The organism is Phycicoccus sp. Root563 (assembly GCF_001427915.1).
GTDB lineage: Bacteria > Actinomycetota > Actinomycetes > Actinomycetales > Dermatophilaceae > Pedococcus.
Genome location: NZ_LMGM01000001.1, coordinates 3,313,622 through 3,355,650, shown reverse-complemented (window position 1 = coordinate 3,355,650; position 42,029 = coordinate 3,313,622). Strand labels below are relative to the sequence as shown.

At 71.4% G+C, this 42,029-nt stretch carries 40 protein-coding genes (1 of these 40 cut by a window edge); 24 read left to right on the top strand and 16 right to left on the bottom strand.

What is annotated here, in order from left to right; all coding sequences use genetic code 11:
* Window positions 1–14 precede the first annotated feature (14 nt).
* The gene (locus ASD62_RS15965) at window positions 15–1,211 is read right to left on the bottom strand and encodes a 5-(carboxyamino)imidazole ribonucleotide synthase (RefSeq protein WP_056916795.1); all 1,197 of its coding nucleotides are present in this window, start codon (window positions 1,209–1,211) and stop codon (window positions 15–17) included.
* A gap of 86 nt (window positions 1,212–1,297) precedes the next feature.
* On the opposite strand from ASD62_RS15965, the gene ASD62_RS15960 reads away from it, so the two are divergent.
* The gene (locus ASD62_RS15960; protein ID WP_235529118.1) at window positions 1,298–1,798 is read left to right on the top strand and encodes a GtrA family protein; all 501 of its coding nucleotides are present in this window, start codon (window positions 1,298–1,300) and stop codon (window positions 1,796–1,798) included.
* A gap of 24 nt (window positions 1,799–1,822) precedes the next feature.
* Here ASD62_RS15960 and ASD62_RS15955 read toward each other — a convergent pair whose 3' ends face one another.
* The 5 genes from ASD62_RS15955 to ASD62_RS15935 form a co-directional block, all read right to left on the bottom strand.
* Complete coding sequence (locus tag ASD62_RS15955) at window positions 1,823–2,848, bottom strand: sensor histidine kinase KdpD (RefSeq protein WP_056916793.1); 1,026 nt, start codon at window positions 2,846–2,848, stop codon at window positions 1,823–1,825.
* A 9-nt stretch (window positions 2,849–2,857) separates the two neighbouring features.
* Window positions 2,858–3,535, bottom strand: coding sequence for a response regulator transcription factor (locus ASD62_RS15950; protein WP_056917463.1), 678 nt, complete (start codon window positions 3,533–3,535; stop codon window positions 2,858–2,860).
* A gap of 29 nt (window positions 3,536–3,564) precedes the next feature.
* Window positions 3,565–4,356: an enoyl-CoA hydratase/isomerase family protein gene (locus ASD62_RS15945; protein ID WP_056916792.1), complete on the bottom strand. Its 792-nt coding sequence runs from the start codon at window positions 4,354–4,356 to the stop codon at window positions 3,565–3,567.
* Complete coding sequence (locus ASD62_RS15940) at window positions 4,353–5,468, bottom strand: adenylate/guanylate cyclase domain-containing protein (protein ID WP_235529117.1); 1,116 nt, start codon at window positions 5,466–5,468, stop codon at window positions 4,353–4,355. The genes ASD62_RS15945 and ASD62_RS15940 overlap by 4 nt, the downstream gene beginning before the upstream one ends.
* Before the next feature lie 161 nt (window positions 5,469–5,629).
* Complete coding sequence (locus ASD62_RS15935; RefSeq protein WP_082580873.1) at window positions 5,630–6,409, bottom strand: biotin--[acetyl-CoA-carboxylase] ligase; 780 nt, start codon at window positions 6,407–6,409, stop codon at window positions 5,630–5,632.
* A gap of 24 nt (window positions 6,410–6,433) precedes the next feature.
* On the opposite strand from ASD62_RS15935, the gene ASD62_RS15930 reads away from it, so the two are divergent.
* Window positions 6,434–8,086 (top strand): acyl-CoA carboxylase subunit beta, encoded by a 1,653-nt coding sequence (locus ASD62_RS15930; RefSeq protein WP_056916789.1) that lies wholly within the window; start codon window positions 6,434–6,436, stop codon window positions 8,084–8,086.
* Window positions 8,087–8,166: 80 nt separating this feature from the next.
* Window positions 8,167–8,397: an acyl-CoA carboxylase subunit epsilon gene (locus ASD62_RS15925; RefSeq protein ID WP_056916788.1), complete on the top strand. Its 231-nt coding sequence runs from the start codon at window positions 8,167–8,169 to the stop codon at window positions 8,395–8,397.
* A gap of 150 nt (window positions 8,398–8,547) precedes the next feature.
* Here the strand turns inward: ASD62_RS15925 and ASD62_RS15920 are convergent, their stop codons facing one another.
* Window positions 8,548–9,213, bottom strand: coding sequence for an MOSC domain-containing protein (locus ASD62_RS15920; protein WP_056916787.1), 666 nt, complete (start codon window positions 9,211–9,213; stop codon window positions 8,548–8,550).
* Window positions 9,214–9,286: 73 nt separating this feature from the next.
* Here ASD62_RS15920 and ASD62_RS15915 point away from each other — a divergent pair, with 73 nt between their 5' ends.
* The 3 genes from ASD62_RS15915 (at window position 9,287) to ASD62_RS15905 (ending at window position 13,653) form a co-directional block, all read left to right on the top strand.
* The gene (locus ASD62_RS15915; protein ID WP_056916786.1) at window positions 9,287–10,984 is read left to right on the top strand and encodes a DUF885 domain-containing protein; all 1,698 of its coding nucleotides are present in this window, start codon (window positions 9,287–9,289) and stop codon (window positions 10,982–10,984) included.
* A 69-nt stretch (window positions 10,985–11,053) separates the two neighbouring features.
* Window positions 11,054–12,952, top strand: a complete 1,899-nt coding sequence (locus ASD62_RS15910) for a Na+/H+ antiporter (protein WP_056916785.1) — start codon at window positions 11,054–11,056, stop codon at window positions 12,950–12,952.
* A 38-nt stretch (window positions 12,953–12,990) separates the two neighbouring features.
* The gene (locus ASD62_RS15905) at window positions 12,991–13,653 is read left to right on the top strand and encodes a nucleoside triphosphate pyrophosphatase (RefSeq protein WP_056916784.1); all 663 of its coding nucleotides are present in this window, start codon (window positions 12,991–12,993) and stop codon (window positions 13,651–13,653) included.
* Window positions 13,654–13,736: 83 nt separating this feature from the next.
* Here the strand turns inward: ASD62_RS15905 and ASD62_RS15900 are convergent, their stop codons facing one another.
* Window positions 13,737–15,335, bottom strand: a complete 1,599-nt coding sequence (locus ASD62_RS15900) for an acyl-CoA carboxylase subunit beta (RefSeq protein ID WP_056916783.1) — start codon at window positions 15,333–15,335, stop codon at window positions 13,737–13,739.
* A gap of 20 nt (window positions 15,336–15,355) precedes the next feature.
* Window positions 15,356–16,537: an acyl-CoA dehydrogenase family protein gene (locus ASD62_RS15895; protein ID WP_056916782.1), complete on the bottom strand. Its 1,182-nt coding sequence runs from the start codon at window positions 16,535–16,537 to the stop codon at window positions 15,356–15,358.
* Window positions 16,538–16,641: 104 nt separating this feature from the next.
* Here ASD62_RS15895 and ASD62_RS15890 point away from each other — a divergent pair, with 104 nt between their 5' ends.
* Together ASD62_RS15890 and ASD62_RS15885 are read left to right on the top strand one after the other, a co-directional pair.
* Window positions 16,642–17,043: a MerR family DNA-binding transcriptional regulator gene (locus ASD62_RS15890; RefSeq protein ID WP_056916781.1), complete on the top strand. Its 402-nt coding sequence runs from the start codon at window positions 16,642–16,644 to the stop codon at window positions 17,041–17,043.
* Between the two features lie 342 nt (window positions 17,044–17,385).
* Window positions 17,386–18,396: an NAD-dependent epimerase/dehydratase family protein gene (locus ASD62_RS15885; RefSeq protein ID WP_056916780.1), complete on the top strand. Its 1,011-nt coding sequence runs from the start codon at window positions 17,386–17,388 to the stop codon at window positions 18,394–18,396.
* On the opposite strand, the gene ASD62_RS15880 is transcribed toward ASD62_RS15885, so the two are convergent.
* Window positions 18,393–19,385, bottom strand: a complete 993-nt coding sequence (locus tag ASD62_RS15880) for a PfkB family carbohydrate kinase (RefSeq protein WP_056917462.1) — start codon at window positions 19,383–19,385, stop codon at window positions 18,393–18,395. The genes ASD62_RS15885 and ASD62_RS15880 overlap by 4 nt on opposite strands.
* Before the next feature lie 101 nt (window positions 19,386–19,486).
* On the opposite strand from ASD62_RS15880, the gene ASD62_RS15875 reads away from it, so the two are divergent.
* Window positions 19,487–20,860 (top strand): glucose-6-phosphate dehydrogenase, encoded by a 1,374-nt coding sequence (locus ASD62_RS15875; RefSeq protein WP_056916779.1) that lies wholly within the window; start codon window positions 19,487–19,489, stop codon window positions 20,858–20,860.
* Here ASD62_RS15875 and ASD62_RS15870 read toward each other — a convergent pair whose 3' ends face one another.
* Both ASD62_RS15870 and ASD62_RS15865 read right to left on the bottom strand, forming a co-directional pair.
* Window positions 20,861–21,646: a tryptophan 2,3-dioxygenase gene (locus ASD62_RS15870; RefSeq protein ID WP_056917461.1), complete on the bottom strand. Its 786-nt coding sequence runs from the start codon at window positions 21,644–21,646 to the stop codon at window positions 20,861–20,863. It lies immediately after the preceding gene.
* 166 nt (window positions 21,647–21,812) lie between these two features.
* The gene (locus ASD62_RS15865; protein WP_056916778.1) at window positions 21,813–22,649 is read right to left on the bottom strand and encodes an aldo/keto reductase; all 837 of its coding nucleotides are present in this window, start codon (window positions 22,647–22,649) and stop codon (window positions 21,813–21,815) included.
* Window positions 22,650–22,730: 81 nt separating this feature from the next.
* Between ASD62_RS15865 and ASD62_RS15860 the strand changes: the two genes are divergently transcribed.
* Window positions 22,731–24,533, top strand: coding sequence for a biotin carboxylase N-terminal domain-containing protein (locus tag ASD62_RS15860; protein WP_056916777.1), 1,803 nt, complete (start codon window positions 22,731–22,733; stop codon window positions 24,531–24,533).
* A 94-nt stretch (window positions 24,534–24,627) separates the two neighbouring features.
* Here the strand turns inward: ASD62_RS15860 and ASD62_RS15855 are convergent, their stop codons facing one another.
* Entirely contained in the window at window positions 24,628–25,473 is an 846-nt protein-coding gene (locus tag ASD62_RS15855) for an antitoxin (protein ID WP_082580869.1), read from the bottom strand.
* 143 nt (window positions 25,474–25,616) lie between these two features.
* Window positions 25,617–27,077, bottom strand: a complete 1,461-nt coding sequence (locus tag ASD62_RS15850) for an NAD(P)H-quinone dehydrogenase (RefSeq protein ID WP_082580868.1) — start codon at window positions 27,075–27,077, stop codon at window positions 25,617–25,619.
* A 114-nt stretch (window positions 27,078–27,191) separates the two neighbouring features.
* Between ASD62_RS15850 and ASD62_RS15845 the strand changes: the two genes are divergently transcribed.
* The 11 genes from ASD62_RS15845 to ASD62_RS15795 all read left to right on the top strand — a co-directional run bounded on the left by ASD62_RS15845 (window position 27,192) and on the right by ASD62_RS15795 (window position 36,641).
* Complete coding sequence (locus ASD62_RS15845) at window positions 27,192–28,328, top strand: ABC transporter substrate-binding protein (protein WP_056916775.1); 1,137 nt, start codon at window positions 27,192–27,194, stop codon at window positions 28,326–28,328.
* Window positions 28,321–29,190, top strand: coding sequence for an ABC transporter permease subunit (locus ASD62_RS15840; RefSeq protein ID WP_056916774.1), 870 nt, complete (start codon window positions 28,321–28,323; stop codon window positions 29,188–29,190). Before ASD62_RS15845 ends, ASD62_RS15840 begins: the two co-directional genes overlap by 8 nt.
* 17 nt (window positions 29,191–29,207) lie before the next feature.
* On the top strand, window positions 29,208–30,050 hold the full coding sequence (locus ASD62_RS15835; RefSeq protein ID WP_056917459.1) for an ABC transporter permease: 843 nt from the start codon (window positions 29,208–29,210) through the stop codon (window positions 30,048–30,050).
* On the top strand, window positions 30,047–31,150 hold the full coding sequence (locus ASD62_RS15830; protein ID WP_056916773.1) for an ABC transporter ATP-binding protein: 1,104 nt from the start codon (window positions 30,047–30,049) through the stop codon (window positions 31,148–31,150). Before ASD62_RS15835 ends, ASD62_RS15830 begins: the two co-directional genes overlap by 4 nt.
* 96 nt (window positions 31,151–31,246) lie before the next feature.
* Entirely contained in the window at window positions 31,247–32,098 is an 852-nt protein-coding gene (locus tag ASD62_RS15825) for a purine-nucleoside phosphorylase (protein WP_056916772.1), read from the top strand.
* Between the two features lie 13 nt (window positions 32,099–32,111).
* Window positions 32,112–33,839, top strand: a complete 1,728-nt coding sequence (locus ASD62_RS15820; RefSeq protein ID WP_056916771.1) for a phospho-sugar mutase — start codon at window positions 32,112–32,114, stop codon at window positions 33,837–33,839.
* 104 nt (window positions 33,840–33,943) lie between these two features.
* A complete protein-coding gene (locus ASD62_RS15815) occupies window positions 33,944–34,210 on the top strand; it encodes a hypothetical protein (RefSeq protein ID WP_056916770.1) in 267 nt (88 codons plus the stop codon).
* 74 nt (window positions 34,211–34,284) lie between these two features.
* Window positions 34,285–34,638 (top strand): DUF6221 family protein, encoded by a 354-nt coding sequence (locus tag ASD62_RS15810; protein WP_056916769.1) that lies wholly within the window; start codon window positions 34,285–34,287, stop codon window positions 34,636–34,638.
* Between the two features lie 437 nt (window positions 34,639–35,075).
* On the top strand, window positions 35,076–35,519 hold the full coding sequence (locus ASD62_RS15805; protein WP_056916768.1) for a MarR family winged helix-turn-helix transcriptional regulator: 444 nt from the start codon (window positions 35,076–35,078) through the stop codon (window positions 35,517–35,519).
* Complete coding sequence (locus ASD62_RS15800; RefSeq protein ID WP_056916767.1) at window positions 35,516–36,121, top strand: sigma-70 family RNA polymerase sigma factor; 606 nt, start codon at window positions 35,516–35,518, stop codon at window positions 36,119–36,121. The genes ASD62_RS15805 and ASD62_RS15800 overlap by 4 nt, the downstream gene beginning before the upstream one ends.
* Before the next feature lie 25 nt (window positions 36,122–36,146).
* Entirely contained in the window at window positions 36,147–36,641 is a 495-nt protein-coding gene (locus ASD62_RS15795) for an SRPBCC family protein (protein ID WP_369818804.1), read from the top strand.
* Between the two features lie 193 nt (window positions 36,642–36,834).
* On the opposite strand, the gene ASD62_RS15790 is transcribed toward ASD62_RS15795, so the two are convergent.
* Both ASD62_RS15790 and ASD62_RS15785 read right to left on the bottom strand, forming a co-directional pair.
* Window positions 36,835–37,134, bottom strand: a complete 300-nt coding sequence (locus ASD62_RS15790) for a hypothetical protein (RefSeq protein WP_157581510.1) — start codon at window positions 37,132–37,134, stop codon at window positions 36,835–36,837.
* Between the two features lie 116 nt (window positions 37,135–37,250).
* Window positions 37,251–38,651 carry an HNH endonuclease signature motif containing protein gene (locus tag ASD62_RS15785; protein WP_056916765.1) on the bottom strand — a complete coding sequence of 467 codons (1,401 nt, stop codon included), beginning with the start codon at window positions 38,649–38,651 and terminating at the stop codon, window positions 37,251–37,253.
* A gap of 217 nt (window positions 38,652–38,868) precedes the next feature.
* On the opposite strand from ASD62_RS15785, the gene deoC reads away from it, so the two are divergent.
* The 3 genes in view from deoC to ASD62_RS15770 are tightly spaced (at most 29 nt apart) and all read left to right on the top strand, a layout consistent with a single transcriptional unit that may run on beyond the window.
* The gene (deoC, locus tag ASD62_RS15780) at window positions 38,869–39,870 is read left to right on the top strand and encodes a deoxyribose-phosphate aldolase (RefSeq protein ID WP_056916764.1); all 1,002 of its coding nucleotides are present in this window, start codon (window positions 38,869–38,871) and stop codon (window positions 39,868–39,870) included.
* A 29-nt stretch (window positions 39,871–39,899) separates the two neighbouring features.
* Complete coding sequence (locus ASD62_RS15775) at window positions 39,900–41,348, top strand: aldehyde dehydrogenase family protein (protein WP_056916763.1); 1,449 nt, start codon at window positions 39,900–39,902, stop codon at window positions 41,346–41,348.
* An 8-nt stretch (window positions 41,349–41,356) separates the two neighbouring features.
* Window positions 41,357–42,029, top strand: the 5' portion of a protein-coding gene (locus ASD62_RS15770; RefSeq protein WP_056917457.1) for an aldehyde dehydrogenase family protein. 242 nt of this gene lie beyond the right edge of the window; only the first 673 of its 915 coding nucleotides appear in the window; the start codon lies at window positions 41,357–41,359; the stop codon falls past the right edge of the window.

Sequence of the window (42,029 nt, the reverse complement as noted above, 5' to 3'; positions counted from 1 at the left end):
GGTGGCGGCGTCGCTCATTCGGTGATCACTCCTGCGAGGTAGTCGGCGGCGTGGCCGGCCCGCGCGCGCAGGTCGGTGAGGTCGGCTCCGCTCACGGTGACGTGGCCGATCTTGCGGCCCGGACGGACCGACTTGCCGTAGAGGTGCACCTTGAGACCGGGGTCCCTGGCCATGATGTGACGGTAGGCGGGGTACAGCTCCGGGAAGTCGCCACCGAGCACGTTGGCCATGACCGTGTGCGGTTCGCGCGGCGTGGGCGCGCCGAGCGGGAGGTCGAGGACCGCGCGCAGGTGCTGCTCGAACTGGCCCGTCACCGCCCCGTCCATGGACCAGTGCCCGCTGTTGTGCGGGCGCATGGCCAGCTCGTTGACGACGTATGCCGCGGCGCCCGTCGCGGGGTCGCGCACCTCGAACATCTCCACCGCGAAGACCCCGGTGACGCCGAGCTCCTCGGCGATCCGCAGGCCGGCCTCGGTGGCCACGGCCGCGAGGTCCGCGTCGAGTCCGGGCGCCGGGGCCAGCACCTCGGTGCAGATGCCGTCGGTCTGCACCGTCTCGACCACCGGCCAGGCCGCAGCCTGGTTGGAGGGGCTGCGGGCGATGAGGACCGCGAGCTCGCGGACGAAGTCGACCTTCTCCTCGAGCAGCACGCCGTCGGCGAGGGCACCGGGCTGCCCGACCTGCTCGAGCCAGTCGGCGACGTCGTCGGCCGAGCCGATGACCCGCACGCCCTTGCCGTCGTAGCCGCCGCGGGGGGTCTTCGCGACGACCGGCCACCCGGTGCGGTCGCCGAACTCCGTCACCTCGTCCGCGGTGAGGGCCCTGGCCCACGGCGGGCAGGCAACGCCGATCTCGGTGAGGCGTTCGCGCATGGCCAGCTTGTCCTGCGCGAAGTGCAGGGCGTCCGGGCTCGGGTGCAGCGGTACCCCCGCAGCCACGAGGGCGTCCAGGACCGCCGGCGGGACGTGTTCGTGGTCGAAGGTCACCACGTCGCACTCGGCCGCGAAGGCGAGGACGGCTTCGACGTCGGTGTGGTCCCCGACGGGCGCCGACGGGATCACCTGTGCCGCGGCGGCATCCGGTGCCTCGGCCAGGACGCTCAGGGTCAGGGACAGCTCGGCAGCGGGTCCGGCACACATCCGGGCGAGCTGGCCGCCACCGATGATGCCGACGACGGGGAACCCTCCGGGGGCGCGTTGCGGTGACGTCACGACGGCGAGGATATCGGCCTCCCCCGTTGGGCCGAGGGCGCGGTGCTGGGCACGCGCCGCACGGCATCGGTCGATAGGCTCCGCTGGTGTCTGCGACCCCCTCCGTCCTCACGCGCCTGCGTGGGACCGTCGACGTCCTCTACCGCGAGATGATCAAGTTCGGCGTCGTGGGGGCCGTCGCCTTCGTCATCGACATCGGCGGGTTCAACCTCCTTCGCCGCACCGTCCTGCAGGGCACCGGCGACTGGGTGCTGTCGCACGCCGTGGTGGCGACGATCATCTCGGCCGCCGTGGCCACCGTGGTCGCGTGGGTCGGCAACCGGATGTGGACGTTCCGGCACCGCCGCAACCGTCCGGTGCACCACGAGGCGCTGCTGTTCGCGCTGACCAACGGGGTGGCCCTGCTCATCCAGGCGTTCTGCGTCGGGGTCACCAACCAGGTCGTCGCCGGCGAGACCGGCTGGGTCGCGGAGAACCTCGCCAAGATGATCGGCATCGCGCTCGGCACGTTGTTCCGGTTCTACGCCTACCGCCGGTTCGTGTTCAGCCACGAACCCCTCGCGGACACCTCGCCCCTGTCCGAGTGACGCCCCCGCCGCAGCGGATCCACCTCAGGCGGCGTCGGACTCGCTGAGGAAGAGCGCGAAGATCGCGGGCTGGGCCTGGATCAGCTCGAGCCGGCCACCGTTGGACTCGGCGAGGTCGCGGGCCAGGGCCAGGCCGAGGCCGGTGCCGCTGGTCGTGACCGAGCGCTCGAAGATGTGCGGGGCGATGGTGGCGGGCACCCCCTCGCCCTGGTCGGTCACCTCGACGACGACGGACGGGCCGGAGCGCCGGGCGGCGACGTCCACGGTGCCGCGACCGTGGGCCAGGGAGTTCTCGAGCAGCGTGGACAGCACCTGCGAGAGCGCCACCGGGGTGGCCTGGACGACCAGGCCCCGCTCCCCGTGCACCCGGACGCTGCGCCGGGCCTGCTCGAAGGCCGGCTGCCACTCGCGCTGGAGCGCGGCGATGACCGAGTCGAGGGAGACCGTCGCCTTGGGCTCGTCGCCACCGCGGCGGGTCCGCGACATGAGGTCGTCGACGACCCGGGTGAGCCGCTCGACCTGGGCGATGGCGATGTTGGCCTCCTCCTGCACGACCTCGAGGTCGTCCGTGGCGGCGATCTCCTCGAGGCGCATGAGGAGCGCGGTGAGCGGCGTGCGCAGCTGGTGCGAGGCATCGGCGGCGAAGTCGCGTTCGGACGCCAGCGACTTCGTCAGGGTCTGCGCGCTGCGCGAGAGGACCTGGGAGACCTGGTCGAGCTCGGCGATGCCCGAGTGCAGCGGCTGGATCCGCGACTCACCGGCACCGAGCCGCTCGGCCCGGTCGGCGAGCTGCGTCATCGGACGGGAGAGGCGACGCGCCTGCTGGATCGCGACGAACACGCCCACGCCGAGGGCGAGCACCGACAGGGCGATGGCGATGCCGACGAGGCGCAGGGACGTCTCGGTCGGGGTCCCGGCGCTGAGCCAGGTCGCGACCACCCCACGGCCGGCGACGGTGGCGCGCCAGATCGCCACGGCCACCGGCACCATCGTGATGACGATCGCGAGTCCCACGGCCAGGACCGTGGAGCGGATCAGCTGTTGACGCATGTCAGGCGCTCAGACCTCGTCGCCGCGCTCGAAGCGGAACCCGACACCACGCACGGTGGCGATGTAGCGGGGCTGGGCGGCGTCGTCGCCGAGCTTTCGGCGCAGGACGGAGATGTGCATGTCGAGCGTCTTGGTCGAGCCGAACCATGCGGTCTCCCAGATCTCGCGCATGAGCTGCTCGCGGGAGACGACCTTGCCCTGCTCGCGGACCAGCACGCGCAGCAGGTCGAACTCCTTGGCGGTGAGCTGCAGCTCCTCCTCCTGGAACCACGCGCGCCGACCCTCGGGGTCGATGCGGACGAGCTCGTTGGCCGACGGCGCGTCGGTGGGGTTGCGCCGCAGCAGGGCCCGGACCCGGGCCAGGAGCTCGGCGAGGCGGAACGGCTTGGTGACGTAGTCGTCTGCGCCGGCGTCGAGCCCGACGACCGTGTCGACCTCGTCGGCGCGGGCCGTGAGGATCAGGACGGGGACGGTACGGCCCTCCGCACGGATGCGGCGGCACACCTCGAGCCCGTCGACGTAGGGCAGGCCGAGGTCGAGGACGACCAGGTCCGGGTTCTCCGCCGAGGCCTCGAGGGCCGCACGGCCGTCTGCGCGGACGTCGACGTCGTAGCCCTCTCGTCGCAGCGCACGGGCCAGCGGTTCGGAGATGGCGGGGTCGTCCTCGGCCAACAGCACACGGGTCATGGGGTGATCGTAGGGAACGACGAGCCAGATCAGCGACCAGGCCACTCCGGACGGCGTTTTTCGTTGAAAGCGGACACACCTTCGGCACGGTCCGCAGAGAACGCCGTCGCGGCCCAGTGCTCGTCCTCGAGCTCCAGCCCGGCGGCCAGGTCGGTGTCGAAGCCGCGGCGCATCGCGGCCTTGGCGTTGCGCACGCCGACCGGCGAGTTGGCCGCGATCGTCGTCGCGAGCTCGAGGGCCCGCTCGCGGGCCGAGCCGGCCGGCACCACCTCGTCGACCGCGCCCAGGGCGCAGGCGTCGGCCGCGGAGAAGCGCTCGGCGGTGAAGATCATCCGCGCCGAGCGGGACCAGCCGATGCGGCGGGTGAGCAGCTGGGTGCCGCCCCCTCCGGGGATGACCCCGACGGACACCTCGGGCAGGCCGACCACTGCGCCCTCGCCGCAGATGACGAGGTCGCAGGACAGCGCGATCTCGAAGCCACCTCCCAGCGCGTACCCGTCCACGGCCGCCACGACGGGCACGGGCAGGTCGAGCACGCCGCGGTATGCCGCCCGCGCGAGCGGGCGCTGGGCGCGCAGGTCCTCGTCGGTGAAGGAGTTGCGCTCCTTCAGGTCGGCACCGACGCAGAAGGCCTTCGGGTGGGTCGAGCTGACGACGACCGCGCGCACGGTGCGGTCCTCGGCCAGCTCGCGGGCCGCGCGTCCGAGGGCGTGCGCCATCTCGGTGGACACCGCGTTCATCGCCTCGGGGCGGTCGAGGACCAGCTCGGCGACGTGGCCGCCGTCTCCGTGCCGCTCGATGCGGACCATGGTCGTCGTCATGGGGTGTCCTCTCGTGGGGGTGCAGGGGGCGGCGTGGGGGTGCGGCCGGCCAGGCGGCCGCCGGTGGCGCGGCGCAGCTCGCTCGGGGTCACCCGACCGATGCCACGCAGCGTGCGGGTGCGCAGCGCGGTGGTCTCGAACCCCGACAGCGACGCGAGCGCCGTGGCGAGGGCGTCGTCGACGAGCACGCCGCCACCCGGCGCGACGCTGGTGATCCGGGAGGCGCGGTTGACGGTGGTGCCGAAGACGTCCCCGAGGCGCGAGAGGACCGGGCCGACCGCCATACCGACCCGCACGTCCGGGAGCAGGTCGTCCTCGGCCATCGTCTCGACGAGGTCGAGGGCGACCGCGGCGGCGGGCGCGGCGTCGATGGTGACGAACAGGATCTCGTCCCCCACGGTCTTGATCACCCGGCCGCCGTGGGCGGTGACGATGTCGGTCGCGAGCGCCTCGAACCGCTGCACCATGACCGCGAGCTGGCGCTCGGTCATCCGGCGCACCAGCGAGGTGAAGTTGACGAGGTCGGCGAACCCGACCACGCGGCGCACGCCCTGGGCCGACTGCTGGGGGTCGGCGTCGGCGAGCATGCGGGAGATGGCGGCGGTGAGGTGCCGGCGCCAGGCGTAGATGAGCAGGGGCTCGAGCGAGTCGGCCATGTCGGCGAGCTTGCGGGCCGCCGCCTTGGCGGCGTCGAGGTCGGGGGCGCCGCGGGCGTCGGCCTCGTCGAGGGCCGCCTCGAGCGCCGGGTCGGCGAGCGCCTCGGCCATGAGCTGGGTCTGCCAGACCGCGAGCCGGTCGGTGGTGCGCGCGAACGCACGGGTCATCGCGAGGGCGGTCGCCTCGTCGAGCTCCTCCTCGCGCACGAGCCGCGCCACGGCCATGAGGGCCATCTGGTCGGCCTCGGTGAACATCGCGTCGTCGTCCTCGACGATCGGGAACCCCAGGGCGTGCCAGAACTTGCGGGCCGACAGCAGCGAGACCTCGGCGCCGCGGCTGACGTCGCGGCGGGCCATGGTGGCCGGCTTGCCGAGCAGTCGGGCCTCGAGGTTGTCCGGGCTCAGGGCGGCGAAGTCCTCGGGGCGCACGATGCGGTGGCGTCCGACCTCGGACACGGCCGACACCTCCTCGGGATCTCACGGACGGCGCACACGTCGCTGCGCCTGCTGGGCAACACGGGAGCAGCCCCGCACGCGGCAGGACTGCACGGGGCGCGGCGGTGCGTCCCTCACCCCGCATCATGCCGTGCCGGGGAGGCCCTCGCCGCAGGAGTCGGTCAGCTCGCCGGCCGCACGTGCACGACGTCCCCGGCGGCGACCGGGTACTCCGTGCCCCCCGAGGCGACCACGAGCCGCCCCTCCTCGTCGACCCCTGTGGCCCGGGCGCGCCGCACGTCACCGCCGGCGACGTGCAGCTCCACGTCGCGCCCGATGGTCAGGCACGCCGACCGGTAGGCGGCGTGGAGACCCGCGCGCGCCGCCGGGCCGCCGCACAGCTCACCGTGCCACCGCGCCAGGTGGCCGAGCAGGGCGACGACGAGGTCCTCCCGGCTGGTGTCGGGGGCACCGGCGAGGCGCAGCGACGTGGCCGTGTCGACGGGCAGCTCGTCGCGCTCCTGGTCGACGTTGATCCCGAGGCCCACCACGATGCCGCCCGGCTGCAGCTCGCAGAGGATTCCGCAGACCTTGCGCTCCTCGTCGGCGGGGAGGAGGACGTCGTTGGGCCACTTCAGCCCGGCCTCCAGGCCGGCGACGTCCCCGATGGCGTCGCGGACCGCGAGTCCCGCAGCCAGGGGCATCCAGCCGCGCCCCGCGTCCGGTGCGGGCAGCAGGACCGACAGGGTCACGGAGGTGTCCGGTGGCGTCTCCCAGACGCGGCCGAGCCGTCCGCGCCCCGCCTGCTGGTGGTCGGTGACGACGACGTGGAAGGGCCGGGCGAGGCGAGCGGCCTCGGCGTTGGTCGAGCCGAGCTCGCGGTGGACGTCGACGTCCAACCACGGTGAGCCCGACGTGACCAACGCCTCGTGCAATGCCTCACGCTGGAGAGGTTGGCGCATGGGGGCAAGGCTAGGCTCCCCGGCATGGCCCAGACCACCACCGACGCGGTCTCCACCGGCGGCACCGACGTCCCCAGCCCCGACTCCGGTGTCGACCTCCACTCGACGGCAGGCAAGCTCGCCGACCTCAAGCGCCGCGTGGCCGAGGTCGCCCACGCCGGCTCGGAGCGGGCCGTCGAGAAGCAGCACGCCAGGGGCAAGAAGACCGCCCGCGAGCGCCTCGAGATGCTGCTCGACGAGGGGTCCTTCGTCGAGATGGACAAGTACGCCCGCCACCGCAGCACCGCCTTCGGGCAGGAGCAGAACCGCCCCTACGGCGACGGCGTCGTCACCGGGTACGGCACCGTCGACGGCCGCACCGTCGCCGTCTTCGCCCAGGACTTCACCGTGTTCGGCGGGTCGCTCGGCGAGGTCTTCGGCGAGAAGATCTGCAAGGTCATGGACTTCGCGATGAAGGTCGGCTGCCCGGTCGTCGGCCTCAACGACTCCGGCGGCGCGCGGATCCAGGAGGGCGTGGTCTCGCTCGGCCTCTACGGCGAGATCTTCCGCCGCAACGTCCACGCCAGCGGCGTCATCCCGCAGATCTCCCTCGTCATGGGCCCCTGTGCCGGCGGGGCGGTCTACTCCCCCGCCGTCACGGACTTCACCGTGATGGTCGACCAGACGTCGCACATGTTCATCACCGGTCCCGACGTCATCAAGACCGTCACCGGCGAGGTCGTCTCGTTCGAGGACCTCGGTGGCGCCCGCGCCCACAACACCAAGTCCGGTGTCGCGCACTACATGGGTGACGACGAGGCCGACGCGATCGAGTACGTCAAGGCGCTCCTGTCCTACCTCCCGAGCAACAACCTCGAGGAGCCGCCGTCCTTCGCCGACGACGCCGACCTGCCGTCGCTCGAGGTCACCGACGACGACCGGGTCCTCGACACGCTCATCCCCGACAGCCCCAACCAGCCCTACGACATGCACACCGTCATCGGCTCGGTCGTCGACGACGGCGAGTTCCTCGAGGTGCACCCGTTGTTCGCGCCCAACATCATCTGCGGCTTCGGGCGGGTCGAGGGCCGCTCGGTCGGGGTCGTCGCCAACCAGCCGATGCAGTTCGCCGGCACCCTCGACATCGACGCCTCGGAGAAGGCCGCCCGGTTCGTGCGGACCTGCGACGCGTTCAACGTGCCGGTGCTGACCTTCGTCGACGTCCCCGGCTTCCTCCCGGGCACCGACCAGGAGTGGGACGGCATCATCCGCCGTGGCGCCAAGCTCATCTACGCCTACGCCGAGGCCACCGTCCCCCTCGTCACCGTCATCACCCGCAAGGCCTACGGCGGCGCGTACGACGTCATGGGTTCCAAGCACCTCGGCGCCGACATCAACCTCGCCTGGCCGACGGCGCAGATCGCGGTCATGGGTGCCCAGGGCGCGGTCAACATCCTCTACCGCAAGCAGCTCGCGGCCGCCGAGGCCGATGGCGAGAACGTCGAGGAGGCCCGCCAGCGGTTCATCACCGAGTACGAGGACACCCTCGCCAACCCCTACATCGCGGCCGAGCGCGGCTACATCGACACGGTGATCACCCCCAGCAACACGCGCATGAACGTCACCCGGGCCCTGCGCGCCCTGCGCACCAAGCGGGAGACGCTGCCGCCCAAGAAGCACGGGAACATTCCCCTATGACCTCGTCGCTGGCTCCGAGCTCAGGGGGACCCGGCCCTATGACCCCCGAGCAGAGTCCGAGCTCAGGGGGACCCGGCCCCATGACCCCCGAGCAGAGCGAGTCCGCAGCGACGGAGCCGCCGCTGCGGCTGGTCCGCGGCGACGCGAGCCCGGAGGAGATCGCGGCGCTGTTCGCCGTGCTGTCGGCCGCGTCCGGTGGCGACGAGGCGCCGGCACCGCGGTCCACCTCGGCGTGGACGTCCCGTGAACGCCTCGTGCGCCGCCCCCTCACCCCGGGTCCGGGCGCGTGGCGCGCCTCCGCCTGGCGCTGAGCCCCAGGGGAGGTGTGCCGCGCACCCGGCTCCGCGGCATACCTCACGTCCCCGACGGAGAGCAGGCAAGACGCTGGTTGCGCGGCAGACCGAGGGTTGATTCGGCGAGCTTCACCGCGCAGCCAGCGTTCTGCGTGGGGTGGTGGTCGGTCAGCGGGTGCGGCTCTCGACCATCTCGCGCAGCTCCTCGGCGTCGGCCCCGGCGAGGGCGTCGGCCGCCAGGACCTGACGGGCCGCCTCGAGGTCGCCCATGAACGCCCGGAAGGCCATCCGCACGTCGACACCGTGCCCGGGCCGCGACACCACCTCGATCGCGTCGCCGGGACGGACCTCCCCACCGGTGACGACCGAGAGGTAGGCACCCGTGTTGCCGACCTCGGTGAACCGCTTGACCCACCCGCGCTCGCCCATCCGGGCCTGGAACGTCGCGCACGGGACGCGAGGGCCGCAGACCTCGAGGACGACCTCGTCCCCGACCGCCCACCGCTCGCCGAGGAGGGCACCGTCGACCTCGAGCCCCGTGGTCGTGAGGTTCTCCCCGAAGACCCCGTCTGCCAGCTCGCGTCCCAGCCGCTCCTGCCAGGCGTCGAGCTCCTCGCGGGCGTACGCGTAGACCGCCTGCTGGTCCCCGCCGTGGTGCTTCACGTCCGCGATGAAGTCGCCGACGACCCCGCTGCCGAGCCCACCGTGCTTGGGCCCGGGGGCGCGCAGGGTCGCGGACCCGACCGGCTTCTTGCCGATGCCGGTGACACCGACCGACTTGGCCGGGTTGGGCTCGGAGGCGCCGATGTTGAGCGAGAGCAGGCGGGCAGTCATGCGGCCAGCCTAGGCAGTGCGGCAAGCCGATAAGGCGGTGACGACGTCAGGCCGCTGGGGTACGTTCGCGGCTGTGAGCACCCAGACCTCCACGACCCGGCCCGCCACCGCAGTCGACGCCATCGCCGACGACTACCTCGCGCGCACCGCAGCCCTCAGCCCGATCAGCGCGACCTACTACGGCATCGCCGGGTACGAGGAGGAGCTGGACGACTTCTCCCCCGCCGGCCATGCCGCCGCCTCGGAGCTGCGTCGCGAGATCCTGTCCCGCCTCGAGGGTGTGCCGCCCGTCGACGACATCGACCGCGTCACCATCGCGGCCCTGCGCGAGCGCATCGGCCTCGCCGAGGAGACGTATGCCGCGGGGCTGGACGAGATGGCCCTCAACGTCCTCGCCTCCCCGCTGCAGGAGATCCGGGGCTGCTTCGACCTCATGGCCACGGACACCGACGAGGACTGGGGGGTCTTCGCCCGGCGGCTGGAGAAGGTGCCGACCGCCCTCGACCAGTGGAAGCAGAGCCTCACCGCCGCGGCCGACAAGGGCAACATCGCCCCGCGCCGCCAGGTCAAGGCCTGCATCGCCCAGTGCGAGGACCTCACCGCCGACGACGGCTACTTCGCCGGACTGCTCGACGGGACCACGGCCGGCACGGCCGACCTCTCCGACGGCACCCGCACCCAGCTGGAGGCCGCCGTGGGCGGCGCCCGCGCGGCATACGCGGAGCTCGGCCCCTGGCTGGCCGAGAACCTGCTGGACCGGGCCCCGGAGGCGGATGCCTGCGGGCGCGAGGCCTACGCGCTGCTGTCGCGGGCCTTCATCGGGGCCGAGGTCGACCTCGAGGAGACCTACGCGTGGGGCCAGGAGGAGGTCCGGCGGCTCACGGCCGAGATGGCCGCGGTCGCCGACCAGATCAAGCCCGGCGCCACCGTGGCCGGGGCCATCGCGGCCCTGGACGCCGACCCGGCGTACCAGCTCCACGGCACCGACGAGCTCAAGGCCTGGATGCAGAAGAAGGCCGACGCCGCCATCGCCGAGCTCGCCGACACGCACTTCGACATCCCCGACCCGGTGCGCACCATCGAGTGCCTCATCGCGCCGACCCAGACCGGTGGGATCTACTACACCGGCCCCAGCGAGGACTTCACCCGCCCGGGCCGGATGTGGTGGTCCGTCCCCAAGGGCGTCACGGCGTTCGGCACGTGGAAGGAGCTCACCACCGTCTACCACGAGGGCGTTCCCGGTCACCACCTCCAGGTCGCCCAGACGGTGTTCCGCTCCGAGCTGCTCAACCGGTGGCGCCGCATCGGCATCTGGACCTCCGGCCACGGCGAGGGCTGGGCGCTCTACGCGGAGCTGCTCATGGCCGAGCTCGGGCACATGGACGACCCGGGCAACCGGCTCGGCCTGCTCGACAGCCAGTCCCTGCGAGCAGCCCGCGTCGTCATCGACATCGGCGTGCACTGCGGGTTCGAGGCGCCCGAGGAGGTCGGCGGCGGTGCATGGGACTACGACAAGGCCTGGCAGTACCTCACCGCCCACGCCAACCAGGGCGAGGCCTGGCTGCGCTTCGAGCTCGACCGCTACCTCGGCTGGCCGGGTCAGGCTCCCTCCTACAAGATCGGCGAGCGCCTCTGGCTGCAGCTGCGCGAGCAGGTGCGCGAGAAGGAGGGCGACGCCTTCAGCCTCAAGGACTTCCACCGTCGCGCGCTCGACATCGGCAGCGTCGGCCTCGACACCCTGCGCCAGGCGGTCCTCGGCGAGCTCGACTGACCTTCGTCGGCCGGCCACCAGCGGTGGTCGGCCGACGCGTTCATCCCCTGCGGGTGGGAAGATGCCCGCGTGACACTCGCCCTGACCCTGGTCGCCATCGTCGCTGCGGTGATCGTCGTCGCGGGGCTCTCCGAACGCATCAACGTCCCGGCGCCCCTCTCGCTGATCGTCGTGGGCATCGGCATCTCCTACATCTCCTTCATCAAGGAGCCGGTCCTCACCCCGGACGTCGTCCTCTACGGCCTGCTCCCACCCCTGTTGTATGCCGCGGCGGTCCGGACCTCGCTCGTGGACTTCCGGGCCAACACCACGTCGATCCTGGCGCTGTCCGTCGGGCTGGTGCTGTTCACCGCTGCCGGTGTCGGCCTCGTGACGTGGTGGCTGATCCCCGTCCCGTTCGCCGTGGCCTTCGCCCTGGGCGCCGTCGTCGCCCCACCGGACGCCGTCGCGGCCACCGCCGTGGCCCGCCGGATCGGCCTCCCACGCCGGGTGGTGACCATCCTCGAGGGCGAGTCGCTGGTCAACGACGCGACGGCCCTGGTGTCCCTGCGGACCGCCATCGCCGCCTTCAGCGTCGCCGGTGTGGGCGCGCACGCCGCGGCCGACCAGGTGACCTTCGGGTCGGTCGCGCTCGACTTCGCTTGGGCGGTCGTCGGCGGGATCGGGTTCGGGGTGGTCGTGGCCCTCGTCATCGGCCTGATCCGCCGCAACTTCACCGACCCGGCCATCGACACCTCCCTGTCCTTCATCGTGCCGTTCGTGGCGTTCCTGCCGGCCGAGCACTTCGAGTCCTCCGGCGTCCTGGCCGTGGTCGTCGCCGGGCTGCTGCTGGGCCACAAGTCACCGGTCGTGCAGACGGCGGCCTCGCGCCTCAGTGAGCGGATCAACTGGGCGTCGGTGCAGTTCCTCCTCGAGAACGCCGTCTTCCTCATGATCGGCCTGCAGATGCGGCGCATCGTCGCCGACATCTCCGACTCGGGCCTGTCGTGGGGACGGGTCGTGGTCGTCACGCTGGCCGTCCTCACCACGGTCGTCCTGCTGCGCCCCCTGTACGTCTTCCCCACCCGCCTGCTGTTCAGCCGCTTCGACAAGGGCATCAGCCCCACGTCGCGGCCGTACGCGCACAGCGCGATCATCTCGTGGGCGGGCATGCGTGGCGTGGTCACGCTCGCCGCCGCGTTCACGCTCCCCCAGGAGACGCCGTACCGGGGCGTCCTGGTCTGGATCGCCATGGTCGTCACCGTGGGCACCCTGCTGGTGCAGGGCACCACCCTGCCGCTGCTCGCCCGCTGGCTGCGGGTCCGCGGACCCGACCCGCGCGAGGACGCGCTGCAGGAGGCGACCATCCTCCAGGCCTCGGTCTCCGCAGGGCTGACCGCCCTGGAGAACTGCGACGGCTCGGACCCCGAGGTGGTCGAGACCCTCCGGGCCCGGGCGGAGAACCGTACGAACATCGTCTGGGAACGCCTCGGCCAGGGACGTGAGGGCGCCGAGACCCCGAGCGAGACGTACCGGCGGATGCGGATGACGATGCTCGAGGCCGAGCGGCGCGAGCTGCTGCGGATCCGCGGCGAGGGCAACGCCGACCAGGAGGTCCTCGCCCACGTCATGGCGCAGCTCGACATCGAGGAGTCGATGCTCGACCGGATCGAGGACCGCACCTCCGCGCTGCGTGACGAGCCGATGCTGCCGGTCGAGCGCACCGAGGGACAGTGCCAGCACCTCGCTGACCACCACGACCGGTTCGTCGCCCCGACCAGCCCGCACGGTTGCGAGCAGTGCCTGCGCGACGGGACGCAGTGGGTCCACCTGCGGCTGTGCCTCGACTGCGGCCACGTCGGGTGCTGCGACTCCTCGCCGCAGAAGCACGCGGACGCGCACTTCCACGAGTCCGGGCACCCGGTGATGCGCAGCTTCGAGCCCGGCGAGTCCTGGCGCTGGTGCTTCGTCGACAACCAGCTCGGCTGAGGGCTCGGGGGGCTTCCGGCGGCGGATAGGGTCCGGGCATGACCAACCCGACCGCCTCGCTCGTCCTCGCCTCCGCCTCGCCCGCCCGCAAGAAGCTCCTGCTCGCCGCGGGGGTGGAGCCGAGCATCGTCGTCAGCTCCGTGGACGAGGACGCCGTGACGGCAGCGGCACGCGAGACGTACGGCGAGCTGGCCCCGGAGGACGTCGCCCTCGTCCTCGCCCGCGCCAAGGCCGAGGACGTCGCCGCCCAGATCGAGCACGCCCTGGTGCTCGGCTGCGACTCGGTGCTCGAGCTCGACGGCGAGGTGCACGGCAAGCCCGTCGACGCCGCGGAGGCGATCGAGCGCTGGTCCCGGATGAGCGGGCGCTCCGGCGTCCTGCACACCGGGCACTGGCTCGTCGACACCCGCGAGAGCGACGCCGGCGGCACCGGCGCGACCCTGGGGGCGACGGCCTCGACCACCGTCCACTTCGCCAGCCTGGACCCCGCGGAGATCGAGGCGTACGTCGCGACGGGTGAGCCCCTGCGCGTGGCCGGGTCGTTCACGCTCGACGGGCTCGGTTCCCCCTACGTCGCGGGCATCGAGGGCGACCCGAGCAACGTCGTCGGACTCAGCCTGCCGCTGCTGCGCGAGCTGCTCGGGGAGATCGGCATCGCCTGGCGCACCCTGCGCAGCCCGAGCTCCGCCCGCGGCAACTGACGCAAGACGCCAGCGACCGCGCACCTGGCTCTCGTTGACGCGCAGGGACGCACGGCCTACGCCGCCGCCAGCGAGACGTCCGGTCAGACCGGGGGGACGTCCCGGCGCTTGGTGGCGAAGTGGCGTTCACGGTTCGCGGCGTACCGCAGCCGCAGGAGGAGCTCGGCGCGCAGGGCGTCGGCCTCGATGACCTGGTCGAGGACGAGGTCCGCGGCGAGGCGCTCGAGGTCGACGTCCTCCTCGTACTCGCGGCGCATCTCCTGGACGAACGCCTCGCGCTCGTCGGGGTCCTCGATGGCGGCGATCTTGTTGGCGTACACCGCATTCACCGCGGCCTCGGGACCCATGACGGCGATCCGCGCGGTCGGCAGCGCGATCGTCGCGTCGGGAGCGAAACCCGGTCCACCCATCGCGTAGAGGCCGGCGCCGTACGCCTTGCGGACGACGATGCAGAACTGCGGGACGGTCGCGGACGACACGGCGTGCACCATCTTCGCGCCGTGGCGGATGATGCCACCGCGCTCGACCTCGGAGCCGATCATGAACCCCGGGACGTCGGCGAGGTAGAGCAGCGGGATCGAGAACGCGTCGCACAGCCAGATGAACCGTGCGGCCTTGTCGGCGCTGTCGGTGAACAGCACGCCACCCTTGACCATCGAGTTGTTGGCGACGATGCCCACGGTCTCGCCGTCCATCCGGCCGAACCCGATGACGAGCTCGGGGGCGAACAGCGGCTTGATCTCGAAGAACGACTCGTCGTCGAGCAGCCCGTCGATCACCTCGTGGATGTCGAACGGCTGGCTCTCGCGCTCGGGCACCGTGTGCCGCGTGAGCGGGCGCGACGGCTCCTCGGGGGCATAGCTCGGCTTGTCGGCGCGCCAGCTGGAGGGGACGTAGGAGAAGTAGAGCTTGGCGAGCTCGATCGCCTCGGTGTCGTCGGAGACGAGCAGGTCGCCGACCCCGGAGACGGTGCAGTGCATGCGCGCACCGCCCATGTCCTCGAGCGAAACCTTCTCTCCCACAACCATTTCCGCCATGCGTGGGCTGCCGAGGTACATCGACGCGTTGCCCTCGACCATGATGATGAGGTCGGTGAACGACGGGATGTAGGCACCGCCCGCGGCGCTCGGGCCGAAGAGGCAGCAGATCTGCGGGACCTTGCCGGACAGCGCGACCTGGTTGTGGAAGATCTTCCCGGCGCCACGACGTCCCGGGAACATCTCGACCTGGTCGGTGATGCGCGCGCCTGCCGAGTCGACGAACCAGAAGACCGGCAGCTCCTCGCGCAACGCCATCTCGGTGGCGCGGACGATCTTCTCGACGGTGCGCGCGCCCCACGAGCCGGCCTTGACGGTCGGGTCGTTCGCGATGACGATCGCCGGCCGCCCGTCGACCATCCCGCGCCCGGTGACGACACCGTCGGCGGGCAGGCCCTGGGCCGTCGCGTTGGCGAACCGGCCGTCCTCGACGAAGCTGCCCTCGTCGAACAGCAGGGCGATCCGGTCGCGGACGTAGAGCTTGCCCTGCGCGTCGAGCTTCGCCTTCGCCTTCTCGGGCGCGGAGCCCGAGGCCTCGTATGCCGCGGCGAGCCGCCGGCGCACGTCCCCCACCTTGGGGTCGGCGCCGGAGTCCCCGGCCACGGCGAAGGCGGGACTTGCGTCGTCGACTCGGCTCACCGGCATACCCTCTCGCACTCCGGCGCTCACGCGGTCGGGAGGCCGAGGTGGCGGGCGATGACCATGCGCTGGACCTCGGAGGTGCCCTCGCCGATCTCGAGGATCTTGGCGTCGCGGTAGAAGCGCGCCACGGGGTACTCCTCCATGAAGCCGTTGCCACCGAAGACCTGGGTGGCGATGCGGGTCGCGGTGACGGCGGCCTCGGTCGAGTACAGCTTGCAGATGGCGGCGGCCTGCTTGACCTCCTTGACCGAACGGCGGCCACGCTCGAGCTCGTCCTTGAGCCAGGCGGCCTTGTAGGTGAGCTGGCGCGACGCCTCGACCATGACGGCGAGGTCGGCGATCTGGAACGAGATGCCCTGGTTGACGCCGATCGGCTTGCCGAAGGCCTTGCGGGTCTTCGCGTAGGCCGTGGTCTCCTCGAGCATCCGCTGGCTCATCCCGATGGCGAGTGCGGAGATGGCGATGCGGCCGTCGTCGAGGGTCTTGAGGAACTGCTTGAAACCCTCGCCCTCGTTGCCGAGCAGGTTGCCCGCCGGGACGCGGCAGTCCTCGAAGGTCAGGCCGTGGGTGTCCGAGGCGTGCCAGCCGAGCTTGTCGTAGGCCGGCTCGACGGTGAACCCGGGGGTGCCCGACGGGATCATGATCGCGCTGAGGACGGCCGAACCGTCGTCGTTCGTGCCGGTGCGGGCGGTGACCGTCACGACGGAGGTGATGTCGGTCCCGGAGTTGGTGATGAACGCCTTGGAGCCGTTGACGACCCACTCGTCGCCGTCGCGGACCGCCTTGGTGCGGGTGGCACCGGCGTCCGAACCCGCGTCGGGCTCGGTGAGGCCGAAACCGGCGAGCGCGCGCCCGGCGACCAGGTCGGGCAGGAAGCGCTCCTTCTGCTCCTGCGTGCCGTAGGTGAGGATCGGGTTGATGCCCAGGCCGACCCCGGCGGACAGCGTGATGCCGATCGACTGGTCGACCCGGCCGAGTTCCTCGATGGCGACGCAGAGGCTGGTGAAGTCGCCGTCGTCGCCCATCCCCCCGAACTCCTCCGGCACGACCAGCCCGAAGAGCCCGAGCTCGCCCATCTTCGGGACGAGGTCCGTGGGGAAGTGGTGCGCCTTGTCCCACTTCGCGATGTTCGGCTCGACCTCGTCTTGGGCGAACTCCCGGACGACCTTGCGGAAGTCCTCGTGCTCCTTGGACAGCTCGAACATGCGCGCTCCTCGTGGGATCGGGGGTGGTGCAGGGGTGCCACGACGTGAGGTGTGTGGCCGCCAGTTCTTGACGTTGACGTAAACGTAAAGCAATACTCACGGGTATGCCAGCCGCCGACGTGACCGATCTCGACCAGTCGTGGTCCATCCGGGAGATCGCGGACGAGTTCGACGTCACGCACCGCACCGTGCGCCACTACGAGGACCTCGGGCTCATCTCCCCCGAACGGCGCGGCACGACCCGGGTCTACCGTCGCCGCGACCGCACCCGCCTGGCCCTGATCCTGCGGGGCAAGCGGCTCGGGTTCCCGCTCGAGGAGATCCGCACGATCATCGACCTCTACGACCGGCCCCGCGGCAAGGCCAGCCAGCTCGAGTACGTGCTCTCCCAGATCGACGAGCGCCGCCGCGACCTCGAGCAGCGCCGCCGGGACCTCGAGGACGCGCTGGCCGAGCTCGGCGAGTTCGAGCGCCGCTGCCGCGCCGACCTCGACCACCTCGCCTGACCCTGCCGGGCCCCGTCACCGTCACCCGCGTCGCCTGACCCTGCCGCCCGCTCCCCCCTCGAGATGGGCAGACTGCCCCCGGCGGGCCCGGCAGTACGAGCACGAGCGCGGGGCGGGCCTCGAGGACGACTGCTGGACGTGCGTGGAGATGACGTCCCTCAGCCTCACCGCGGAAGCGCGGGAGTGTCGCTCTTCGCGCCCGGCTCACCCGACTGCTGCTCCAGCGCGCACGAAGGGGGGCAGAACGCCCCCTCCCCACGTCCGGGGTGGGCCGTTTCCCACCCTTCGGCCACCTGGTTGCCGACCGGGGCAGCTCGCGGCGGTGCGACCTAGGGTTGGGGCATGGCCTCCTCGAGCGCGTCCCCCACCGTCCTGTTCATCGGCGGGACGGGGGTGATCAGCACCGCGTGCGCCCGGGCCGCGGTCGCCGACGGGTTCGCCGTCACCCTGCTCAACCGCGGCGCGAGCAGCACCCACGAGCCGGCGCCGGGTGCCGAGGTGCTGACCGCCGACATCCGCGACCGTGGGGCCGTCGCCACCACCCTGGACGGTCGCGGGTTCGACGTCGTCGTCGACTTCCTGACGTTCACGACCGACCAGCTCACCGCCAACCTGGACCTGCTCGAGGGACGCTTCGGCCAGTACGTCTTCATCAGCTCGGCCTCGGCGTACCAGACCCCACCCACCCACGGCCCGGTCACCGAGTCCACTCCGCTGCGCAACCCGTTCTGGCAGTACTCCCGAGACAAGATCGCCTGCGAGGACCTGCTCGTCGCCGCCTACCGGGACGCCGGGCTCCCGGTGACGATCGTGCGCCCGTCGCACACCTACGACCACACCCTGCTCCCGTTCAGCGGTGGCTGGACGGTCGTCCAGCGGATGCTCGACGGCAAGGAGGTGGTCGTCCCGGGCGACGGGACGTCGTGGTGGACGCTGACCCACCACGAGGACTTCGCGCGCGCGTTCGTGCGCCTGCTCGACCGGCCGCAGGCCATCGGCGAGGCCTTCCACATCACCTCCGACGAGGCACTGACGTGGGACCAGATCCACCAGGAAGTGGCTGCCGCGGCCGGGGTCGAGGCCCGGATCGTGCACGTCGCCTCCGACGCGATCGCCGCCAACGACGCCGAGCTCGGCGCGTCCCTCGTCGGCGACAAGTCGAACTCGATGGTCTTCGACAACACCAAGATCCGGACGCTCGCCGCCGGGTGGAACGCCCGGGTCCCGTTCCGCCGCGGCGCGGCCGAGATGGTCGCCTGGCACCTCGCCGACCCCACCCGGCAGCGCATCGACCACGAGCTCGACGCCCTCTACGACCGCCTGCTCGAGGCCTACCGCCCGCGGGCGCTCTAGCCCCGGTCGACCCGGACCGGCGCGACCCCCGTCGCTGCCAGGAAGGCGTCGATCTCGGCGGCCGTGGGGGCCGTCGCCGGTCCGCGCCGGGTCACCTTGATCGCACCGGCGGCGTTGGCCCGCCGCGCGGCCGTCAGCCAGTCGGCGCCCCGTGCCCGCTCGGCGAGGAGCACGCCGGTGTGGGTGTCGCCTGCACCGTTGGTGTCGACCGCCTCCTGCGGGTGACCGGCGAGGTATGCGGTGTGGCCGGCTTCGTGGACGTGGCAGCCCTTGGACCCGTCGCGGACGATCGCGACGGCGCCATCGGGCAGGCGGAGGGCCACGGCTGCGGCGGAGTCGTCCTCGACCTGCACCCCGGTCAGGGTGAGCGCCTCGTCCGCGTTGCTCGTCCAGACGTTCGTCCGGGCCAGGACCTCCTCCCGCAGCGAGTCGTCCAGACTGCCGAACGCGTCACCCGGGTCGAGCACGACCACGACGTCGTCAGCGAGCCCGGAGAGCCACTGCCGCAACGGATCCCGCGTCCGACCGACCAACGAGAACCCGCTCACGCAGACGAGGTCCCCGGCGACCGGCGCAGACGTGTCGAGGCTGGCGACCGAGATGTCGCGCTCGGCACCCTGGGTCGTCACGAACGTCCGCTCGGCCGACGGCTCCACCATGACGACGCAGATGCCGGTGTCGGAGTCGGGCACGACCGGGCTGCTGAGCGCCACCCCGTCGGCGGCCAGGGCGGCACGGACGAGGTCGCCGTTCGCCCCCGTCCCCACCGAGCCGGCGTGCACGGCGACGGCTCCCGACCGCGCCGCGGCGACGAGGATGTTGACCGCCCCGCCGGCATACCGGCTGTAGGAGGTGGCCACGGCGTTGCCGCCGCGTTCGGGCAGGGACGCGACCTCGACCACCTCGTCCACGAGCGCCTGGGCACTGTGGATCACCCGCGGCCGAACGGACCGCGGACGGCGTGCCTCTTCGGCGTCGTGGGTGGCCATGCCGACGGAGTATGCCGTGTCGGCCTCCGGGTGCGGCCGCACAGGGGCGCGATGCGGGCTGCACCCGAGCGCGGCACAGGACCGCGTGGCAGGGTGACAGGGTGGCGACCACCCCCGAGACGACCCTGCTCATCCTCGGCGCGGGCGGTGACCTGACCCACCGGCTCCTGCTCCCCGGTCTGGCCAGCCTCCTGGTCGTCGAACGCGACCGGCGGGTCCGGGTGCTGGGGGCCGACCGCGTGGATCTCTCGCCGGCCCAGTGGAAGGCGCGGGTCAAGGACGCGTTCTCGACCGTCGATGCGCCGACGAAGGTGACCACGCCCGTGACCCGGCACACGGCATACCTGCAGACGGACCTGCTCGACGAGGCCGCGCTGCGTGACCTCGTCGCGCACTGCGGCGACGGCCCCCTGGTCATCTTCTTCGCGCTGCCGCCGCAGGTGACCATGAAGGTCTGCGCGCTGCTGCGGCACGTCGACCTGCCGCAGACCACCCGGCTGGCGCTGGAGAAGCCGTTCGGCACCGACCACGAGAGTGCCGTGGAGTTCAACGCCCTGCTGCACGAGGTGGTCGACGAGGACGCCATCTTCCGGATCGACCACTTCCTCGGCGTCGCCACGGTCTTCAACCTCGTGGGGCTGCGGTTCGCCAACCGCGTGCTCGCACCGATCTGGAACGCCGAGCACATCGAGCGCGTCGAGATCGTCTACGACGAGGACCTCGCGCTCGAGGGCCGGGCCGGCTACTACGACGGCGCAGGAGCCCTGCGCGACATGCTCCAGAGCCACCTGCTGCAGGTGATGTCGCTGTTCGCCATGGAGTCCATCGCGACGCTCGACGCCCAGGAGATGCGCGACCAGAAGGTCCAGGTGCTGCGTGCCACCCGGGTGTGGGGCGGGTCGCCCAAGCGGTCCTCCCGCCGGGCCCGCTACACCGCGGGGAAGATCGGCCGCCGCGCCGTTCCCGACTACGCGCGGGAGGAGGGTGTCGACCCACGCCGCCACACCGAGACCCTCGCGCAGGTCACCCTCGAGGTGAGGAACAACCGCTGGGCGGGGGTGCCGTTCGTCCTGCGCAGCGGCAAGGCGCTGGGCTCGCCGCGCAAGCAGGTCGTCGCGCACCTGAGGGACGTGCCGCACCTGCCGACCGGTTTCGTCGGCACCAGCGCCGGCGACCGGCTCACCATCGACCTCAAGCCCGGCGCGGTCTCGCTCACCCTGACGATGAACGCCGAGGGCGACCCCCTCGACCTCGAGCAGAAGACCCTCACGGCTCCCCTCGCCGCACCACGGATGCAGGCCTACGGCGAGGTGCTGGCCCAGGTCCTCGACGGCGACCAGCTGCTCACCGTGCGCGGCGACGCGGCCGAGGAGTGCTGGCGGGTCATGGCCCCGGTCATCAAGGCGTGGGCCGACGACGTCGTCCCGCTCGAGTCGTATGCCGCCGGGTCGGACGGCCCGGAGGGCTGGCTGTAGTCAGACGCGGGCGCGGACGGCGTAGAGCTCGGGGAAGAACGTCAGGTCCAGCGCCCGGCGCAGGAAGCTGACCCCCGACGACCCACCGGTCCCCGGCTTCATGCCGATCGTGCGGGTGACGACCTGCAGGTGCCGGAACCGCCACTGCTGGAAGTTGTCCTCGAGGTCGACCAGCTCCTCGCAGGTCTCGTACACGCCCCAGTGCTCGGCCGGCGACGCGTAGACGGCGGCGAAGGTGTCGACGAGCCGCTCGTCGAGCCGGTAGGGCTGGGTGAAGTCGCGCTCGAGCAGCTCGGCGGGCACGGCATACCCCCGTCGGTCGAGGTAGCGCAGGAACTCGTCGTACAGGCTCGGCTCGACGAGCAGCTCGGCGAGCATGTCCCGTGCCGCGGGGTCGTGTTCGAACACGGTCACCATGTCGGCGTTCTTGTTGCCCAGGAGGAACTCGACCGCACGGTACTGCCAGGACTGGAACCCCGAGCTGGTCGCGAGGAACGGCCGGATCTCGGCGTACTCGCTCGGCGTGAGCGTCGCGAGCACCGACCACTGGCCGGTGAGGGTGTGCTGGATGTGCTTGACGCGCGCCAGCCGCTTGAGCGCCGGGGCGAGCTCGTCGGTCGACAGCAGGGCCCGGGCCGAACGTAGCTCGTGCAGCATCAGCTTCAACCAGAGCTCGGACGTCTGGTGCTGGATGATGAACAGCAGCTCGTCGTGCTGGGGCGGTTCGCTGCGCGGGTGCTGCGACGACAGCAGCCGGTCGAGCCCCAGGTAGGCGCCGTAGGACATGGACTGCGAGAAGTCGCGCTGCACGCCCTCCTCGATCGGCCGGATCGCCTTGGCGTCCTGCGCCGCGTGGTCTGCCGCTTCGGCACCCACCCCGTCGTTCGTCGTGGCTCCATCGGCCTGCTCGTCCGTGCTCATGGCGCCCACCCTAGGGCCAGCGGCGCGGGCGTCAGCCGAACTCGCGCGGGTCGGGCCCGGTGCGCTCGCCGCGGTCGAGGCGGGCCATGTCGGACAGGTCGTCCGGATCGAGCTCGAAGCCGAAGAGGTCGAAGTTCTCCCTGATCCGGCTCGGGGTCACCGACTTGGGGATGACGACGTTCCCGATCTGGGTGTGCCACCGCAGGATCGCCTGGGCCGGGGTGACGCCGTGCTTGTCCGCGATCCTCACCACCACCTCGTCGGTGAGGACCCCACCACCGGACGCCAGCGGGCTCCAGGCCTCGGTGAGCATCCCGTGGCTGGCGTGGAACTCGCGCAGCTCGAACTGCTGGAGGTAGGGGTGCAGCTCGACCTGGTTGATCGCCGGCAGCTCCCCGGTCTCGTCGAGGAGGCGCTGGAGGTGCTCGACCTCGAAGTTGCAGACACCGACGGCGCGCACCCGGCCCGAGGCCCGCAGCTCGAGCAGCGCCCGCCAGGTCTCGACGTACCTGTCCTGGGCCGGTGCCGGCCAGTGGATGAGGAAGAGGTCCAGCACGTCGAGACCCAGCCGCTTCATCGAGGCGTCGAACGACGCGAGCGTCGCGTCGTGGCCGTGGTCGTCCTGCCACACCTTCGTGGTGACGAACAGCTCGCTGCGGTCGAGGTCGGTGGCCGCCAGCGCCCGGCCGACACCCTCCTCGTTGCCGTAGAGCGTGGCCGTGTCGATGCTGCGGTAGCCGACCTCGAGGGCCGAGGCGATGGCCGCGTCGACGTCGGCGTCCGGGACCTGCCACACCCCGAACCCGAGCTGCGGGATCGTGATGGTGTCGGCGCCGGTGGACAGCTGGAGGTTCGGGACTGAGGTCATGCGTCGACTGTATGCAGGTGTCGCCCAGGCCACACCCCGTGGGTGGGAGTGACGCCGGGGAAACGGGCTAGGCTCCGCCGCATGGTGCCCTCTCCCGACTCGACGACGAAGCCGAGCCCCCGCCCCATCTCGAAGGTCCTCATCGCCAACCGTGGTGAGATCGCCGTGCGCATCGCCCGGGCCTGTGCCGACAGCGGACTCGGCTCGGTCGCCGTGTACGCCGACCCGGACCGGGACGCCCTGCACGTCAAGGTCGCCGACGAGGCGTGGGCCTTGGGCGGGACCACCCCCGCCGACTCCTACCTCGTGCAGGAGAAGCTCCTCGAGGTGGCCCGCAAGTCCGGGGCCGACGCCGTGCACCCCGGCTACGGCTTCCTCTCCGAGAACGCCTCGTTCGCCCAGGCCGTCATCGACGCCGGGCTGACCTGGGTCGGCCCTCCCCCGTCGGCGATCGACTCGCTCGGCGACAAGGTCAAGGCCCGCCACATCGCCTCCAAGGCCGACGCCCCGCTCGTCGCGGGCACCCCCGACCCGGTCGAGGGCGCCGACGAGGTCGTGACGTTCGCGAAGGAGCACGGCCTCCCCGTCGCGATCAAGGCGGCGTACGGCGGTGGCGGCCGCGGCCTCAAGGTCGCCCGCACCATGGAGGAGATCCCCGAGCTGTTCGACTCGGCGACCCGTGAGGCCGTCGCCGCCTTCGGCCGCGGCGAGTGCTTCGTCGAGCAGTACCTCGACAAGCCGCGCCACGTCGAGACCCAGTGCCTGGCCGACCAGCACGGCAACGTCGTCGTCGTCTCCACGCGCGACTGCTCCCTGCAGCGTCGGCACCAGAAGCTCGTCGAGGAGGCGCCCGCGCCGTTCCTGTCCGACGAGCAGAACGCCGAGCTCGTCCGCGCCTCCAAGGCGATCCTGTCCGAGGCCGGCTACACCGGAGCCGGGACGTGCGAGTTCCTCGTGGCCCAGGACGGCCGGATCTCCTTCCTCGAGGTCAACACCCGACTCCAGGTCGAGCACCCCGTGAGCGAGGAGGTCACCGGCATCGACCTCGTGCGCGAGCAGTTCCGCATCGCCAACGGCGAGGTCCTCGGCTATGACGACCCCACGCCCGTGGGCCACTCGTTCGAGTTCCGCATCAACGGCGAGGACGCCGGGCGCAACTTCCTGCCCGCCCCCGGCGTGGTCGCGACCTTCCAGCCTCCGTCGGGCCCCGGCGTCCGGCTCGACTCCGGTGTCGTCGAGGGCGACGTCATCGGCGGTGCGTTCGACTCGATGCTCGCCAAGCTCATCGTCACCGGCCGTGACCGCCGGCAGGCGCTCGAGCGTTCACGCCGGGCCCTGGCCGAGTTCGTCATCGACGGGATGCCGACCGTCCTGCCGTTCCACCGCGTGGTCGTGTCCGACCCGGCGTTCGCCCCGGAGGACGACTCGGCGTTCACCGTGCACACCCGCTGGATCGAGACCGAGTTCGACAACCAGATCCCGGCCTACTCCGGTGCGACGCCCGAGGCCCCCGAGGAGTCCGGCGAGCGCCAGAGCGTCGTCGTCGAGGTCGGCGGGAAGCGCCTCGAGGTCGTCCTCCCCGGTGGACTCTCGCTCGGCGGGGGTGGCGGCACGAAGAAGAAGGCCCCCCGTCGTTCCGGTGGCGCCAAGGCCGGCGCCGCCGCCTCGGGCGACTCCCTCACCGCGCCGATGCAGGGCACGATCGTCAAGATCGCGGTCGAGGAGGGCCAGCAGGTCGCCGAGGGCGAGCTCGTCGTGGTCCTCGAGGCGATGAAGATGGAGCAGCCGATCAACGCCCACAAGGCAGGCACCGTCACCGGCCTCGCGGCCGAGGTCGGCCAGACGGTGACCAACGGCGCCGTCATCGCCGAGATCAAGGACTGACCCCGCGCCATACCGGCCGAAAAGGCCCTGTCCCGTGGTGGGACAGGGCCTTTCGTCACTTCGGCATGCCGCGGAGCCGGGTCCGCGCCGAGCCTCAGCCGCGGCCGGGACCGCCGTCATCGGGCTGCTTGCCGCCGGGGACGGCGTCGTCGGACTGCCACTCGCCCTGCTGCGTCGACCCGCCCTGCGGCAGACCGTCCGGGTGCTGCGACGGCTGGGTCGGAAGCGTTGAGGTGTCACCCCCACCGTCAGGCGTCGTGTCGCCGGGCGTGCCCCACGTGGGGTGGTCCCCTGCCGGGTGCTGCGGGTCGATGGGGCCGCCGGGCTGCCCGACCCGCTCGTTGTCCCCGGGGACCAGCGAGCCCTCGGACAGGGAGCCGGGCTGCTGCGGGTCGTTGGTGCCGGGATCCGGGTTGGGCACCGAACCCTGGACGGACTCGGTGGCTCCGGCGTCGCGGTCGCCACTGGACACCGGCCCGGCCGGCGCGGGCTCCGGGCTCGGCGTAGGCTCCGGACTCGGCGCGGGCTCGGGTGCCGGGGCCGGCTCCGGGGTGGGGAGCGGTTCCGGTGTCGGTGCGGGAGCCGGCTCTGGCGTGGTCTCCGGCGGCGCCGGTGGCGCGGGCATGGTCTGCTCCTCGGACAGCTGGCCCGTCGGCGTGCCGCCCGGCTGGTGCTCGGTGGGCGAGCCCACCGGCGTGTCGACCGACGGCGCCTGACCGGACTGCTCGGTCGGGCCCTGGCCCGCGGGGACCGTGCGGGTGTCGCCGTCGCTGGGCAGACCCAGCTTCTCGCGCAGGACGTCACCGCCCTTGTCGATCTTGTCGGCGTACTTGCCGCCGGTCCGCTGGTCGATCAGGCCCTCCACCTTCTCGATCGCCGAACCCGCCTGCTCGGGGTTCCCCTTGATGTAGTCCTTCGCCTTGTCCATCCATCCAGCCATCGCACTGCCTCTCTCGGTGGGGATCTGGGTCGTCGCTCTCGAGGTCGACGTGTGGTCGACGCTCTTCTGCTCACGACGCTACCCACAACCCCCTGGGCAGGCACTCCGGGAGACGAGGCGCCCCCGGAACCGTCCGGGACAGGTCAGTCGGTCGGGTGGAGCTGGCGGGCCGCCTCGGCCACCGAGCCGCTGAGCGACGGGTAGACCGTGAAGGTCCCGGCCAGCTGGTCGACGGTCAGCCCGTGCTGCACCGCCAGCGTCACGGGGTAGATCAGCTCGGAGGCCTTGGGGGCCACGACGACCCCACCGACGACGGTGCCGACCCCCTTGCGGGCGAACAGCTTCACGAACCCGTCCGTGATGCCCTGCATCTTCGCGCGCGGGTTCGTGGCGAGGGGCAGCATGACCCCGGTCGCGTCGACCGTCCCGTCGTCGAGGTCCTTCTGGGAGAAGCCGACGGTCGCGATCTCGGGGTCGGTGAAGATGTTCGCCGACACGGCGCGCAGGTTGAGCGGCGCAACGGCGTCGCCGAGCGCGTGGGCCATGGCGATGCGCCCCTGCATGGCGGCCACGGACGCGAGCGGGAGGACCCCGGTGCAGTCGCCCGCGGCATACACACCGCGCACGGAGGTGCGGGAGACCCGGTCGACGCTCACGTGACCGGACTCGGTGAGCGTGACCCCGACCTCCGCGAGCCCGAGGCCCGCGGTCTGGGGGATGGAGCCGACGGCCAGCAGCGCGTGCGAACCGGTCACCTCGCGGCCGTCCTCGAGGCGGACGACGACGCCGTCGTCGGTGCGCGCGACCGAGGCCATGCGCGAGCGCCCGAGGACCTCCATGCCTCGCTTGCGGAAGACGTCCTCGATCACGGTGGCGGCATCCGCGTCCTCGCCGGGGAGCACCCGGTCGCGGGAGGAGACGAGGGTGACGCGCGAGCCCAGCCCGAGGTACGCCTGCGCGAGCTCGGCGCCGGTCACGCCGGAGCCGACCACGACGAGGTGCTCGGGGAGCTCGGGGAGGGAGTAGATCTGCTGCCAGGTGAGGATGCGCTCGCCATCGGGCTGGGCGCTGGCCATGACCCGCGGCGTCGCACCGGTGGAGACCAGCACCACCTCGGCGTCGAGGGTGCGGACCGAACCGTCCTCCAGGGTCGCCTCCACCTGCGACGGCGAGAGCAGGCGCCCGGTGCCGCGCAGGACGGTGATGCCGTCGGCGTCGAGCCGGCGACCGATGTCACGGGACTGGGCCGCGGCGAGGGCCAGGACGCGCCGGTTGACGGCGTTCAGCTCGGCGACCGAGTCCGCGACCTCGTCGCCCTCGTGGTCCTCGAGGTGCACCCCGAGGTCGGACGCCGTCTCGAACTGCGACATGAAGTCGGCCGTCGAGATGAGGGTCTTGCTGGGCACGCAGTCGGTCAGGACCGCGGCGCCACCGAGGCCGTCGCGGTCGATGACGGTGACGGCGGCACCGAGGTGGGCCGCGACCAGGGCGGCCTCGTACCCGCCGGGTCCGCCGCCGAGGATGACGACCGAGGACTGACGCGAGTTCACGCGCCCATCCAACCATCCCCGCACCTGGCGACCGTGCTCGCGTCGGGTCGTCATGCGCCGGACACCTTCCCGCAACGCCGTCGTGGCCGTATGGTCCGGAAAGGCGGACTAGGTTCCGCTCGGCAGACTTCACGCCCGCAGGCCGGGCTACAACTCCAGGATGGAAACATGACCGCTCGTACCCGCAGCACGGCTTGGCTGGCCGTCGTTGCCGCCGCCACCTCGATCGCGGTCGCCGCGTGCTCGCCCCCCGCGAAGGACTCGTCCGGCTCCTCCGGCAGCTCGGGCGGCTCGGCCGCCACCGCGACCTCCGCGCAGGCACTGGGCGGCATGGACGCCCTCGTCGCCGCCGCGAAGAAGGAGGGGACGCTCAACGTCATCGCGCTCCCCCCGGACTGGGCCAACTACGGTGCGATCATCACGGCGTTCGGCACCAAGTACGGCATCAAGGTCAACAGCGCCCAGCCCGATGCGAGCAGCGCGGACGAGATCTCGGCCGCCACGCGCCTCAAGGGCCAGGACAGCGCCCCCGACGTGTTCGACCTCGGTGCTGCGGTCGCCACGGCCAACACCACGATGTTCGCGCCGTACAAGACCACCACCTTCGACAGCGTCCCGACCGACCTCAAGGACGCCAACGGCCTCTGGGTCAACGACTACGGCGGCTACATGTCCGTCGGTTACGACTCCTCCAAGGTCCCGGCCCCGACGTCCTTCGCCGACCTCCTCAAGCCCGCGTACAAGGGCAAGGTCGCCCTCAACGGCGACCCGACCAAGGCCGGTGCCGCCTTCGCCGGCGTGCAGATGGCCTCGATCGCCAGTGGCGGGAGCGCCGGCGAAGTCACCAAGGGCGTCGACTTCTTCAAGCAGCTCAAGAAGGCCGGCAACTTCATCCCGGTCGACCCGACGCCCGCGACGATCGCCTCGGGCCAGACGCCGGTCGTCATCGACTGGGACTACCTCAACGCCGCCCAGACGGCCAAGGTCCCGACCTGGAAGGTCTACGTCCCGGACAACGCCGTGGTCGCCGGCTACTACGTCCAGGCCGTCAGCAAGGACGCGCCCCACCCCGCCGCAGCCCGCCTGTGGCAGGAGTTCCTCTACTCCGACGAGGGCCAGAACCTCTGGCTCAAGGGTGGTGCCCGCCCGGTCCGCTTCGATGACATGAAGAAGGCCGGCACGCTCGACGCCACGGCGGCTGCCGCCCTCCCGCCCGTCACCGGCACCCCGGTCGTGCCCACGGCGGCCGACTCCGACACGGCCAAGGCCTACCTCGCCAAGGAATGGGCCAACGCGGTTGGCTGAGGTCCGGACGCGCAGGGCGTCCGGTGGCTTCCGGCCACCGGGCGCCCTCCTCGGTGTCGTCCCCTTCTTCGCGTACGTCACCGTCTTCCTCATCATCCCCGCGCTCGTCGTCGTCATCGGGGCGTTCGTCAGCGGTGGGCGCCCGACCCTGGGCAACATCCGCGCGCTCGGGGGTCCGGCGGTCACCGCGGCCCTGTGGCACTCGGTGGTGCTCTCCGTCGTCACGGCGGTCGTCGGTGCGGTGCTCGGCGCGGTCCTCGCGTATGCCGTGTCCACCGCTCCCCCCAACGGTGTGCTCAAGCGGTTCGTCACCTCCCTGTGCGGCGTCCTCGCCCAGTTCGGCGGCGTCATCCTGGCCTTCGCGTTTCTCGCGACCTTCTCGGCCCAGGGGTTCCTCACCCGGCTCCTCGGCACCGGCGGTGGCGGGCTGTGGCTCTACGAGTGGGACAAGGGCCTGATGCTCGTCTACCTGTACTTCCAGGTGCCGCTCATGCTCATCGTGTTCCTGCCCGCCGTGGAAGGCCTGCGCCCCCAGTGGCGCGAGGCCACCGAGACCCTCGGCGGGAGCACCTTCCTCTACTGGCGCAAGGTCGCCGGGCCCATCCTGATGCCGTCGTTCATCGGCGCCCTGCTCCTGCTCTTCACCAACGCCTTCTCCGCGTACGCCACCGCCGCCGCGCTCGTCTCGCAGGGCTCGCCACTGCTGCCCCTGCAGATCGGCGGCACGTTCACCTCCGAGGTGATCCTCGGCCAGGAGAACGTCGGCAAGGCGATGGCGTTGGAGATGGTGGTCGTGGTCGCCGTGGTGATGACCGCGTATGCCGTGCTCGACCGCCGCGCCTCGAAGTGGTTGGTCCGGTGAGCGGCCAGCGGGCGTCCATGAGGCGTCGCCAGGACCTCTTCCGGTGGGTCGTCGTCAGCCTCAGCCTGGTCTTCTTCGGGTTGCCGTTGTTCAGCATGCTCGAGTTCACGACGCGCGACGCCCAGGGCCACCGCACCGGGGCGACGTGGTCTGCGCTGGCCGACTTCGGGGCCATCTCCACGCGCTACCCGGACCTGCGGGCCGGGTTCATCGCCTCCATCGGGCTGGCCGTCCTCACCGTCGTGGTCATGCTCGTCCTCCTCGTCCCGACCATGACCTGGGTGCGGCTGCGGCTCCCCGGGCTGGGCCGCACGGTCGAGTTCATCTGCCTGCTGCCCCTCACCGTCCCGGCGATCGTGCTCGTCGTCGGGCTGACGCCGGTCTACGCGTGGGTCACCTACTTCCTCGGGGGCAACGCGATCTGGCTCTCGTTCGCCTACGTCGTCCTCGTTCTGCCCTACGCCTACCGCGCGCTCGACGCAGGCCTGCGGGCGATCGACGTCCGGACCCTGTCCGAGGCGGCCCGCTCGCTCGGAGCCGGCTGGGGCACCGTGATGCTGCGCGTGATCCTGCCCAACCTGCGGACCGCAGTGCTGTCGGCATCGTTCCTCGCGGTGGCGCTGACGCTGGGCGAGTTCACCATCGCCAACCTGTTCAGCCGCACCAACCTCCAGGTCGCGATGTACCTCATCGGCAAGTCCGACGCCCAGATCTCCGTCGCCGTCGGCCTCGCCTCGCTCGTGTTCGCGTTCGTCATCCTGTTCGCCATGTCCTTCGTCGGTGGCCAGCGCTCCAGCGCCTCGCCCCTGACCCGCCTGAACCGCCTGACCCGCTCGGGCCGCCGCAAGGAGACCGCATGACCTCCACCAGCACCCACCCGACCCAGCCAGGGAGGTCTGCGGACGGCGGTGCGCGGGGAGTGGCTGTCGAGCTGACCGGGCTGCGGCGCAGCTACGGCGACGTCCACGCGCTCGACGACCTCACCCTGCGCCTCGCCCCCGGCGAGCTCGTCGCCCTGCTGGGACCGTCGGGCTGCGGGAAGACGACCGCGCTGCGGTGCCTAGCCGGCCTCGAGGACCCCGACGAGGGCCGGATCGAGGTCGATGGCAGGGACCTGACGCGGGTGCCGACCAACAAGCGCGACCTCGGGATGGTGTTCCAGGCGTACAGCCTGTTCCCCCACATGACCGCCCGCCAGAACGTCGAGTTCGGGCTCCAGCTGCGGCGCCAGCCCGGCCAGCAGCGTCGCAGCCGGGCCGCCGAGATGCTGGAGCTCGTCGGCCTGTCGACCCAGGCCGACCGGTACGCCCACCAGATGTCCGGCGGTCAGCAGCAACGCGTGGCGCTCGCACGCGCCCTGGCCATCGAGCCGCAGGTGCTCCTCCTGGACGAGCCGCTGTCCGCCCTCGACGCCAAGGTCCGGGTCCAGCTCCGCGACGAGATCCGTCGCATCCAGCTCGAGGTCGGGACCACCACCCTGTTCGTCACCCACGACCAGGAGGAGGCCCTCGCCGTGGCCGACCGGGTGGGCGTGATGCGTGGCGGCCGGCTCGAGCAGATCGCCAGCCCCGAGGAGCTCTACTCGCGGCCGGTCAACGACTTCGTGGCCGACTTCGTGGGGGTGACCAACCGGCTGCACGGGCAGTCGCACGGGACGACCGCGACCGTGCTCGGAGCGAGCATCCCCCTCCTGCCGGGGTCCGCCCCCGAGGGTGCCGCGACCGTGCTGGTCCGCCCCGAGCACCTCACGGTGGCCCTCGACCCTGCCGGACCGGGCACGGTGCTCAGCGCCAGCTTCCTCGGCGCCCACGGTCGCGTCGTCGTCGACCCGGGCGGAGCCGGGCAGCAGGTCATCGTGCAGGTGCCCAGCGGGTCCGTCGCCGACTTCGCCCCGGGTGCCACGGTGACCCTGCGTCCCACCGGCGACCCCGCCCTCGCGGTCGCGGGCACCGACGGCTGAACACCGCATACCCCCGCTGACCAGCAGGAGCACCACCTTCCGGACCATAGGGACGGCACTGGACCGCGCCTGCGCAGACCTCGGTAGTCTTCCCCGGTGACTGAGCAGAGCCGCCCCGCCACGGGCGCCCCCGACCTGACCGATCCGGCGACCGACCCGTTCGAGGTGGCCCGTGCGGCTGCCGCGGTGATCGCCGAGCGCACGGGGGCCGAGCGCCACGACGTCGCGCTCGTCCTCGGCTCCGGCTGGGGCCAGACCGGCGACCTCATCGGCGAGACCCTCGCGACCATCGACAACGCCGACGTCCCCGGGTTCGGCAAGGCCGCCGTCGCCGGCCACAGCGGCACGATGCGCTCGGTCGCCATCGGTGACACCGGCCGCCGCGCCCTCGTCTACGGCACGCGCACCCACTTCTACGAGGGCAAGGGCGTCCGCGCCGTCGTGCACGCCGTGCGCACCGCCGCCGCCGCCGGCTGCTCGACCATCGTGCTGACCAACGGCTGCGGTGGCCTCAACCCCGCGTGGGCCCCCGGCACCCCGGTCCTCATCCGCGACCACATCAACCTCACCGCGCACTCCCCCATCGAGGGCGCCAACTTCGTCGACCTCACCGACCTCTACTCCCCCCGCCTGCGCGACATCGCCCGCAGCGTCGACGCCGCCCTCGACGAGGGCGTGTACGTCCAGTTCCGCGGTCCCCACTACGAGACCCCGGCCGAGGTGCAGATGGCCAAGGTGCTCGGGGGTGACCTCGTCGGCATGTCCACCACCCTCGAGGCGATCGCGGCCCGGCAGGCCGGCGTCGAGGTCCTCGGGATCTCGTTGGTGACCAACCTCGCCGCCGGGATCAGCGACCAGCCGCTGTCGCACGACGAGGTCCTCGAGGCCGGCCAGGCCGCTGCCGAGCGCTGTGGCCGACTCCTCGCGGCCGTCGTCGCCTCCCTCTGAAAGGACCAGCGTCATGACGTATGCCGCCCGGCACGGCTCCGAAGGCGCCCCTCCCCTCGACGGCCACGCGCAGGAGCTCATCGACGCCGCCCAGGAGTGGGTGGACGACGACCCCGACCACGAGACCCGGGTCGAGCTCGGCCAGGTCCTCGCCCGGGCCAAGAACGGTGACGAGTCCGCCGTCGCGGACCTCGAGGACCGGTTCTCCGGGATGCTCGAGTTCGGGACCGCCGGCCTGCGCGGCGCCATCGGTGCCGGCCCCAACCGGATGAACCGCTCGGTGGTCATCCGTGCCGCAGCCGGCCTCGCGGCATACCTCAAGCAGTCGGAGCCGGAGCCCTTCGTCGTCGTCGGGTACGACGCCCGCACCAACTCCGACGTGTTCGCCCGCGACACCGCGGCCGTCACCGTCGGCGCGGGCGGTCGGGCCGCGGTGCTCCCCCACACGATGCCGACACCGGTGCTGGCGTTCGCGATCCGCCACCTCGGTGCCGACGCGGGCGTCATGGTGACGGCGAGCCACAACCCGCCCCAGGACAACGGGTACAAGGTCTACCTCGGCGACGGTTCGCAGATCGTCCCGCCCGCCGACGCCCGCATCGCCGGTCAGATCGCCCGCGTCGCGGCGGTGGCCGACGTGCCCCTGGCCGACGACGGCTGGGAGACCCTCGGAAACGACGTCCTCGAGGACTACGTCGACGCGACGGCCGGTGTCGTCGCGCCGGACAGCCCCCGTGACATCGACATCGTCCACACCGCCCTGCACGGCGTGGGCAGCGACACCCTGCTGCGCGTGTTCGAGCGCGCCGGGTTCCCCTCACCCGTGCCGGTCGAGAGCCAGCAGCACCCGGACGCCGCGTTCCCCACCGTGTCCTTCCCGAACCCCGAGGAGCCGGGCGCCATCGACGCCGCGCTGGCGCTGGCGCGCGAGATCGGACCCGACATCGTGCTGGCCAACGACCCGGACGCCGACCGCTGCGCGGTCGCCGTCCCTTTCACGGTCCAGGGTGGCGAGAACGACGGCGGCACCGACTGGCGGATGCTGCGCGGCGACGAGGTCGGAGCGCTGCTGGGCGCCCACGTCCTCGCCCGCGGCGTCGACGCCGACGCCGTGTTCGCCAACTCGATCGTGTCCTCGCGGCTGCTCGCCGCCATGGCTGCGAAGGCCGGGATCCGCCACGAGGAGACGCTCACCGGGTTCAAGTGGATCGCCCGCGTCGAGGGCCTGCGGTACGGCTACGAGGAGGCCCTCGGCTACTGCGTCGACCCCGGAGTCGTCCGCGACAAGGACGGCGTCAGCGCCGCGCTCCTCATGGCCGAGCTGGCTGCGACGGTCAAGGCGCAGGGCCGCACCCTGCAGGACGTCCTCGACGACCTCGCGGTGGAGCACGGCGTGCATGCCACGGACTCGTTCTCGGTGCGGGTCGCCGACCTGTCGCTCATCGGCACCGTGATGACCCGCCTGCGCGAGCAGTCACCCACCGAGGTGGCCGGGCTCGCGGTGTCCCGCACCGACGACCTGGCCCTCGGCAGCGACACGCTGCCGCCCACCGACGGCCTGCGCTACCTCCTCGAGGACGACTCGCGGATCATCGTGCGCCCGTCCGGCACCGAGCCGAAGCTCAAGGTCTACCTCGAGGTCATCGAGCCGGTGTCCACCGACCTGGTCACCGCCCGCAAGGCCGCTGCGGCGCGACTTGCCGCAATCCGCACCGCGATGGAGGAGCTCACGCAGGTCTGACGTCCCGCCTCTCCGCGGCCATGCGAGGGCCAAGCGAGTTTCAGCATCTGCCGATGAGCCGTAATCGGGCATTCGACTCCAGCAACCGATGGCACCATGCCTTCGTGGCTGAGACGTTCCGTAAGACGTGGCGCGGGGAGATCGTGTCATCCGAGGGGTTCAGCGTGCGCCTGAACGGCAGGAGTGCCCTGACGTACAAGGACGCAGGCGGCGAACTGCGGGTCGACACTGAGCCCATGACCGGCTCTGGCACCACTGTGACCGTCTACTCAGGCAGCATCCCAGATTCACCGCAACGGGGACGCATACAGGTGATGGACAACATTGCGAAAGCGTTTCAGTACGCCGGGTGGGTCCTGGTTCCGTCCTGACGGCGGGCTCTAGCCAGTGCGGGCTCATTCCGCGGTCTGCGAAGGGCGGGACGCAGCTGCGAGAACATGATGCCGTGCACCTTGATCAATTTTTCGAAGAACGCATCCTGCAGGACGAGGCGATCGCCAAGGCTGCGATCGCAGCTGCGCCGCTCCAGGACTCGCGCCTCACCGCGCATGCTGATGGTCGCGTTGCTATGACTGGATGGCGCCTGCTCGCCGAAGCCTCACTGAAGCGCGAGGTCCTCTTCACTCACGACGACTACGTGCCAACTTCAGCCGACCGACGTCCCCCAATCGTCGAGTGCGTCACCTGCCAAAAGCCCTACCCGTGTCAGACGTTGCGCATTGCGGTTGCCGTCTACGCCGACCATCCCAGCTATCACCCCGGATGGCGGCCTATCGAGCCCGAGACCCGAGCCGACTGAACGAACGTCCGCTCATGCCGCGATCCGCTCGACCATGCCGAGATGAGTACGACTGCTGATCCACAGGCAAGCGGTGATGCCCGTGGGTGGTGAGGTACCTGCTTGGGATGGTTCCGAAAACCGGTCGATGACGGTGTGGACCCGTGTGGTCCTCGGGACCTCTGTGGCCGTTGCAACGGGATGGGGGTCATCTGCCGGAAGTTGATGCAATGCCCAGGCGGGAGTCGAAGGGTTTTGCGAGGGTCAACCCGGCGGTGCACAGGCCCGCAGTGCTCGGGTCGTCCTTGCGTGAGCGATCGGATTAGGCGGTCTTCGAACGGGGAGCGGCAGCGCTTGTCGTGTCACCTGTTCGGTCAGAGTCTTGTCACTGGGTGCTGCCCACCGTGCGGATAGTTCACGCGTGAACTACGTTGCCGATGGCCGACAAGGGAGTGCCAATGACCACGTCCAGCAATCTGCGACTGAACGACCAGCTGTGCTTCGCGTTGTACGCCGCGACGAACCAGGTGACCCGCGCGTACCGACCTCTGCTGGAAGCCGTCGGGCTGACGTATCCGCAGTATCTGGTGATGCTCGTGCTGTGGGAGTCCGATGACCAGCCGGCCCATGAGATTGCCGACCGGTTGCAGCTGTCGCCGGCCGCGGTCAGCCCCATCCTGGGGCGCCTCGAGGAAGCTGGGCTCCTCATGCGCGACCAGGACCCGGACGATGCGCGAACCCGTCGAGTTCGCCTCACACCCAAGGGCGCTGCCGTCGAGCTGGGCGCGTCGCGGGCGCAGCTGAACGTCGTCGAGCAGACCGGATTGTGCGGCGATGAGCTGACCGGGCTGCGCGACGACCTGCACGACCTAGTGATGCGGATGTCGGTGCGAACCTCGTGACCGCGCACAGCGCAGCACTCGATGACTGGAACGGCGAGGGCGACGACGCGCAGTCGTTGGGCGACCTACTGGTCCGCTGCGCATCCGGGGACGAGGCCGCGTTCGAGCACGTATACGCCACGACGGCGCCGCGCGTTTTCGGGCTCGTGCTGCGCGTCGTGGTCCAGCACGCACTCGCCGAGGAGGTCACCCAGGACGTCTTCGCGTACGTGTGGGCCGAGGCCGGCCGGTACGAACCGTCGCGGGGCAGCGCAGCCGGCTGGATCCTCACCATTGCGCACCACCGCGCAGTGGACCGGGTCCGCAGTGTCAGTGCGAGCCGCACCCGTGACGACGTGTGGACACGGAAGGTGACGCCGGCACCATTCGACTCAACCGCCGAGTCGGCACACTCCTCCTTCGAAGCCGCCAGAGTCCGAGGCGCCCTGGCAGCGCTCACGATGAAGCAGCGCACCGCCGTCCAGCTCGCGTACTTCCACGGCCTGACATACACCGAAGTTGCTTCGCACCTGGGCATTCCGCACAGCACCGCGAAGACCCGCATCAGGGACGGGTTGCGCTCACTGGCGCACGCTCTCGACCCAGGGGTTGCCAGCGCCTAGAGGGAGCCCACGTTCCGTCCGGCACATGCAGACCCTCTGTCCCATGGAGGCGTTGCTGTTGGGAGATGATGGGCTGGTGAGCGTTGATGTGAGGGTGGAATGCACGATCGAGCGACCCTCCGCGGAAGTAGCGGCCTTCGCCGGTGACCCGGGTAGGGCTCCGGAGTGGTACGCCAACATCGTGTCTGTGCGCTGGCTGACACCAGTGCCCCTGTCCGTGGGGTCGAGGATGGACTTCGTCGCCCACTTCCTCGGGCGGCGACTCGCCTACACCTACGAGGTCGTCGAGCTCGTGCCTGGGCGCAGGCTGGTGATGCGCACTGCTGATGGCCCGTTCCCGATGGAGACCACGTACGAGTGGGAGCCGGTGCACGAGGGAGCGACGCGGATGACGCTGCGCAACCAGGGCTCCCCGTCAGGCTTTGCCAAGATCAGCGAGCCGATGGTGAAGCGCGCCATGACGCGCGCCACGACTAAGGACCTGGCCAGGCTCAAGGGCATCCTCGAAGCATCCGGCTAAGAACCCGAACCTCTGCCGGACCGCCTCGTTCAGGCGGGAAGTCGGACGACGAATCGGCGGCCCCCGCCGTGGTTGCTGACGGTGACCGTGAACCAAGGCAGCAACATCATCTGGCCCAAGCGTTGGTCAAGTGAGAGCGAACATCCGCTCATGCCGCGATGAGCGCGTCCTTGCCCGCGATGGCGTTTGGCCGTCAGAGGGGATGGGTGAACGAGACCGGTTTGCCGGCCGCACGGGCGTAGTCGATCTCCCCGCGGGTCGACTCCCCGACGTACCCGCCAGGGTTGACGACCAGGACACGATCGGCCAGGTCGATCTTGCGCCGGTGGAGGGCGTCGAGAACAGCCTTCTGTTCTGGAGTGGGTGACTGGTCCGCCTCGCTCGGCGCCACGACGATCACCCCGGCCAAGGTCAGCTCACTGTTCACCGCGCGCATCTCGTTCACGAACCGCGCCGATCCGCAGAGGCAGACGATCTCAGGTCGCGCGGTCAGGGCCAGACCCTAGCGATGCGTTCCCACGCCCTCCACGACCCCGGGCGCGTCAGCCCACGCGTCGATCCACGGGCATGCCGCGGCGCCCGCCCGAGGGGGCGGGCTGTGGGGCGCGGTCATGGTCGCCAGGGTGGTGCCGGGGGTGGCGCGACGGCGGTCGTCGCCAGCTCGCCCCACACGGTGTAGGTGCGCACCCCCGGCCCCGCACCCACTCCGGCACCGTGCACCGCACGGTCGCCTCGACCCAGCGAGGACCCTGCGGCCGCCTGTCCAGCCAGCCAGTGGTCGTACGAACCGGGGACGAGCGTCCACCGGACCCCGCCCTCGACGAGCTCCCCGAGGTAGCCCTTGCGGTGCACGACCGTGTGGTGCCGCCCGCACAGCAACGCTGCGTTGCCAAGATCGGTGGCGCCTCCGTCGACCCAGTGCCTCAGGTGGTGGCCGTCGCACCAGGACGCCGGCACCGTGCAGTCGGGGAACGTGCACCCGCCGTCGCGGAGCCACAGGGCTCGCAGCTGGGCGCTGGTGAACAGCCGGAACCGGCGCCCCAGGTCGAGGACCTCGCCGTCCTTGCCGAGGACGACCGGCACGATCCCGGCGTCACAGGCGATGCGACGGGCGGTCTCCGGCCCGATCAGCGCGCCGGCCTCCCCCGAGCCGAACACCGTGGCGGCGTTCGACCGGGCCACGAGGTCGTCGAGGGAGACGGTCACGAACACCTCGGCCTTGGGGGTGGTGCTCACGCCGTCGGCCGAGGCGACACCTCGTCGCACGACCTCGAGCAGGGCGTCCATGCGCCGCTGACCCGACGGGCGGCGGTCGGGCTCGCCCTCAGCCGGTCGCGGCGCGGACAGCCCCTGCACGGCAGCCTCGATGACCGTCTTGGCCTCGGCATCGACGACCATCGTGTACTCGAACAACCCGGTGCCGTCGGCGAACGGCTGGGACAACGACCGTCGCTCGCAGGCCCGGTCCTGCTCCAATTGGAGCTCGCCGAGCGCGCCGTACTTCGCGACCAGCCGGTCGCGGAGGCCACGCACGTCCTTGGGCCTGCCCCACGACGCGACCTCGATGAGCCCGTCGAGCACCGGCCCAGCAGCACCGGGAGCGAGCCTGGACGCGAGCCGCTCGAACTCGTCGACGACGACGGTCGCGGTGACCAGCGGCACTCGCGCCTCGCGGACGGCCGCCAGCAACGCGCCATACCGGTCGTCGTGGGCGGCCTCGGCGAGCCGCACGACGCGGGCCGAGCCACCGGCGCGCAACGACGGAGAGTGGTCGAGCAGCCAGGCACTCGCCCCGGAGCGCCCCGCGCCGGCCTCACCACGGTCGACCGCCTCACTGAGCACCTCCACGCGGGCTGCGTCGACGCGGGCGGCCAGCTCGTCGAGCTCGGACATGAACCGGCCCAGGTCGGCACCGCTCGCGGCCCACAGGGCGTCCTCGGTGCGGGTCAGGACAGCGCACGCCTGCGCCACCGCTGACTCACGCTCCGAGAACGACGCTCCCCCGCCCATGGGACAAAACTACCAACGGGGTCTGACAGCCCCTCCCCCGCGAAAGTCCTTGATACGCAACATCTTTCGCTCCCGAACCAAGAGCCTCGCGAGTCACCGCAGGACCAACGGGGGCACACCTCGGGACACCGGCCACGCACACCCCCAACCCCACCGAATCCGCGCGAACCGACCACCCTGTAGACACCGATAGACTCGTGCGGTGAGTACCCCCACAATGTCCGCCCCCTCGGTCGACCCGACCGCCCGGGCGCGTGACCTCCTCGGTGTCTCCCGCCTCACCAACGCGGCCCTCACGAGCTGGCTGCACGGCCTGCCCGGAGTCGACCAGGTGGGCTGCGAGGGACGCGCGGCCGGTCTCGGCACCCGCTCGATCAAGACCACGTCGAAGGCCTGGGCCATCGACACGGCGATCTCCATGATCGACCTGACGACGCTCGAGGGCGCCGACACCAAGGGCAAGGTCCGCGGCCTCGCCGCCAAGGCGCTGCACCCGGACCCCACCGACCCGTCCACCCCGAGCCCGGCCGCAGTCTGCGTCTACGGCGACATGGTGGCCACCGCACGCGAAGCCCTCGGCGACGCGCCCATCAACGTCGCGGCCGTCGCGACCGCCTTCCCCTCCGGTCGCGCGTCCATGCCGGTCAAGCTCGCCGACACCCGTGACGCGATCGCCGCCGGTGCCGACGAGATCGACATGGTCATCGACCGTGGCGCGTTCCTCTCCGGTGACTACCTCGGGGTGTTCCGCGAGATCGCCCAGGTGTCCGAGGCCTGCGTCCGCGAGGACGGCACCCGCGCGCGCCTCAAGGTCATCATGGAGACCGGCGAGCTCGTGACCTACGACAACGTCCGCCGTGCCTCGTGGCTGTCGATGCTCGCCGGTGGCGACTTCATCAAGACCTCGACCGGCAAGGTGTCGCCCGCGGCGACCCTGCCCGTCACCCTGATCATGCTCGAGGCCGTCCGCGACTGGCGCGACCTCACCGGTGAGATGGTGGGCGTGAAGCCGGCCGGTGGCATCCGCACGAGCAAGGACGCCATCAAGTTCCTCGTCACCGTGAGCGAGATCGCGGGCGACGACTGGCTGGACCCGTTCTGGTTCCGGTTCGGGGCGTCCAGCCTGCTCAACGACCTGCTGCTGCAGCGTCAGCGGATGCGGATCGGTGCCTACTCCGGCGCCGACTACGTCACCGACGACTCCCCCAGCCTCTACTGACACCTGCGAATTCGAGGAACCTGAAGACCATGGCCAAGTTCGAGTACGCACCCGCCCCGGAGAGCAGGGCGGTCGTCGACCTCGCCCCCTCCTACGGGCTGTTCATCAACGGCGAGTTCACCGAGTCCCAGGGCGGCTCCGCCTTCAAGACCGTCAACCCGGCGACGGAGGAGGTCCTGTCCGAGGTCACCGACGCCAGCGCCGCCGACGTCGACCGTGCCGTCGCTGCCGCCCGCCGCGCCTACAACGGGGTATGGGGCCGGATGTCCGGCGCCGACCGCGGCAAGTACCTCTTCCGCATCGCGCGCATCCTGCAGGAGCGCGCCCGCGAGTTCGCGGTCCTCGAGACCCTCGACAACGGCAAGCCGATCAAGGAGAGCAGGGACGTCGACATCCCGCTCGCCGCGGCGCACTTCTTCTACCACGCAGGCTGGGCCGACAAGCTCGAGTACGCCGGCCTCGGCACGAACCCCCGCGCGCACGGCGTCGTCGGCCAGGTCATCCCGTGGAACTTCCCGCTGCTCATGCTCGCGTGGAAGATCGCCCCGGCCCTCGCGACCGGCAACACCGTCGTGCTCAAGCCCGCCGAGACCACGCCGCTGACCGCGCTGCTGTTCGCCGACGTCGTGCAGCAGGCCGACCTCCCGCCTGGTGTCGTCAACATCGTCACCGGCGCGGGTGCCACCGGCCAGGCCATCGTCGACCACCCCGACATCGACAAGCTCGCCTTCACGGGTTCGACCGGGGTGGGCAAGATGATCGCCCGCTCCATCGCCGGCACCCGCAAGAAGGCCACCCTCGAGCTCGGGGGCAAGGCCGCCAACATCATCTTCGAGGACGCCGCCATCGACCAGGCGGTCGAGGGCATCGTCAACGGCATCTTCTTCAACCAGGGCCACGTCTGCTGCGCCGGTTCGCGCCTGCTCGTGCAGGAGAACATCGCCGAGGACGTCGAGCGCCGCCTCAAGCGCCGCCTGCAGACGCTGCGCGTGGGCGACCCGCTCGACAAGAACACCGACGTCGGCGCCATCAACTCCAAGGCCCAGCTGACCCGCATCACCGAGCTCACCGACGCCGGCGAGGCCGAGGGCGCCGAGCGCTGGGACAACGGCTGCGAGCTGCCGGCCAAGGGCTTCTGGTTCCGCCCCACCGTATTCACGGGTGTCAGCCAGGGCCACCGGATCGCCCAGGAGGAGATCTTCGGCCCGGTCCTGTCGGTGCTGACCTTCCGCACGCCGCAGGAAGCGGTCGCGAAGGCGAACAACACGCCCTACGGGCTGTCCGCGGGCGTCTGGACCGAGAAGGGGTCGCGCATCCTCTGGATGGCCGACCAGCTCCGGGCCGGCGTCGTCTGGGCCAACACCTTCAACAAGTTCGACCCGACCAGCCCGTTCGGTGGCTACAAGGAGTCGGGCTACGGCCGCGAGGGTGGCCGCCACGGCCTGTCCGCCTACGTCACGACTGAAAGCAACGGGTGATCTCCGCGATGCCGACCAACCAGCGGACTGCCACCGACGCCCGCGTCGACGTGCGCAAGACCTACAAGCTCTACATCGGCGGGAAGTTCCCCCGCTCCGAGTCCGGCCGCTCCTACGAGGTCCTCGACGGCCGTGGCCGCTTCCTCGCCAATGCCTCGCAGGGCTCGCGCAAGGACGCCCGTGACGCCGTCGTCGCGGCCCGCGCGGCCTTCCCCAAGTGGGCCGGGGCCACCGCCTACAACCGTGGCCAGGTGCTCTACCGCGTCGCCGAGGTCATGGAGGGCCGCCGCGCCCAGTTCGTCGCCGAGGTGCGCGCGAGCGAGGGCCTCACCGAGCGTCGCGCCGAGACCGTCGTCAACACCGCGATCGACCGCTGGGTCTGGTACGCCGGGTGGACCGACAAGCTCGCACAGGTGCTCGGCGGGCTCAACCCCGTCGCCGGACCCTACTTCGACATCTCGGCCCCCGAGCCGACCGGTGTCGTGGGTGTCCTTGCGCCACAACGTTCTTCGCTGCTCGGCCTCGTCTCGGTCGTCGCGCCGGTCATCGCCTCGGGCAACACTGCTGTGGTCCTCACCAGCGAGCTGCGTCCGCTGCCGGCGATCACTCTCTCGGAGGCGCTGGCCACCTCCGACGTCCCCGGTGGTGTGGTCAACCTGATCACCGGGCGGACCGCCGAGG

Excerpts from the sequence above, each read along its gene's own strand:
- ASD62_RS15845 (WP_056916775.1), top strand. The coding sequence starts at position 27,192 with ATGACCGCTCGTACCCGCAGCACGGCTTGGCTGGCCGTCGTTGCCGCC.
- ASD62_RS15820 (WP_056916771.1), top strand. The coding sequence starts at position 32,112 with ATGACGTATGCCGCCCGGCACGGCTCCGAAGGCGCCCCTCCCCTCGAC.
- ASD62_RS15930 (WP_056916789.1), top strand. The coding sequence starts at position 6,434 with ATGGCCCAGACCACCACCGACGCGGTCTCCACCGGCGGCACCGACGTC.
- ASD62_RS15855 (WP_082580869.1), bottom strand. The coding sequence starts at position 25,473 with ATGGCTGGATGGATGGACAAGGCGAAGGACTACATCAAGGGGAACCCC.
- ASD62_RS15785 (WP_056916765.1), bottom strand. The coding sequence starts at position 38,651 with ATGGGCGGGGGAGCGTCGTTCTCGGAGCGTGAGTCAGCGGTGGCGCAG.
- ASD62_RS15890 (WP_056916781.1), top strand. The coding sequence starts at position 16,642 with ATGCCAGCCGCCGACGTGACCGATCTCGACCAGTCGTGGTCCATCCGG.
- ASD62_RS15860 (WP_056916777.1), top strand. The coding sequence starts at position 22,731 with ATGGTGCCCTCTCCCGACTCGACGACGAAGCCGAGCCCCCGCCCCATC.
- deoC (WP_056916764.1), top strand. The coding sequence starts at position 38,869 with ATGTCCGCCCCCTCGGTCGACCCGACCGCCCGGGCGCGTGACCTCCTC.
- ASD62_RS15795 (WP_369818804.1), top strand. The coding sequence starts at position 36,147 with ATGCAGACCCTCTGTCCCATGGAGGCGTTGCTGTTGGGAGATGATGGG.
- ASD62_RS15885 (WP_056916780.1), top strand. The coding sequence starts at position 17,386 with ATGGCCTCCTCGAGCGCGTCCCCCACCGTCCTGTTCATCGGCGGGACG.
- ASD62_RS15935 (WP_082580873.1), bottom strand. The coding sequence starts at position 6,409 with ATGCGCCAACCTCTCCAGCGTGAGGCATTGCACGAGGCGTTGGTCACG.
- ASD62_RS15865 (WP_056916778.1), bottom strand. The coding sequence starts at position 22,649 with ATGACCTCAGTCCCGAACCTCCAGCTGTCCACCGGCGCCGACACCATC.
- ASD62_RS15830 (WP_056916773.1), top strand. The coding sequence starts at position 30,047 with ATGACCTCCACCAGCACCCACCCGACCCAGCCAGGGAGGTCTGCGGAC.
- ASD62_RS15805 (WP_056916768.1), top strand. The coding sequence starts at position 35,076 with ATGACCACGTCCAGCAATCTGCGACTGAACGACCAGCTGTGCTTCGCG.
- ASD62_RS15895 (WP_056916782.1), bottom strand. The coding sequence starts at position 16,537 with ATGTTCGAGCTGTCCAAGGAGCACGAGGACTTCCGCAAGGTCGTCCGG.
- ASD62_RS15955 (WP_056916793.1), bottom strand. The coding sequence starts at position 2,848 with ATGCGTCAACAGCTGATCCGCTCCACGGTCCTGGCCGTGGGACTCGCG.
- ASD62_RS15950 (WP_056917463.1), bottom strand. The coding sequence starts at position 3,535 with ATGACCCGTGTGCTGTTGGCCGAGGACGACCCCGCCATCTCCGAACCG.
- ASD62_RS15850 (WP_082580868.1), bottom strand. The coding sequence starts at position 27,077 with ATGACGACCCGACGCGAGCACGGTCGCCAGGTGCGGGGATGGTTGGAT.
- ASD62_RS15775 (WP_056916763.1), top strand. The coding sequence starts at position 39,900 with ATGGCCAAGTTCGAGTACGCACCCGCCCCGGAGAGCAGGGCGGTCGTC.
- ASD62_RS15835 (WP_056917459.1), top strand. The coding sequence starts at position 29,208 with ATGAGGCGTCGCCAGGACCTCTTCCGGTGGGTCGTCGTCAGCCTCAGC.
- ASD62_RS15925 (WP_056916788.1), top strand. The coding sequence starts at position 8,167 with ATGACCCCCGAGCAGAGCGAGTCCGCAGCGACGGAGCCGCCGCTGCGG.
- ASD62_RS15905 (WP_056916784.1), top strand. The coding sequence starts at position 12,991 with ATGACCAACCCGACCGCCTCGCTCGTCCTCGCCTCCGCCTCGCCCGCC.
- ASD62_RS15945 (WP_056916792.1), bottom strand. The coding sequence starts at position 4,356 with ATGACGACGACCATGGTCCGCATCGAGCGGCACGGAGACGGCGGCCAC.
- ASD62_RS15880 (WP_056917462.1), bottom strand. The coding sequence starts at position 19,385 with ATGGCCACCCACGACGCCGAAGAGGCACGCCGTCCGCGGTCCGTTCGG.
- ASD62_RS15900 (WP_056916783.1), bottom strand. The coding sequence starts at position 15,335 with ATGCCGGTGAGCCGAGTCGACGACGCAAGTCCCGCCTTCGCCGTGGCC.
- ASD62_RS15920 (WP_056916787.1), bottom strand. The coding sequence starts at position 9,213 with ATGACTGCCCGCCTGCTCTCGCTCAACATCGGCGCCTCCGAGCCCAAC.
- ASD62_RS15870 (WP_056917461.1), bottom strand. The coding sequence starts at position 21,646 with ATGTCCTACGGCGCCTACCTGGGGCTCGACCGGCTGCTGTCGTCGCAG.